General features: G+C 57.2%; 55 protein-coding genes and 1 tRNA gene (2 of these 56 cut by a window edge). 18 read left to right on the forward strand and 38 right to left on the reverse strand.

The genetic code is table 11. The features are described 5' to 3' along the window. Positions 1-713: the 3' portion of an AbrB family transcriptional regulator gene (locus tag AOC04_RS14930; RefSeq protein WP_060694662.1), read on the forward strand. 322 nt of this gene lie to the left of the window's left edge; the window shows 713 of its 1,035 coding nt (coding positions 323-1,035); the start codon falls outside the window, past its left edge; the stop codon is at positions 711-713. Between the two features lie 5 nt (positions 714-718). On the opposite strand, the gene ung is transcribed toward AOC04_RS14930, so the two are convergent. After that, positions 719-1,411, reverse strand: coding sequence for a uracil-DNA glycosylase (gene ung / locus AOC04_RS14935; RefSeq protein ID WP_060694664.1), 693 nt, complete (start codon positions 1,409-1,411; stop codon positions 719-721). A 566-nt stretch (positions 1,412-1,977) separates the two neighbouring features. Here ung and AOC04_RS14945 point away from each other — a divergent pair. The 4 genes from AOC04_RS14945 (at position 1,978) to AOC04_RS14960 (ending at position 4,041) form a co-directional block, all read left to right on the forward strand. Then, positions 1,978-2,199 (forward strand): cysteine-rich CWC family protein, encoded by a 222-nt coding sequence (locus tag AOC04_RS14945; protein WP_060694668.1) that lies wholly within the window; start codon positions 1,978-1,980, stop codon positions 2,197-2,199. A 33-nt stretch (positions 2,200-2,232) separates the two neighbouring features. Continuing rightward, positions 2,233-2,925, forward strand: a complete 693-nt coding sequence (locus tag AOC04_RS14950; RefSeq protein ID WP_060694669.1) for a pseudouridine synthase — start codon at positions 2,233-2,235, stop codon at positions 2,923-2,925. Positions 2,926-3,002: 77 nt separating this feature from the next. Further along, on the forward strand, positions 3,003-3,860 hold the full coding sequence (locus AOC04_RS14955) for an alpha/beta fold hydrolase (RefSeq protein WP_060694672.1): 858 nt from the start codon (positions 3,003-3,005) through the stop codon (positions 3,858-3,860). A 107-nt stretch (positions 3,861-3,967) separates the two neighbouring features. Continuing rightward, a tRNA-Gly gene (locus AOC04_RS14960) sits at positions 3,968-4,041 on the forward strand. A gap of 132 nt (positions 4,042-4,173) precedes the next feature. Here AOC04_RS14960 and AOC04_RS14965 read toward each other — a convergent pair. The 3 genes from AOC04_RS14965 to AOC04_RS14975 all read right to left on the reverse strand — a co-directional run bounded on the left by AOC04_RS14965 (position 4,174) and on the right by AOC04_RS14975 (position 6,707). Further along, positions 4,174-4,809: a LysE family translocator gene (locus AOC04_RS14965; protein ID WP_060694674.1), complete on the reverse strand. Its 636-nt coding sequence runs from the start codon at positions 4,807-4,809 to the stop codon at positions 4,174-4,176. A 148-nt stretch (positions 4,810-4,957) separates the two neighbouring features. After that, positions 4,958-6,115, reverse strand: a complete 1,158-nt coding sequence (locus AOC04_RS14970; RefSeq protein WP_060694676.1) for a phospholipase D-like domain-containing protein — start codon at positions 6,113-6,115, stop codon at positions 4,958-4,960. Position 6,116: 1 nt separating this feature from the next. Then, the gene (locus AOC04_RS14975) at positions 6,117-6,707 is read right to left on the reverse strand and encodes a YceI family protein (protein WP_060694678.1); all 591 of its coding nucleotides are present in this window, start codon (positions 6,705-6,707) and stop codon (positions 6,117-6,119) included. Positions 6,708-6,969: 262 nt separating this feature from the next. Between AOC04_RS14975 and olsB the strand changes: the two genes are divergently transcribed. Beyond that, positions 6,970-7,725 (forward strand): L-ornithine N(alpha)-acyltransferase, encoded by a 756-nt coding sequence (gene olsB / locus AOC04_RS14980; protein ID WP_060694680.1) that lies wholly within the window; start codon positions 6,970-6,972, stop codon positions 7,723-7,725. After that, positions 7,725-8,570, forward strand: coding sequence for a lysophospholipid acyltransferase family protein (locus AOC04_RS14985; RefSeq protein ID WP_082363715.1), 846 nt, complete (start codon positions 7,725-7,727; stop codon positions 8,568-8,570). Before olsB ends, AOC04_RS14985 begins: the two co-directional genes overlap by 1 nt. Here the strand turns inward: AOC04_RS14985 and AOC04_RS14990 are convergent. Further along, positions 8,519-9,103, reverse strand: coding sequence for an acyl carrier protein phosphodiesterase (locus AOC04_RS14990; protein WP_060694682.1), 585 nt, complete (start codon positions 9,101-9,103; stop codon positions 8,519-8,521). The genes AOC04_RS14985 and AOC04_RS14990 overlap by 52 nt on opposite strands. A gap of 156 nt (positions 9,104-9,259) precedes the next feature. On the opposite strand from AOC04_RS14990, the gene AOC04_RS14995 reads away from it, so the two are divergent. The 3 genes from AOC04_RS14995 to AOC04_RS15005 are packed head-to-tail and all read left to right on the forward strand — an operon-like array spanning position 9,260 to position 11,811. Beyond that, positions 9,260-9,562 carry an ArsR/SmtB family transcription factor gene (locus AOC04_RS14995; RefSeq protein ID WP_060694684.1) on the forward strand — a complete coding sequence of 101 codons (303 nt, stop codon included), beginning with the start codon at positions 9,260-9,262 and terminating at the stop codon, positions 9,560-9,562. Positions 9,563-9,574: 12 nt separating this feature from the next. After that, a complete protein-coding gene (locus AOC04_RS15000) occupies positions 9,575-10,741 on the forward strand; it encodes an MFS transporter (RefSeq protein ID WP_060694686.1) in 1,167 nt (388 codons plus the stop codon). 20 nt (positions 10,742-10,761) lie between these two features. Further along, on the forward strand, positions 10,762-11,811 hold the full coding sequence (locus AOC04_RS15005; RefSeq protein WP_060694688.1) for an alkene reductase: 1,050 nt from the start codon (positions 10,762-10,764) through the stop codon (positions 11,809-11,811). A gap of 627 nt (positions 11,812-12,438) precedes the next feature. Here AOC04_RS15005 and rpoS read toward each other — a convergent pair. The 8 genes from rpoS to AOC04_RS15045 all read right to left on the reverse strand — a co-directional run bounded on the left by rpoS (position 12,439) and on the right by AOC04_RS15045 (position 19,623). Next, positions 12,439-13,362, reverse strand: coding sequence for an RNA polymerase sigma factor RpoS (rpoS, locus tag AOC04_RS15010; protein ID WP_397457302.1), 924 nt, complete (start codon positions 13,360-13,362; stop codon positions 12,439-12,441). A 187-nt stretch (positions 13,363-13,549) separates the two neighbouring features. Continuing rightward, positions 13,550-14,377 carry a peptidoglycan DD-metalloendopeptidase family protein gene (locus tag AOC04_RS15015; RefSeq protein WP_060694692.1) on the reverse strand — a complete coding sequence of 276 codons (828 nt, stop codon included), beginning with the start codon at positions 14,375-14,377 and terminating at the stop codon, positions 13,550-13,552. Between the two features lie 190 nt (positions 14,378-14,567). Further along, the gene (locus tag AOC04_RS15020; protein ID WP_167344891.1) at positions 14,568-15,203 is read right to left on the reverse strand and encodes a protein-L-isoaspartate(D-aspartate) O-methyltransferase; all 636 of its coding nucleotides are present in this window, start codon (positions 15,201-15,203) and stop codon (positions 14,568-14,570) included. A 41-nt stretch (positions 15,204-15,244) separates the two neighbouring features. Beyond that, a complete protein-coding gene (surE, locus tag AOC04_RS15025; protein ID WP_060694696.1) occupies positions 15,245-15,994 on the reverse strand; it encodes a 5'/3'-nucleotidase SurE in 750 nt (249 codons plus the stop codon). Further along, the gene (truD, locus tag AOC04_RS15030) at positions 15,982-17,040 is read right to left on the reverse strand and encodes a tRNA pseudouridine(13) synthase TruD (protein WP_060694698.1); all 1,059 of its coding nucleotides are present in this window, start codon (positions 17,038-17,040) and stop codon (positions 15,982-15,984) included. The genes surE and truD overlap by 13 nt, the downstream gene beginning before the upstream one ends. Then, a complete protein-coding gene (gene ispF, locus AOC04_RS15035; protein WP_060694700.1) occupies positions 17,037-17,510 on the reverse strand; it encodes a 2-C-methyl-D-erythritol 2,4-cyclodiphosphate synthase in 474 nt (157 codons plus the stop codon). The genes truD and ispF overlap by 4 nt, the downstream gene beginning before the upstream one ends. Positions 17,511-17,553: 43 nt before the next feature. Continuing rightward, on the reverse strand, positions 17,554-18,399 hold the full coding sequence (fghA, locus tag AOC04_RS15040; RefSeq protein ID WP_060694702.1) for an S-formylglutathione hydrolase: 846 nt from the start codon (positions 18,397-18,399) through the stop codon (positions 17,554-17,556). Between the two features lie 111 nt (positions 18,400-18,510). Continuing rightward, a complete protein-coding gene (locus AOC04_RS15045) occupies positions 18,511-19,623 on the reverse strand; it encodes an S-(hydroxymethyl)glutathione dehydrogenase/class III alcohol dehydrogenase (RefSeq protein ID WP_060694705.1) in 1,113 nt (370 codons plus the stop codon). A gap of 108 nt (positions 19,624-19,731) precedes the next feature. Between AOC04_RS15045 and AOC04_RS15050 the strand changes: the two genes are divergently transcribed. After that, on the forward strand, positions 19,732-20,628 hold the full coding sequence (locus AOC04_RS15050; RefSeq protein WP_060694708.1) for a LysR family transcriptional regulator: 897 nt from the start codon (positions 19,732-19,734) through the stop codon (positions 20,626-20,628). 12 nt (positions 20,629-20,640) lie between these two features. On the opposite strand, the gene ispD is transcribed toward AOC04_RS15050, so the two are convergent. The 23 genes from ispD to rpsB all read right to left on the reverse strand — a co-directional run bounded on the left by ispD (position 20,641) and on the right by rpsB (position 46,736). Continuing rightward, on the reverse strand, positions 20,641-21,345 hold the full coding sequence (ispD, locus tag AOC04_RS15055) for a 2-C-methyl-D-erythritol 4-phosphate cytidylyltransferase (RefSeq protein ID WP_060694712.1): 705 nt from the start codon (positions 21,343-21,345) through the stop codon (positions 20,641-20,643). Next, positions 21,342-21,620, reverse strand: a complete 279-nt coding sequence (ftsB, locus tag AOC04_RS15060; protein WP_003440483.1) for a cell division protein FtsB — start codon at positions 21,618-21,620, stop codon at positions 21,342-21,344. The genes ispD and ftsB overlap by 4 nt, the downstream gene beginning before the upstream one ends. Positions 21,621-21,783: 163 nt before the next feature. Next, positions 21,784-23,073, reverse strand: coding sequence for a phosphopyruvate hydratase (gene eno / locus AOC04_RS15065; protein WP_060694715.1), 1,290 nt, complete (start codon positions 23,071-23,073; stop codon positions 21,784-21,786). A 153-nt stretch (positions 23,074-23,226) separates the two neighbouring features. Beyond that, positions 23,227-24,072, reverse strand: coding sequence for a 3-deoxy-8-phosphooctulonate synthase (gene kdsA, locus AOC04_RS15070; RefSeq protein ID WP_060694718.1), 846 nt, complete (start codon positions 24,070-24,072; stop codon positions 23,227-23,229). A gap of 5 nt (positions 24,073-24,077) precedes the next feature. Beyond that, entirely contained in the window at positions 24,078-25,709 is a 1,632-nt protein-coding gene (locus AOC04_RS15075) for a CTP synthase (protein ID WP_060694720.1), read from the reverse strand. A gap of 272 nt (positions 25,710-25,981) precedes the next feature. Further along, positions 25,982-27,298 carry a tRNA lysidine(34) synthetase TilS gene (gene tilS / locus AOC04_RS15080; RefSeq protein ID WP_060694722.1) on the reverse strand — a complete coding sequence of 439 codons (1,317 nt, stop codon included), beginning with the start codon at positions 27,296-27,298 and terminating at the stop codon, positions 25,982-25,984. A gap of 90 nt (positions 27,299-27,388) precedes the next feature. Continuing rightward, the gene (locus AOC04_RS15085; protein WP_060694724.1) at positions 27,389-28,336 is read right to left on the reverse strand and encodes an acetyl-CoA carboxylase carboxyltransferase subunit alpha; all 948 of its coding nucleotides are present in this window, start codon (positions 28,334-28,336) and stop codon (positions 27,389-27,391) included. Positions 28,337-28,520: 184 nt separating this feature from the next. Next, entirely contained in the window at positions 28,521-32,042 is a 3,522-nt protein-coding gene (dnaE, locus tag AOC04_RS15090; protein ID WP_060694726.1) for a DNA polymerase III subunit alpha, read from the reverse strand. A gap of 78 nt (positions 32,043-32,120) precedes the next feature. Continuing rightward, entirely contained in the window at positions 32,121-32,744 is a 624-nt protein-coding gene (gene rnhB, locus AOC04_RS15095; RefSeq protein ID WP_060694729.1) for a ribonuclease HII, read from the reverse strand. 11 nt (positions 32,745-32,755) lie between these two features. Further along, positions 32,756-33,886, reverse strand: a complete 1,131-nt coding sequence (gene lpxB, locus AOC04_RS15100; RefSeq protein WP_060694731.1) for a lipid-A-disaccharide synthase — start codon at positions 33,884-33,886, stop codon at positions 32,756-32,758. A gap of 2 nt (positions 33,887-33,888) precedes the next feature. Next, complete coding sequence (gene lpxA, locus AOC04_RS15105) at positions 33,889-34,665, reverse strand: acyl-ACP--UDP-N-acetylglucosamine O-acyltransferase (protein ID WP_060694733.1); 777 nt, start codon at positions 34,663-34,665, stop codon at positions 33,889-33,891. Next, positions 34,662-35,102 (reverse strand): 3-hydroxyacyl-ACP dehydratase FabZ, encoded by a 441-nt coding sequence (gene fabZ, locus AOC04_RS15110; RefSeq protein WP_003440450.1) that lies wholly within the window; start codon positions 35,100-35,102, stop codon positions 34,662-34,664. The genes lpxA and fabZ overlap by 4 nt, the downstream gene beginning before the upstream one ends. Positions 35,103-35,211: 109 nt before the next feature. Continuing rightward, positions 35,212-36,267 (reverse strand): UDP-3-O-(3-hydroxymyristoyl)glucosamine N-acyltransferase, encoded by a 1,056-nt coding sequence (gene lpxD, locus AOC04_RS15115; RefSeq protein ID WP_060694735.1) that lies wholly within the window; start codon positions 36,265-36,267, stop codon positions 35,212-35,214. Between the two features lie 2 nt (positions 36,268-36,269). Beyond that, positions 36,270-36,773 (reverse strand): OmpH family outer membrane protein, encoded by a 504-nt coding sequence (locus AOC04_RS15120; RefSeq protein WP_060694737.1) that lies wholly within the window; start codon positions 36,771-36,773, stop codon positions 36,270-36,272. A 45-nt stretch (positions 36,774-36,818) separates the two neighbouring features. Continuing rightward, on the reverse strand, positions 36,819-39,179 hold the full coding sequence (gene bamA, locus AOC04_RS15125) for an outer membrane protein assembly factor BamA (protein ID WP_060694738.1): 2,361 nt from the start codon (positions 39,177-39,179) through the stop codon (positions 36,819-36,821). 75 nt (positions 39,180-39,254) lie between these two features. Next, positions 39,255-40,607, reverse strand: coding sequence for a sigma E protease regulator RseP (gene rseP, locus AOC04_RS15130; protein WP_060694740.1), 1,353 nt, complete (start codon positions 40,605-40,607; stop codon positions 39,255-39,257). Positions 40,608-40,651: 44 nt separating this feature from the next. After that, positions 40,652-41,839, reverse strand: a complete 1,188-nt coding sequence (gene ispC / locus AOC04_RS15135) for a 1-deoxy-D-xylulose-5-phosphate reductoisomerase (RefSeq protein WP_060694742.1) — start codon at positions 41,837-41,839, stop codon at positions 40,652-40,654. After that, entirely contained in the window at positions 41,836-42,642 is an 807-nt protein-coding gene (locus tag AOC04_RS15140) for a phosphatidate cytidylyltransferase (protein WP_060694744.1), read from the reverse strand. The genes ispC and AOC04_RS15140 overlap by 4 nt, the downstream gene beginning before the upstream one ends. Further along, entirely contained in the window at positions 42,642-43,397 is a 756-nt protein-coding gene (gene uppS / locus AOC04_RS15145) for a polyprenyl diphosphate synthase (protein WP_060694746.1), read from the reverse strand. Before uppS ends, AOC04_RS15140 begins: the two co-directional genes overlap by 1 nt. A 15-nt stretch (positions 43,398-43,412) precedes the next feature. Further along, complete coding sequence (frr, locus tag AOC04_RS15150) at positions 43,413-43,970, reverse strand: ribosome recycling factor (protein WP_003440428.1); 558 nt, start codon at positions 43,968-43,970, stop codon at positions 43,413-43,415. Then, the gene (pyrH, locus tag AOC04_RS15155; protein ID WP_003440426.1) at positions 43,967-44,710 is read right to left on the reverse strand and encodes a UMP kinase; all 744 of its coding nucleotides are present in this window, start codon (positions 44,708-44,710) and stop codon (positions 43,967-43,969) included. The genes frr and pyrH overlap by 4 nt, the downstream gene beginning before the upstream one ends. Positions 44,711-44,916: 206 nt before the next feature. Further along, complete coding sequence (gene tsf, locus AOC04_RS15160) at positions 44,917-45,786, reverse strand: translation elongation factor Ts (protein WP_060694748.1); 870 nt, start codon at positions 45,784-45,786, stop codon at positions 44,917-44,919. Positions 45,787-45,992: 206 nt separating this feature from the next. Further along, positions 45,993-46,736, reverse strand: a complete 744-nt coding sequence (rpsB, locus tag AOC04_RS15165; RefSeq protein ID WP_003440422.1) for a 30S ribosomal protein S2 — start codon at positions 46,734-46,736, stop codon at positions 45,993-45,995. A 374-nt stretch (positions 46,737-47,110) separates the two neighbouring features. On the opposite strand from rpsB, the gene map reads away from it, so the two are divergent. The 3 genes from map (at position 47,111) to dapC (ending at position 51,887) form a co-directional block, all read left to right on the forward strand. Then, the gene (gene map, locus AOC04_RS15170) at positions 47,111-47,893 is read left to right on the forward strand and encodes a type I methionyl aminopeptidase (RefSeq protein WP_003440417.1); all 783 of its coding nucleotides are present in this window, start codon (positions 47,111-47,113) and stop codon (positions 47,891-47,893) included. Between the two features lie 65 nt (positions 47,894-47,958). Further along, entirely contained in the window at positions 47,959-50,661 is a 2,703-nt protein-coding gene (locus AOC04_RS15175) for a [protein-PII] uridylyltransferase (RefSeq protein WP_060694750.1), read from the forward strand. Positions 50,662-50,687: 26 nt separating this feature from the next. Beyond that, positions 50,688-51,887, forward strand: coding sequence for a succinyldiaminopimelate transaminase (gene dapC / locus AOC04_RS15180; protein ID WP_060694752.1), 1,200 nt, complete (start codon positions 50,688-50,690; stop codon positions 51,885-51,887). Positions 51,888-51,972: 85 nt separating this feature from the next. On the opposite strand, the gene AOC04_RS15185 is transcribed toward dapC, so the two are convergent. Then, positions 51,973-53,616: a Na+/H+ antiporter gene (locus AOC04_RS15185; protein ID WP_060696963.1), complete on the reverse strand. Its 1,644-nt coding sequence runs from the start codon at positions 53,614-53,616 to the stop codon at positions 51,973-51,975. Between the two features lie 283 nt (positions 53,617-53,899). Here AOC04_RS15185 and AOC04_RS15190 point away from each other — a divergent pair, with 283 nt between their 5' ends. The 4 genes from AOC04_RS15190 to AOC04_RS15205 are packed head-to-tail and all read left to right on the forward strand — an operon-like array spanning position 53,900 to position 56,954. Continuing rightward, a complete protein-coding gene (locus AOC04_RS15190; RefSeq protein WP_237178959.1) occupies positions 53,900-54,208 on the forward strand; it encodes an arsenate reductase in 309 nt (102 codons plus the stop codon). A gap of 45 nt (positions 54,209-54,253) precedes the next feature. After that, positions 54,254-55,288 (forward strand): 2,3,4,5-tetrahydropyridine-2,6-dicarboxylate N-succinyltransferase, encoded by a 1,035-nt coding sequence (gene dapD, locus AOC04_RS15195; RefSeq protein ID WP_060694755.1) that lies wholly within the window; start codon positions 54,254-54,256, stop codon positions 55,286-55,288. Between the two features lie 59 nt (positions 55,289-55,347). Then, entirely contained in the window at positions 55,348-56,553 is a 1,206-nt protein-coding gene (locus tag AOC04_RS15200) for an aminotransferase class V-fold PLP-dependent enzyme (RefSeq protein ID WP_060694757.1), read from the forward strand. Then, positions 56,550-56,954 (forward strand): SufE family protein, encoded by a 405-nt coding sequence (locus AOC04_RS15205; RefSeq protein ID WP_060694759.1) that lies wholly within the window; start codon positions 56,550-56,552, stop codon positions 56,952-56,954. The genes AOC04_RS15200 and AOC04_RS15205 overlap by 4 nt, the downstream gene beginning before the upstream one ends. A 73-nt stretch (positions 56,955-57,027) precedes the next feature. Here AOC04_RS15205 and tcdA read toward each other — a convergent pair whose 3' ends face one another. Continuing rightward, positions 57,028-57,520, reverse strand: the 3' portion of a protein-coding gene (gene tcdA, locus AOC04_RS15210; RefSeq protein ID WP_060696964.1) for a tRNA cyclic N6-threonylcarbamoyladenosine(37) synthase TcdA. It continues 317 nt past the right edge of the window; 493 of the gene's 810 nt are visible here — the last part of the coding sequence; the start codon falls outside the window, past its right edge — the gene reads right to left on this strand; the stop codon is at positions 57,028-57,030.

Below are 57,520 nucleotides of genomic sequence, written 5' to 3' on the forward strand. Positions count from 1 at the left end.
GCAGTGGTGAAGACCGTGCTACGGCGTTCTTCTCCAGCATGCCGGGCGGCTCGGGGGAAATGGTCAATCTGGGCGCGCGCAATGGTGCCGTGCTGAGCCGGGTCGCTGCCGGGCAGAGCCTCAGAGTGTTGATGGTGGTGCTGTGCGTACCGGCCGCCTTCAAGTACTTGCTCGGCGAAGGCGCTCCAGCGCTGCATCCCGCATCCGTCAACTTCTACTGGTTAGTCCTGCTGTTTCCGGCCGGAGCACTAGCGGCCTGGATCTGGCAGCGTTTGCGCCAGCCCAACCCCTGGTTATTCGGGCCGCTGCTGGTCAGCGCCAGCGTCAGTATTTTGTGGGACTTGCACATCGGCCTGCCCGATGGCAGCAGCCAGGCGGGCCAATGGTTGATTGGCAGCGGACTGGGCTGCCATTTCAATCGGGCTTTTTTTCGCCGTGCCCCGTCGTTCATTGGCCGCACATTAATAGGGACGGCGCTGACGATGCTGATTGCCAGCCTGTGCGCACTCGGCTTGAGCAGTCTGACTCAGCTCGATCTGCGCTCAATGACCCTGGGAATGATGCCCGGCGGAATTGCCGAAATGAGCCTGACTGCAGAGACCCTGCAGTTGTCGGTGCCGTTGGTCACGGCCTTGCAAGTGATGCGCTTGCTGTTCGTGCTGTTTCTGGCCGAACCCCTGTTTCGCTATTGGGTACGGCCACGCCCGGACTAAACCCCTCAAGCTGGCGACAATTTCCAGTCGATCGGGGTCAACCCGTTTTGCTCAAGAAACTTGTTGGTGCGACTGAAATGACCGTTACCGATAAACCCTCGGTAAGCGGAAAGCGGCGAAGGATGCACTGACGTCAGCACCAGATGCTTGGTCGCATCGATCAATTTCTGCTTGCTTTGCGCATGGGCGCCCCACAACAAAAACACCAGCTTGGGCTGTTGCTCGCTCACGACCTGGATAATGCAGTCGGTGAAATGCTCCCAGCCTTTTTTGGCGTGAGACGCCGCGTTTGCGCGCTCCACTGTCATGGTGGTGTTGAGCAGTAAAACCCCCTGCTCTGCCCAGTGCTGCAAGCAGCCATGGGTGGCGATATCGATATTCAGATCGCGCTTGAGCTCTTTATAAATATTGACCAGCGAGGGTGGTACGGGAATGCCGGGCTGGACCGAAAAACACAGGCCATGTGCCTGGCCAGGGCCGTGATAAGGGTCCTGACCAAGGATGACGACTTTGATCTTGTCCAGCGGGGTCAGGTTAAGGGCATTGAAGATAAGCGGGCCCGGCGGGTAAATTTCCTTGCCGGCGGCATGCTCCTGACGCAGGAATTCACGCAACTGGGCCATATAGGGTTGTTCGAACTCCTCACGCAAAGCCTGCTTCCAGACCGGTTCAAGTTTTATACGATCATCCGACGTCATGACTACATCCTGAAAAACAATGGAGCGGACACTAGAAAAGCCCGCCTCCATTGTCAATTCATCTGTGCAACCCGCCGGTAATCTCTACCTGTCCCAGCCCCGGCCCTGGCCTTGCTCCCCGCCATGGCCAGGCCCATGACCTGACTGATAAGCAGGCCCGTGGTGATAACGCGGCGGTCCCTGATAATAGCGTGGAGGCGGAGCATAGTAGCCACGGGAATGGCCGTAATAAGGGCCGTATCCACCATAGCCATAGGGCGCTGGCGCTACATATACCTCAGAGCGGTAGCCTCCGTAGCCAGGGTAATAGGGCACACAGGCGCATAACGCCAGACTAAGGACTACAAGGGTAAGCAGACGACGATACATGGCGGCCTCCCGGACCGCTAAGGAGCACACCCGGCGGCGCCGGGCAGCGACAGATGGCAATGCCATCCGATACTTTTTAAGACCACGAAAAACGGCTTCGGTGCCGCGTGTGGAATAATTCTGACCTTCGATCCTGCCCGGGGCATACAGGCCTGCAGTGCGCATACAATACGCGAGCCAATCACCGGACTCCTGCCATGACCCCACCTGATCTCTGCCCTGCATGCGGCGCGCGCAATGACTGCTCAATGGCCCGCGCTGATACCGCGAACCAGCCCTGCTGGTGCTATGGCGTGAGTATCGCCCCGCAGGTGCTGCAAGCCTTGCCACTCGAACAGCAGAACCTGGCCTGCCTGTGCCCGCGTTGCGCGAACGTTCTAAGCCAATTGCCGCCCGCGCAGGCGGAACGCCTCGCGTAAGATGCCCGCCTGTATTTATTGTGATTGATCGTTATGCGCCTAGACCGTTTTCTGAGCAACCAGCCCCAATTCAGCCGCCAGCAAGTGCGCCTGCTGCTGATCGAAAAACGGATTCGGGTAGATGGCCGGGTCGTTAGCGATCCGCACCATGAAGTCCGGGATTTCAGTCGCATTGAATACGACGCTCAACTGTTGCAGGCCGGCAAACCTGCACGGTACTTCATGCTGCATAAACCGCCGGGGTGCGTGAGTGCCACGCAAGACCCGGAGCACCCGACAGTACTCGATTTGCTGGACGAACCGGACAAGCACGATCTGCATATCGCGGGCCGGCTGGACTTCAATACCAGCGGGTTGATGCTGATTACCAATGACGGCCACTGGTCACGCCATCTGACCCAACCGCAAACCAAAATGCCCAAGGTGTATTACGTTGAGACCGAGCAGGTGATTGGCGCCGAGTATGTAACCCAGTTCAATGAAGGCATTTATTTCGCCTATGAAGACCTGACCACGCAACCCGCCGGGCTCCAATTACTGGGCCCCTGCAGTGCTCGCCTGAGTATCGTCGAAGGGCGTTACCACCAGGTCAAACGCATGTTTGGCTACTTCAACAACAAGGTTGTGCGCCTGCACCGGGAGAGCATCGGGCCATTGGTGCTCGACAGCCAGCTCGCCCCCGGCCAGTACCGGCCCCTGAGCCCTGAAGAAGTCGGGTTGTTCTGACCCCTCGCCCGCCTGACTGTCATATACCCGGTGCATCCTCGGTCTGACCGACGCTCGATTCACTGGAGTACGACGCCATGCTCAAGCCCGAAATCACCGTGCTCGACCTTCAAGGCCAGTATCGAATTCACACCGAGTTCTATCGCTCGGCTACTGCAGAGCACACCATTATCCTGGTCAACGGCTCCATGGCCACGACCGCATCGTTTGCCCAGACCCTGAAAAATCTGCACCCGCATATGAACGTCGTACTGTACGACCAGCCCTATGCGGGCAAGTCAAAACCTCACAATCGACATCAAAAAATGCTGACCAGCGAACTTGAAGCACAAGTGCTTCTGGAGTTGATCGAGCATTTTTCGGCGAATTACCTGATGTCGTTCTCATGGGGCGGGACTACCGCGCTGACAGCACTGGCGTGCAGCCCACGACGCATCGAGAAAGCCGTGATCAGTTCGTTTTCACCGCTGATCAACGAGGCCATGCGCGATTACCTGGAGCGCGGCCGGCGCTGCCTTGCAGACTGCAACCGCACACAAGTCGGCAATCTGGTCAACGACACGCTGGGCAAACATCTACCGTCGCTGTTCAAACGCTTCAACTTCCGGCATGTCAGCAGCCTGGCCGAACACGAGTACGCGCAAATGCACTTTCACATCAACCAGGTCCTGACCTGCGACCATCCGTGCTTCCTCAATACGTCCCGGGGCATCGAGATTCCGGTGCTGTTCATCAATGGCGCATGGGATGAATACACCTCGGCCAATGACGCTCGACACTTTGTCCGCACGATTGAGAACAGTCAGTTTGTGCGCCTGGAAAACACCGGTCATTTTCTGGATATGGAACACAAATCTGCCAGCCATATCAGCAAGGCCGCAGTGCTCGATTTTCTGGAGCCGGCACACTCTCTGCACCTGGCAGCTAGCCGCTGATGCGGTGTCAGGGGGAAGTGAGGGATTGGAGACGCTTTAAATTTGCAATTTCAGGAATAAAAACTTCTCATCAAGGCTGACTTCTGGTACAAAGTCAGCCGCTCTGAGCGGGTATAGTTTAGTGGTAGAACGAAAGCTTCCCAAGCTTTAGATGAGGGTTCGATTCCCTCTACCCGCTCCACTTCTTTATGGCTTTCACCCCTGCGAAAGCCAAGCTGGTTAACCTCAACCAGCACCTCGTTAGCCAACCCTTCGCATCATTGCAATCAGCTTCCAGTGCTGTGCAGCACCCGCTGCCGCCCCCTTTATGTGCTCAAGCAATACTTGCCAACAACCCCGGCAGGGCATGCATCAGGGCGCTGATGGCAAAACCGATGAACATCACGCCGCACAGGCGGGTGATCAGCAGTTCATGGCGTTGATACAGCGCCCGCACGTGCCCGGCGCCGACAACGCCGATCAGAATCACATAAGCCGCTGCGCCCCCCACAAAACTCAATACGATCAGCCACGGCAGCATTGCCCATGTCAGCAGTTCTGCGCGACTGGAAAGCAATGCCGTGAAGGTTGCCACCGCAACGGGGTAGGCCTTGGGGTTGGTGAGGCCGAACAGAACCCCGTGTGCAAAAGGCTGGCGCGCAGGACCTTGTTGCGCCACGTTGCCGCGCCGGGCACGCACCGCACGCAGCCCCAACCAGAACAGGTAAAGGCCGCTGAGCAAGCCCAGGACATTGAATGCGGTACTGCCAAACTCGCGCGCGCCGACAATGGCAATCAGCGCGGTACTGCACCAGATCACATCGCCCAGCAAATGACCGCATAGAAATCCGGCCCCGGCACGTCGACCACGGGCAGCACCAATACCAAAAACAGCCAGCACCCCGGGGCCCGGGGTGATGCCATAGATAAAGCCAGAAGCCAGTACCGCCAGTAACAACGAAGGTGTCATGCAAAACGCTCCAGAAAAATCGTGCCTCAGGCTGTCCATTGGCCCGCGAGGTGGCACGATTTTGCACGTTCGGCAGCGCTCTGTAACCGAATGCCCGGGAAAAATTTGCATAGGGCTCAACAAAACCCTCAACGCGGGTTTTGCCGGGCTAGTGGCGGCGTCCCAGAACGTTAACCACCAGACGGTCAACCCAGCCCCAGATTCGCTGTTTGACCCGTCGCCATAGAGGACGGGACTGCCAGGCTTGCAGGCTGATGGGCAGGCTCTGGGCGAAGTCGGTGACAAAACTGGCGGCCACTGCCTGAGTCAACGCGGGGTCCAGCGCTTCGAGATTGGCTTCAAGGTTAAAGCGCAAATTCCAGTGATCGAAGTTGCACGAGCCAATACTCACCCAATCGTCGATCAGGACCATTTTCAGATGCAAAAAACACGGCTGGTATTCAAATATCTGCACCCCGGACTTGAGTAGCCGCGGGTAGTAACGATGCCCGGCATAGCGTACGGATGGATGATCGGTACGCGGCCCTGTCAGCAACAAGCGCACATCGACCCCCCTGTTCGCCGCACGACGCAACGAACGCCGAACGCTCCAGGTGGGCAGGAAATAAGGCGTGGCCAGCCAGATGCGATGTTGCGCACTGTTAATCGCACGCACCAGCGATTGCAGAATATCGCGGTGTTGATGGGCATCGGCATATGCCACGCGCCCCATACCGTCTCCTTCATCGGGGACCCGCGGCAGACGCGGCAAGCCGAAGTGCGTCGCCGGTCTCCAGGCCTTACGGCTGATATTGGCGCGCCACTGGCGATCAAACAGCATCTGCCAGTCCTGCACCAACGGACCTTCGATGGCGACCATGACTTCATGCCAGTCGCAGGTGTTTTGGCCGGGCTGCCAAAATTCATCGGTCACCCCGGTGCCACCGACCACGGCCAATTGATGATCCACCAGCAATAGCTTGCGATGATCGCGATACAGGTTATTCAGCCCCCGGCGCCAGCTCAACCGGTTGTAGAACCTGAGTTCGACCCCGGCATCGGTCAGTCTGCGCCGCAAGCCCGTGGTAAACGCCAGGCTGCCGTATCCGTCAAACAGACAACGCACCCGCACTTCGCGCCAGGCCGCCTGTTCCAGGGCCTGAACAATGGCTTCGGCACAGTCGCCGGCCTCAACCAGATACAGCTCCAGATCGACATGTTCTTGCGCCTGGTCGATAGCCGCCAGCATGCGAGGGAAAAATTGCAGCCCGTCAATCAGCAACTCGAATTGATTGGCGCTGCGCCATGGAAACACTGCGCCGGCCATATCAGCGGGCCGTGAAAATCAGCACCGCACCCACCGGTACTGAAAAGCTGATAGCCGACAAGCCGGCCAATTTACGCAGTGTTTCAAGTGGCGGCTGCAAGCCAAAGTCTTCGGCTTGCAGCATCAGCGGTTCAAGCGTGACGACTTGAAAGCGTCGTTCATCAAGACGCGTTGCCAGAAGTTCGGCCTCGTAGGTGTGCTGTTTGCCACGCAAGCTGACCGTGACCGGCAAGTGCAGTTCCAGCTGCGCACCGCTGGCAAGGTCATTGATGGGCTGCAGATCTATCTGCGCGGTGATTTGCGCTTCCGGGAAGTTTTTGAAATCGAACAACAGGTCACGCATACGCTCATCGCGCAACGGCACCGCACTGTTGACCGAGTCCATTTCGATGCGCAGTTGCGCGTGGCCCTTACGGTCGACTTTGCCGTGCAGCACTAAAAAACGATGCACGTTGGCGACATTGGCATTTTGCGTGGTGATAAATGACAGCCTTGAAGACTCACCGTCCAGGTACCAGTTGGCCTGGGCAGACAGGCTCACGCCGAGCGTCAGCAACAGGGCGCAGACAGAAGATAAAAACGCTTTGAACATAAAAACTCATAGGCAGATAAACGTGGACGAACATTACCCCGAGTCCGGGTACATGCAAGCGCTGTGGCGGAATTTTTTCACACTGAAGTAGGACGCCGATCCCGGCTTGCAGTTCCACCGGACCACACCGGCATAAAGCCTGTCATACAAGCATCATCCAAACGTCATGGTGATGACATTGCACCTGCCTAGCCTGAAGTTGCACACCTCAGTCGATTGGCAGAAAACCAAGGCAGGCGCAGTGCCTGCACGGAGATTCGCAATGTCCCAGATCGCCCGTATCCGCGACACCGTTCAAGAACGACGCCTGAAGGCAGAGCGCCTGATCGGCCCCGGCGCCTTGCGTGAAGCTCAAGCCCTGCGTTTTCGTGTTTTTAGCGGCGAATTGAAAGCAACGCTCAAGAGTGCAGAACGTGAACTGGATGAAGATGATTACGACGCTCATTGCGAACATATCGGCGTTCGTGACCTCAACAGCGGCCAACTGGTAGCCACGACCCGCCTGCTCGATCATTACGCGGCACTCAGCATCGGCCGTTTCTACAGCGAAGAAGAATTCAGCCTTCACGGGCTGGCACACCTGCAAGGGCCCGTGCTGGAGATAGGCCGCACCTGCGTCGACCCGGCCTATCGCAATGGCGGCACCATCGCCGTGCTCTGGGGTGAGTTGGCCGAGGCTCTGAACCGGGGTGACTACCACTACCTCATGGGGTGCGCGAGCATTCCGATGCACGACGGCGGCATCCAGGCACAGGCGATCATGCAGCGTTTGCGCGAACGCTATCTGAGCACCGAACACGTGCGCGCAGAGCCCAAAAAGCCGCTACCGGCTCTGGATATTCCAGCCAATGTCATCACCGAAATGCCGCCGTTGCTCAAGGCCTACATGCGCCTGGGCGCCAAGATCTGTGGCGAGCCGTGCTGGGATGAGGACTTTCAGGTAGCCGATGTTTTTATCCTGCTCAAGCGTGACGAGTTGTGCCCGCGTTATGCCCGTCACTTCAAGGCGGCGATGTAATGAATCGCCTGCGCCAATATGGGCGTGTGGCACGGGTTCTCGCCGTGGTCGGCCTGGGCTTGGGCATGGCAAGTCTGTTCGGGCTGATGGAGCGTTTGCACCTCGACGGTACGATGGCCCGTCGACAACGCTGGTCGCAGTTTTTTATGACCCGGCTATGTGATGCCCTGCCCTTTCGCGTCAAGGTGCTCGGTGAGGTGCCGACAGTGCCAATGCTCTGGGTCAGCAACCACGTGTCCTGGACTGACATTGCCCTGCTCGGGCAGCTGACGCCGCTGTCTTTCCTGTCCAAGGCCGAAGTCCGCGGCTGGCCAGTGGCAGGCTGGCTGGCGGTCAAGGCCGGCAGCCTGTTCATTCGCCGGGGGGCGGGCGACAGCCAGCTGATTCGCCAGCAAATGAGCCAGCATTTGCAACAACAGCTGCCCTTGCTGATGTTTCCCGAAGGCACCACCACCGATGGACGCTCCGTACGTACCTTTCATGGACGCTTGCTGTCGGCAGCCATTGACAGTCGAGTGCCGCTGCAGCCAGTCGCCATTCGCTATTTACGCGATGGTGAGGCCGATATGGTTGCACCGTTTATTGGCGATGATGATTTGCTGTCCCATTTGTTGCGCTTGTTTCGCCATGATCAGGCCGATGTCGAGATTCACCTGCTTGAGCCCATTGCCTGTCACCAGCAGGAACGTGCGGTGCTGGCTTTTAGAGCGCAGGAGGCGATACGGGGAGTGGTGACCCGCCCTCTATGCGGCAGCGGGCCGGGCGTGCGTGGCGCAGGTTTAAACCCGGGCGATCAAGACGACACTGACCGCTGCTGCGCAGCAAAACTCTGCAGCTGCGGATAAAACGCCCGAAAATCTTCACTCAAGGGTTCATAAAGAGCATTGAGGTCCGCCATCGCCCCGGCCAACTCTTCGGGCCGTGAAAGACGTCGCGCAATGCCTTTGAATACCTGCTCCAACACCGAAAAGTCGCGATACGACCCCAGCCAGTCATGCGCGGCCATGTGTGGAGCGATGGCGGCCAGACGCCTGGGCAATTGCGGCTGCGCCACCAGCACCCGGTAGAACCCCGAGGTAAAGCGATCCAGGGGGCCTTCGCCGTACTGTGCCCAGTCCCGGGCCAGGCAATGGTCGAAAAAAACGTCAAGCACAATGCCGGCATAGCGCCTGCGAGTCTGGCTGAAACGCGACAGCGACCGGTCGACCAGGGGGTGTGCATCGGTAAACACATCAATGCTGCGATGCAGCTGGATCGCAGCTTCGATTTGTGGACTGTACTCACCTTGCAGCCGTCCTTTGACAAAGTCGCCGTACAGGCTTCCGAGTAATTCTTCAGGACGCTGGCCGCCAAGGTGCAGATGTGCGAGATAATTCATGCCGGGCAGTTTACCACTGCCACACCAATATCGTTATAACCCGATATATCGATTTAATCTGAAGCCAGAACAAAATCATATTTGTATATCGCGATATAACGATTTAAAGTTCGCCTTATCGCGATATAACGCTGCATCTCAATGAGCACCGCCATCATGCCGATCGACCTCGACGAAATAATAAAAGCGCTGGCACACCCAGTACGCCGAGAAATCATTTGCCTGCTTAAAAACGCGCAAGTGGAGTTCCCCGACCAGCATCACAGCACCGAACACGGCGTCTGCGCCGGGCAGTTCGACCAACGTTTCGGCCTGTCGCAATCCACTGTCTCTGCCCATCTCGCCACCCTGCAACGCGCCGGTCTGATCACTAGCCAGAAGGTTGGCCAGTGGCACTTTTTCAAACGTAATGAGGAAACCATCAAGGCTTTCCTCGCGACAATGAACCAAGAGCTTTAACAAGGATTTCCAATGCCTCTCTCGCTACTCATTCTGGCGCTCAGCGCTTTCGCCATCGGGACCACAGAGTTCGTGATCATGGGGTTGTTGCCCGATGTCGCCGCGGACCTCGGGGTTTCGATCCCGGGAGCAGGCTGGCTCGTGACCGGTTATGCCCTGGGTGTAGCTATCGGAGCCCCGTTCATGGCACTGGCCACCGCCAAATTGCCGCGCAAGGCCGCGCTGGTAGCGCTGATGGTGATATTCATCATCGGTAACCTGCTCTGCGCACTGGCCAGTGATTACAACGTACTGATGTTTGCCCGTGTGGTAACGGCCCTGTGCCATGGCGCGTTCTTTGGTATTGGTTCGGTCGTGGCTGCAGGCCTGGTGCCTGCCAACAAACGCGCTTCGGCAGTGGCGCTGATGTTCACCGGCCTGACCCTGGCAAACGTGCTGGGCGTGCCCTTGGGGACCGCCCTCGGCCAGGCAGCAGGATGGCGTTCGACGTTTTTCGCAGTAACCGTGATTGGCGTAATAGCGCTGATTGGCCTGATCCGCTTTCTTCCCGCCAGGCGCGATGAAGAGAAACTCGACATGCGTGCCGAACTGGCCGCACTCAAGGGGGCCGGGATCTGGCTCTCGTTAAGCATGACGGCGCTGTTTTCCGCGTCGATGTTCACCCTGTTCACTTACGTCGCGCCGTTGCTGGGTGATGTCACCGGTGTCTCGCCAAAAGGCGTGACCTGGACCCTGCTGCTGATCGGCCTGGGCCTGACGGTGGGCAACATCATCGGCGGCAAGCTGGCCGACAAGCGCCTGGCTGCCACATTGATCGGCGTATTCATCTCAATGGCGGTTATTTCGACCGTACTGAGCTGGACCAGCGTCGCCCTGATTCCGACCGAGATCACATTGTTCCTGTGGGCCACCGCGTCGTTTGCCGCCGTACCCGCGCTGCAAGTGAACGTTGTGACCTTCGGCAAGGCCGCCCCCAATCTGGTGTCCACGCTGAACATCGGTGCATTCAACATCGGTAACGCGCTGGGTGCCTGGGTTGGCGGCAGCGTGATTGCCCACGGCTTCGGCCTCACCAGCGTGCCACTCGCTGCCGCGGCTTTAGCCGTGCTGGCGCTGCTGGTCACCCTGATTACTTTTCGCCAGAACGGCAATTCCGAGCTGGCTGCTACCACACACTAATCCTTGCGAGGGCTGCATAAATGACCACGATTTTCGATCCGATCAAGCTGGGCGACCTTGAACTGCCTAACCGCATCATCATGGCCCCCCTCACCCGCTGCCGCGCCGATGAAGGGCGGGTTCCAAACGCGCTGATGGCTGAATATTACGTTCAGCGCGCGTCAGCAGGCCTGATCCTGAGCGAAGCCACTTCGGTAACGCCGATGGGCGTTGGCTACCCTGACACCCCTGGCATCTGGTCTGCCGACCAGGTCCGAGGCTGGACCAACATCACCAAGGCGGTACACGCGGCCGGTGGCCGTATCGCGCTGCAGTTGTGGCACGTTGGCCGGATCTCCCACGAGATCTATCTGAACGGGGAAGCCCCTGTTGCACCCTGCGCCATTGCAGCCAAAGGCCATGTAAGCCTGGTGCGCCCGATGGTTGATTTCCCGACGCCACGCGCACTGGAAACCGCCGAGATTGCAGACATTGTCGAGGCTTACCGCACCGGTGCCGAGAACGCCAAGGCCGCAGGTTTTGACGGCGTAGAAATCCATGGCGCCAATGGTTACTTGCTCGATCAGTTCCTGCAAAGCAGCACCAACACGCGCACTGACCAATACGGAGGTTCAGTCGAGAACCGCGCTCGTCTGTTACTGGAAGTCACCGATGCCGCCATTGATATCTGGGGCGCGGGCCGCGTTGGCGTGCATTTGTCGCCACGTGCCGACCTGCATGACATGGGTGATGAGAATCTGGCTGAAACCTTTGGTTATGTAGCCCGTGAACTCGGCAAGCGCGGCATCGCCTATATCTGTGCCCGCGAGCATGAAGCGGCAGACAGCCTCGGCCCGCAGCTCAAGGCAGCCTTTGGCGGCCCGTACATCGTCAATGAGCGCTTCACAAAAGACAGCGCCAATGCCTGGATCGCAGCGGGTAAAGCCGATGCTGTCGCATTCGGTGTGCCATTCATTGCCAACCCAGACCTGCCAGCACGCCTGAAGGCCGATGCACCGCTCAATGAAGCGCATCCAGAGACCTTCTATGCCAAAGGTCCTGTCGGCTATATCGACTATCCAACGCTGTAATCGCAGAGCGGGAACGGGTTCATCCTGAACAGGTTTCACACCTGCTACGAAAAACGCCCAAGGCCATGGCCTTGGGCGTTTTGCATTTTATTCGGGTGAACGGTCCGTCAACATGGCTGCAACTGCGAACACATTTTTCAAGGCAAAAAAAAGGGGCGGTTTGACCCGCCCACATTTTTTCCCTATTCCCTTTTATCCCTTTCATCATCCTGATGAATCGCATCATGCGATGTCCTTCAGCGTTCATCCTTGAGCACTGTGTCGATCCGTCGACACAGTTGAGATACTAAAGCCTTTAAAAATGGCTGCAAGCACATCAGTTAGGATTTGTTATTGCAGATCAGTTTTTAAAAAAGTATAAAACCTTTTAAATTCAACAAGTTAAAATATATTTAAGTAACAAAAAGACTATCTGCAAGTCCCTTTCCGCACTTGGCTTACATAAAAAGTAAGCAAAGGCTTACAGCCCCTGACAGATAAACTTCCCCACGGTCCCTGACTGCACATTTGAAAGTAACCCGCGGCCCGCGCGTACATAAAAAACCCCTCGGGCGGGCATTGATCCAGATTGTGCATGCATAAAAAAACCCCGAATAATTCGGGGTTTTTTAGCTATCAGGACGCCTGTTATTGAAACAACGACTCACTGGACAAACCGTTGCGTTCAAGGATTTCTCGCAGACGCTTGAGCCCCTCTACTTGAATCTGCCGAACACGTTCGCGCGTCAGGCCAATTTCCAGGCCAACGTCTTCAAGAGTGCTGCTTTCATGACCACGCAGCCCGAACCGGCGAATCACCACCTCGCGCTGCTTGTCTGTAAGTTCAGACAGCCACTGGTCAATACTTTGTGACAAGTCATCGTCCTGAAGCAGCTCGCAAGGATCTGTAGGTCGATCATCTGTCAGGGTATCGAGCAGGGTTTTATCAGAATCAGGGCCTAGAGAAACATCTACCGAGGACACCCGCTCATTCAGCCCAAGCATGCGCTTGACCTCCGAGACGGGTTTTTCGAGCAGATTGGCGATTTCTTCAGGGGAAGGTTCGTGATCGAGCTTTTGCGTAAGTTCCCGCGCGGCTCGCAAGTAGACATTGAGCTCTTTAACGACATGGATCGGCAAACGGATTGTGCGGGTCTGGTTCATGATCGCCCGTTCAATCGTTTGGCGGATCCACCAGGTGGCGTATGTCGAGAAGCGGAATCCGCGTTCGGGGTCAAACTTTTCGACTGCCCGAATCAGCCCCAGGTTGCCCTCTTCAATCAGATCCAGCAGCGATAGCCCACGATTGACATAGCGTCGGGCGATTTTCACCACCAGTCGCAAGTTACTTTCAATCATGCGTTTGCGGCCGGCCGGATCTCCGCTTTGCGAAAGGCGCGCGAAGTGAACTTCTTCTGCAGGGGAGAGTAACGGGGAAAAGCCAATTTCATTGAGGTACAGCTGGGTCGCATCGAGCGCCCGGGTGTAGTCAATGTACTTGTGTTGTTTTGTAGCGGTCGCTTTTTTGGACTTGGTCCGGGGTGTAGGGGTGGTGTCGTCTTCTTCTGACATCAATTCTCTGTCGATGCCGGAGTCCATAAGGAGCACCTCATCGTCGATGTCAAACCCCGGCGCTTCTTTACTGAGAGCCATTGTTGTAGTCCTTTGGTGAGTTCGACCTCAAGCTCAAGCATCGCCTATATCCTTGGCAACGCTGGAGCCTGTTCCTTAACTACATCAGGAACAGGCTGGTAACCGATCAACGTCGTGGAAGGAATTGCAGTGGATCTACAGGTTTACCTTGGCGGCGAATCTCAAAGTGAAGTTTCACCCGGTCTGTACCAGTTGACCCCATTTCGGCAATTGTCTGTCCGACCTTGACCTGCTGTCCCTCCCGAACCAACAGCCTACGGTTGTGACCGTATGCACTGACGTAGGTATCACTGTGTTTGATGATGATTAATTCGCCGTAGCCCCTCAATCCACTGCCAGCGTAAACAACTGATCCATCAGACGCAGCCAAAACAGGCTGTCCCAAATCACCGGCGATATCAATACCTTTATTCAAACTACCGTTTGAAGAAAATTTGCCAATCAAAATGCCATTTGAAGGCCAGCCCCAGCCTTTTGGCGCAGGGCCTGCAGGCAGTGCCGCTACTGGCGCTGGCGCAGCAGCTGTTGCGCCCTGACGCTTGATTACCGTGGTCTTGCTGCCTGCAGAAGACGATACGACGGTGGTTGTGGTGCCACTTGCCGGCAAGGTTCCGGCACGCCCGTCAAAGCGAATTGTTTGACCTGGGACAATAGTGAAAGGAGCCGCAATGTTGTTTTTCGCTGCCAGGGCCTTCCAGTCCCAGCCGTAACGAAAAGCAATCGAGAACAAGGTGTCGCCACGGCGCACGACGTATTGCCCGGTGGTTACTGCCGGACGCTGGGCCACCCCATTGCGGTCAACCACACTCACGCCGTTCTTGGTTGTGCTGGAACACGCTGCCAACAAAACCAGTGTGGCACTCAGTAGTAGACCGACCACCAGCCTGTGATAGCTTTTGATATCCATACGCTGCGCAATGACTGTGAGACTCACCCGCCGCTCCCTTTGAAGATGGCTAAATATTAGAACGCCAGTACTGGCCATGGTTTGTCGCAAGTATAACTGGCTACGCAGCTTACAGATTGCAAAGCCGCATCATAAAAAATCAGGCAATGGCAGAGCCCGGCCGCTGCGCAGTATGACCTGCGCCCGGCCCTATAATTCAGCAGGGCCAAACAAAGACTCAGGCCAACGGCCCGTTGAGCAATGGCACAAAACGCACATTGCCGATCACGCGACGGGCAAAGCCGTGTTCTTCGCGCACGATCAGCATCAATTGCTGCACTTCACCCGAACCCACCGGGATCACCAGACGCCCCCCGGGAGCCAGTTGATCCAGCAACGCCTGCGGCACATCGGTCGCCACTGCTGTCACGATGATGCCGTTATAAGGCGCCAGCGCAGGCCAGCCTTCCCAACCATCACCCCACCGGAACACCAGGTTGCGCAAGTTGAGCTCAAGCAGTCGCTCCTTGGCCCGATCCTGCAACACCTTGATCCGCTCTACCGAAAATATCCGTTCAACCAGTTGCGACAGAACCGCGGTTTGGTAGCCCGAGCCGGTCCCAATCTCCATCACCTTGTCCAGCGGACCGTCCTCAAGCAGCAACTCGCTCATGCGGGCCACCATATAAGGCTGGGAGATGGTCTGGTTGTTGCCTATCGGTAGCGCTGTGTCTTCGTAGGCCCGGTGCGCCAATGCTTCATCAACAAACAGATGCCGAGGCGTACGCCGAATAACCTCAAGCACTTTCTGGTTAACGATGCCCTCTTCACGCAGGCGCTGAATAAGCCGCTCCCGGGTGCGCTCGGAGGTCATGCCAATGCCGCGATGCATCAGGCCATCCTGTTCGCGCCCCATCAGCCCATACCCTCCAGCCAGACACCGAGGCTTTTGAAGCCATCACCAAAAGTACGGTCCAGTTGCAGCGGCGTGATCGAAACATAGCCCTGCATCACGGCATGAAAATCCGTTCCCGGACCTCCGTCTTCAGCATCGCCAGCAGCCGCAATCCAGTAGCCGGCCTTGCCCCGAGGATCAACAACACGTACCGGGGCAGCAGCACGGGCACGATGCCCCAGACGCGTGAGTTGAATACCGCGGATTTTCTCGAGCGGCAGGTTAGGAATATTCACGTTGAGGACCGTACGCGGCGGTAAATCCAGCACCGCATGAGCTTCAACCAGCTTACGGGCGAAATAGGCCGCCGTCGGCAAATTGTCCAGTTGACGTGACACAAAAGAAAACGCGAACGAAGGTCGATCCAGAAAGCGCCCTTCAAGCGCCGCAGCCACAGTGCCGGAATACAGCACATCATCCCCCAGATTGGCACCCAGGTTGATGCCCGAGACCACCATGTCCGGTTGCTGCTCCAGCAAGCCGTTAAGGCCCAGGTGAACGCAATCGGTAGGCGTACCATTAATGCTGATAAAGCCATTGGCCAGGGTGTGCGGATGCAAGGGCCGATCCAGCGTCAGCGAACTGCTCGCCCCGCTTTTGTCTTGCTCGGGCGCGATTACCACGCACTCGCAATAATCGGCCAGCGCGCCATAAAGCGCGGCCAGACCCGGGGCCGCGACCCCATCATCGTTTGAAATCAGAATACGCATAGGCTGTCCGTTTGACCCAAAGGCACCAGATCAACTAGTTCGCGCACCAGGACAGTAGCGAAGCATCCGGCCGGCAGAACAAATTCCAGTTGCAGAATGTCAGGTTCCGGATAATGCCACGTCAACCGGCCAATGGGCAGCCGCAGGATACGGCGCTCATGGCTCATGCCTGCTCGAACCAGCCAGTCACGCAAATCAGCTTCACGCTCTGCAATTGACTGCTCCAGCCCATGGGTAGCGCCGGTAGTTGGCGAATCCCCCTCACCCCACTGCGGGCCAGTGGGGTGAAGATCGAGAATGGCCAGTCGCGGATCGCTGCATTCAGCCTCACCTGCCGGAAAAAAACTGCGGCTATCGGTAAAGGCCAGCAAATCACCTACCTGTGCACGCTGCCAGCTACCATCGGCCACCCGCGCCGCCAGCACCTGATTGAACAGATAACTGCGTGCGGTGGATAACAGCCGCGAGCGTACGTTTCGCTGCTCAGGCAAAGCCTTGCGCGCAGCATAATCACGGGCCTCACCCAGGTTACCGCCCTGCCAGCCGAAACGCTGGCTACCGAAATAATTCGGTACGCCCTGTTTGGCGATCAGTTCAAGACGTTGCGCCAGCGCATCCTTGTCCCCGGCCAGTTGCGTCAAACGCAAGGTGAAACCGTTGGCGGCATGGGCGCCCCGTTGCAACTTGCGTTTGTGGCGTGTGCTTTTCAGAATTTTAAGCGTGTCGTTTTCAGCGCCAGACAGGTCAGGATCGGCCTTGCCCGGCAACTGCACGCTGAACCATTGACGGGTCAGCGCCTGACGGTCTTTCAAGCCGGCGTAACTGACTGTACGCAGCGGCACACCTGCGGCCTTGGCGATACGCCGCGCGGCTTCTTCAGTATTAAGTCCACGCTTCTCGACCCACAGCCACAGATGCTCGCCGTCTCCGGACAACGGAATATCCAGCACTTCATCAACCTGGAAGTCTTCAGCCGTGGCCTTGAGCACCGCAGTGCCCAAAGGCTCGCCATAAGCCAACGGCCCCAGCAGATCAAACTCGTTCATCCGCGAACCAACAACGCGATGGAATGCACTGCGATGCCTTCTTCACGACCGACAAAGCCGAGCTTTTCGGTGGTGGTGGCTTTAACGTTTACCTGGTCCAAATCAACCTCGAGATCCGCCGCAATCAGCGCGCGCATCGTTTCAATATGCGGCGCCATTTTTGGCGCCTGGGCAATGATGGTGTTGTCGACATTGCCGACTTTCCAACCTTTGGCATGGATCAGACCTACGACATGACGCAACAAGACGCGGCTATCGGCCCCCTTGAACGTCGGATCTGTGTCCGGAAAGTGCTTGCCGATGTCGCCCAGCGCCGCCGCACCCAGCAGAGCATCGCTGAGCGCGTGCAACAGCACGTCGCCATCAGAGTGGGCCAACAGGCCAAATTTGTGAGGGATCCGCACGCCGCCCAAGGTTATAAAATCGCCTTCAGCAAAACAGTGCACATCATAGCCGTGGCCAATACGCATAAAAAAACGCCCCGATTAAGTCAGGGCGTGATTCTACCCACTATTAAGCGCTTAGTGCGCTCGCGTGGTGACGCAAGTGGTCGTCAATAAAGCTGGCGATGAAAAAATAGCTGTGGTCGTAGCCCGGTTGCAAGCGCAAGGTCAGCGGATGGCCCGCCTGTTTTGCAGCCTGTTGCAGAGCCTCGGGCTTGAGCTGTACAGCCAGAAAGTCATCGCGGTCGCCTTGATCAACCAACAGCGGCAGTTTTTCCCGGGCTTCGCTGATCAAGGCGCACGCATCCCACTCGCGCCAGCGGGTACGCTCATCCCCAAGATAGCCGGAGAAGGCTTTTTGCCCCCAAGGGCAATCCATAGGGTTACTGATGGGCGCAAAGGCTGACACCGACAGATAGCGCCCCGGATTGCGCAACGCACAAACCAATGCCCCGTGCCCCCCCATCGAATGCCCGCTGATCCCGCGTTTTTGCGACGCAGGGAAATGCGCTTCAACCAATGCCGGCAATTCCTGCACTACATAATCATGCATGCGGTAATGCTGGGCCCAAGGCTGCTGAGTAGCGTTCAGGTAAAAACCTGCACCCAGGCCGAAATCCCAGGCGCCATCCGGATCATCCGGCACACCGTCACCACGGGGGCTGGTGTCCGGCGCCACGATAATCAGCCCCAGCTCGGCAGCCATTTTCATCGCGCCGGCCTTATGCATGAAATTTTCATCGGTACAGGTCAAACCCGACAGCCAGTACAACACCGGCAGCCTGGCGCCCTGCTCGGCTTGGGGCGGCAAATACACGGCAAACACCATGTCGCAACCCAGCACCTCAGAACGGTGCCGGTAGCGCTTGTGCCAGCCGCCGAAGCTTTTCTGGCAGGAAATATTTTCAAGAGTCATAGAGGCAGCTCCAGGCTTCAAGAGAAGAACTCATTACCTGTGGGAGCCGGCCGGCTCCCACATGAGCAATACGGCGGTTTTTCCACCGTATTGCGCGCATGCCGCTGCTTATCAGAAATGGATGACCGTACGAATGCTTTTGCCTTCGTGCATCAGGTCGAATGCCTTGTTGATGTCTTCCAGCCCCATGGTGTGGGTGATGAAGGTGTCCAGCGGGATCTCTCCGGTTTGCGCCATGTCGACATAGCTTGGCAATTCAGTGCGACCGCGCACGCCACCAAATGCCGAACCACGCCAGACGCGACCGGTCACCAGCTGGAAGGGACGGGTCGAAATTTCCTGACCGGCACCGGCCACGCCGATGATCACGGACTCGCCCCATCCTTTGTGGCAGCACTCCAGTGCCGCACGCATCAACTGCACATTGCCGATGCACTCGAAAGAAAAGTCGACTCCACCGTCAGTCATGTCGACTATTACTTCCTGGATCGGGCGATCAAAATCCTTCGGGTTGACGCAATCGGTTGCGCCCAGTTGCCTGGCGATTTCAAATTTGGCCGGGTTGATATCGATGGCAATGATCCGTGCAGCCTTGGCTTTTACTGCGCCGATCACCGCTGAAAGGCCGATGCCGCCCAGACCGAAGATGGCGACGGTGTCGCCCGGCTTGACCTTGGCAGTATTGATCACCGCACCAATGCCAGTGGTGACGCCGCAACCGAGCAGGCAAACCTTCTCCAGCGGCGCGTCTTTTTGAATCTTGGCCACCGAGATTTCCGGGAGCACGGTGTACTCCGAAAACGTAGAAGTGCCCATGTAATGGAAAATTGGCTGCCCCTTGTAGGAGAAACGCGTAGTGCCATCCGGCATCAGGCCTTTGCCTTGAGTGGCGCGAATCGCCTGACACAGGTTGGTCTTGCCTGACAGGCAGAATTTGCACTTGCGGCACTCTGGCGTGTACAGCGGGATGACGTGATCGCCCACTGCCACGGAAGTAACACCTTCGCCGATCGCCTCAACTACAGCGCCGCCTTCATGGCCCAAAATCGACGGAAAGATGCCCTCCGGATCAGCCCCCGACAAGGTGTAGGCATCGGTGTGGCATACACCGGAAGCCACCACCCGCAGCAGCACTTCACCCGCCTTGGGCATGGCAACGTCAACTTCCACGATTTCCAGCGGTTTTTTGGCCTCGAAGGCTACGGCAGCACGTGACTTGATCATCAATCGACTCCAGCAAAGTTAAAACAGAATACCGAGTGTAAATCAGCGCTGACTGATTAATAATCCAGACAAAAGCAAAACATTATTGCCATACAGGGATAATAAGTCGTGAGTGAGAGCCGCTGGGAAGGCATTGACGAGTTTGTCGCCGTAGCAGAATGCGGGCAATTTACCGCCGCTGCCGAGCGTCTTGGGGTTTCCTCATCGCACATAAGCCGCCAGGTAGCCCGCCTCGAGGAGCGCCTGCAAACCCGCCTGTTTTATCGCAGTACGCGACGGGTGACCCTGACCGAGGCCGGACAAACTTTTTTACAGCACTGTCAGCGCTTGCAAGATGGCCGCGAAGAAGCGTTGCGTGCAGTCGGTGATCTGGCCAGCGAACCCAAAGGCATGCTGCGAATGACTTGCGCGGTGGCCTATGGAGAGCGTTTTATTGTGCCGCTGGTGACGCGTTTTATGGGGTTGTACCCGCAGTTACGGGTCGACATTGAACTGAGCAATCGCCCGTTGGACCTGGTGCATGAGAGTCTCGACCTGGCCATTCGCCTGGGCCGGCTGCAGGACTCGCGACTGGTCGCTACCCGCCTGGCACCAAGACGTATGTACTTGTGCGCATCGCCCTCTTATCTGGCGCATTACGGTCGTCCTCACAGCCTGTCAGAACTGAGCCGCCACAATTGTCTGATTGGCAGTTCGGATCTCTGGCAATTGCAGCTGGACGGACGAGAGTTTTCGCAAAGGGTGCAAGGCAATTGGCGCTGCAACAGTGGGCAGGCGGTACTGGACGCAACCCTGCTGGGCGTCGGGTTGTGTCAGTTACCGGACTATTATGTGCTGGAGCATTTAAAGACTGGAGCGCTGGTGTCTTTGCTTGAAGCTCATCAACCACCCAATACTGCGGTTTGGGCCCTGTACCCGCAGCAACGGCACTTGTCGCCCAAGGTCAGGAAGCTGGTGGATTATCTGAAGGAAGGATTGGCCCAGCGGGAAGAGTATTTGGGTTAAAGACCTGTAGGATCAGCGATTAGCCCAGCGCAAGCGCAACCACTCGAGGTCTTCAGGGCGCGTCACCTTAATGTTGTCCGAACGGCCCTCGATCAGACGCGGCGCCAGCCCGGCCCACTCCATTGCGGATGCTTCGTCAGTGATCTTCGCATCGGCGACCAGGCTATCAGCCAGGGCACGGTGCAATGCACCCAGGCGGAACATCTGCGGCGTATATGCCTGCCAGATCAAACTGCGGTCTACGGTTTCGAGCACCCGGCCATTCTTGTCGACCCGCTTGAGCGTGTCCCGCGCGGGAACTGCCAGCAAACCACCGACCGGGTCGAGGGCCAGCTCACTCAACAATTTGTCCAGATCCTCACGGGACAGGTTGGGTCGTGCAGCATCGTGCACCAATACCCAATCTTCATCGGATGCCCCCAGCGCATGCAGGTGCAGCAACGCATTGAGCACCGAATCGGCACGCTCGCGCCCACCCTCTACCCGTGCGATCCGTGGATCGACGGAGCAAGGCAAGGAAGGCCAAAAAGGGTCATCGCTAGCGACACTGACCACCAGCCCCTTGAGACCCGGATGATCGAGGAAACAGCCGATGCTGTGTTCCAGAATACTGCGCCCGCCCAGCTGCAAGTACTGCTTGGGACGGTCCGCGGCCATACGGGCACCAACGCCCGCGGCAGGAATCACGGCCCAGAAGGCCGGTGACGGATAACTCATTGGGCCAACTGGTAGAGGGTTTCGCCCTCCTTGACCATGCCCAACTCATGGCGAGCACGCTCTTCAACGGTCTCCATGCCTTTTTTCAACTCAAGCACTTCCGCATCCAGCACGCGGTTGCGCTCCAGCAATACTTCGTTTTCAGCATGCTGATCGGCGATTTGCTGCGTCAGGTCGGTAACCTGCGCCAAACTGCCATTCCCCACCCACAGGCGATACTGTAGGCCAGCCAGCAGCAAGAGCAAGATGAGAAACAACCAATTGGGACTGCGCATCGAATATCAGGTATCCAGTGAAAAGACAGCCATGCCGAAAAACGTAAACAACCAATAGTACAAAGCCTGGAAGACCCAGGCTTGTACACATTCAGGTTAGTGTTAAAAGACTCGCTTGAGCGAATATTCCTACATAACCTGCTGTCTTTTTACCACCAACTGCTTAGCCGCGAAACTCGCTGCGACCGTTGTACTTGGCTTTTGCACCCAGTTGCTCTTCGATACGCAGCAATTGGTTGTACTTGGACACGCGATCCGAACGGCACAGAGAGCCGGTCTTGATCTGGCCAGCCGAAGTACCCACCGCCAGATCGGCAATGGTGGAGTCTTCAGTTTCACCGGAACGGTGCGAAATCACAGCAGTGTAACCAGCGGCCTTGGCCATCTGGATAGCTTCCAGGGTTTCGGTCAGGGTGCCGATCTGGTTGAATTTGATCAGGATCGAGTTGGCGATCTTTTTATCGATGCCTTCTTTCAGGATCTTGGTGTTGGTTACGAACAGGTCGTCACCTACCAGCTGAATTTTCTCACCAATCTTGTCGGTCAGGATTTTCCAGCCATCCCAGTCAGACTCGTCCAGGCCGTCTTCAATGGAGATGATCGGGTAACGCTGGGTCAGGCCTTTCAGATACTCGGCGAAACCTTCCGAGTTGAATACCTGGCCTTCGCCCGACAGGTTGTACTTGCCGTCTTCGTAGAACTCACTGGCCGCGCAGTCCAGCGCCAGGGTCACATCTGTGCCCAAGGTGTAGCCAGCGTTGGCAACAGCTTCGGAGATCACTTTCAGTGCATCTTCGTTGGAAGCCAGGTTAGGTGCGAAACCACCTTCATCGCCCACTGCAGTGCTCAGGCCACGAGCCTTGAGAACAGCTTTGAGGTGATGGAAGATTTCAGTGCCCATGCGCAGCGCGTCGGAAAAAGTCTTGGCGCCCACCGGCTGAACCATGAACTCTTGAATGTCGACGTTGTTATCAGCGTGCTCGCCACCGTTGATGATGTTCATCATCGGTACCGGCATCGAGTAAACACCCGGTGTGCCGTTCAGGTTGGCGATGTGTGCGTACAGCGGCAGGTCCTGGTCCTGAGCAGCAGCCTTGGCAGCAGCCAGGGATACAGCGAGGATGGCGTTAGCACCCAGAGAACCTTTGTTTTCAGTGCCGTCCAGCGCAATCATCGCGTGGTCCAGCGCTTTTTGATCAACCGGGTCTTTACCCAGCAGCAAATCGCGAATCGGGCCGTTAATGTTGGCAACGGCTTTCAAAACGCCCTTGCCCAGGTAACGGCTCTTGTCGCCATCACGTAGTTCCAGCGCTTCACGGGAACCGGTGGAAGCACCGGAAGGCGCGCAAGCACTGCCGATGATGCCGTTATCGAGAAGCACATCCGCTTCCACAGTGGGGTTGCCACGGGAATCGAGAACTTCACGACCTTTGATGTCGACGATTTTTGCCATTGTTGTAAACACTCCAAAGTTGACGAAAACGACGCAGCTGAGGGAAATATTGTTATCGCCGACAGGGACTAATTAACAGGCAGCCTTGCGGACGATAAGGCTCGGGCCCTGGGGCCCGAGAAATCGTGCGGTACTTTACCGGAGAAACGAGGGTTACGCGGTTTCTATTGTTGGAAAACTCTTGACCAACTCATCCAGCGACTTCAGTTGAGCCAGGAATGGCTCAAGCTTGTCCAGACGCAAGGCACAAGGGCCGTCGCATTTGGCATTGTCAGGATCCGGGTGTGCTTCAAGGAACAAACCGGCAAGGCTCTGGCTGATGCCAGCCTTGGCCAGATCCGTTACCTGGGCGCGGCGACCACCGGCAGAGTCCGAGCGACCACCGGGCATTTGCAGCGCGTGTGTCACGTCGAAAAATACCGGGTATTCGAACTGCTTCATGATGCCGAAGCCCAGCATGTCGACCACAAGGTTGTTGTAGCCAAAGCTGGAGCCGCGTTCACAGAGGATCAACTGATCGTTGCCCGCTTCTTCGCATTTGCTCAGGATGTGTTTCATTTCCTGAGGCGCAAGGAACTGGGCTTTTTTGATGTTGATCACGGCACCGGTTTTGGCCATGGCCACAACCAGATCAGTCTGACGCGACAGGAAAGCCGGCAACTGGATGATGTCGCAGACTTCGGCGACCACGGCTGCCTGCGCAGGCTCGTGGACGTCGGTAATCAGCGGCACACCAAAGGCGGCTTTTATGTCTTGAAAAATCCGCATGCCCTCTTCCAGGCCTGGGCCACGGTAAGAGCTGACAGAGGAGCGATTGGCCTTGTCGAAACTGGCCTTGAATACGTAAGGGATACCGAGCTTTTCGGTAACACGCACGTACTCTTCACACACCTTCATGGCCATATCACGGCTTTCCAGCACGTTCATACCACCGAACAAGACCATTGGCTTGTCGTTGGCAATTTCGATATTGCCTACACGGATTATCTTTTGCGCCATGCTGTTTATGCCTTCTTCTCGTGCTGCGTCAATGCTGCCTTGACGAAGCCTGTGAACAATGGATGGCCATCACGTGGCGTGGAGGTGAACTCCGGGTGAAACTGGCAAGCGACGAACCAAGGATGATCCGGTGCTTCAACCACTTCTACCAGCGCGCCGTCACCGGAGCGACCGGTTACTTTCAGGCCGGCTTCCATCAGTTGAGGCAGCAGGTTGTTGTTCACTTCATAGCGATGGCGATGACGCTCAACGATCACGTCCTTGGCATAGCAGTCGTGAACCAGAGAGCCGGCGGTAAGCTGGCAATCCTGCGCACCCAGACGCATGGTGCCGCCCAGATCCGAAGTCTCGGTACGGGTTTCAACAGCACCTGTGGCGTCTTCCCACTCAGTGATCAGGCCCACAACCGGGTGGCCGCTGTTGCGATCAAACTCGGTAGAGTTGGCGTCTTTCCAGCCCAGCACGTTACGTGCGAACTCGATAACGGCAACTTGCATGCCCAGGCAGATACCCAGGTATGGCACCTTGTTTTCGCGAGCATATTGAACCGCAGTGATCTTGCCTTCTACGCCGCGCAGACCGAAGCCGCCCGGAACCAGAATGGCATCGACACCTTCCAGCAGTTCAGTGCCTTTGTTTTCGATGTCTTCAGAATCGATATAACGCAGGTTGACCTTGGTACGGTTGGAAATCCCGGCGTGGCTCATCGCTTCGATCAGCGACTTGTACGCGTCCAGCAGCTCCATGTACTTGCCGACCATGGCGATGGTGACTTCGTGCTCCGGATTGAGCTTGGCGTCGACCACTTGCTCCCATTCGGACAAGTCGGCGCTGTTGCACTCCAGACCGAAACGCTCAACGACAAAATCATCCAGACCCTGAGCGTGCAGCATTCCCGGAATACGGTAGATGGTGTCGGCGTCTTCCAGCGAAATCACCGCACGCTCTTCAACGTTGGTGAACAACGCGATTTTGCGGCGCGAAGAAATATCGACGTGGTGATCGGAACGGCAGATCAGAACATCTGGCTGCAGGCCGATGGAACGTAATTCTTTAACCGAATGTTGCGTTGGTTTGGTTTTCGTTTCGCCAGCAGTGGCGATGTACGGTACCAGAGTCAGGTGCATCAGCATGGCGCGCTTGGCGCCTACTTCGATGCGCAACTGACGGATTGCCTCGAGGAACGGTTGCGACTCAATGTCACCCACAGTGCCGCCAATCTCAACCATCGCTACGTCGGCATCGCCGGCGCCCTTGATGATTCGACGCTTGATCTCGTCGGTGATGTGCGGAATTACCTGAATGGTTGCACCCAGGTAATCACCACGGCGCTCCTTGCGCAGGACGTGTTCGTAAACACGGCCCGTGGTGAAGTTGTTGTTCTGGGTCATGGTCGTGCGGATAAACCGCTCGTAATGACCCAAGTCCAGGTCGGTCTCGGCGCCGTCGTGTGTGACGAACACTTCACCGTGCTGGAACGGGCTCATGGTGCCCGGATCAACGTTGATGTAGGGGTCCAGCTTCAGCATGGTGACCTTAAGTCCCCGCGCCTCCAGGATGGCTGCCAATGAAGCCGAGGCAATGCCTTTCCCCAATGAAGAAACAACACCGCCCGTGACGAAGATGTAGCGCGTCATGAAAAACCCTAGAAGTCTGCGTTAAAGCGGTCAGAGCCGCCGGGGAAAGCGAAGGAAGGCCGAAGCCCCCAATCACCAGCATTAGTCACAGTGCACCTTTCGAAAAACTGCTGCGTTGAAACAGACCGATGGAAACCACCGGTTCGATACAAGCCACACATTTTTTTAAAATCGCCCAGCAAAGACTGCTTGGTAATCGGCAACATCTGCAATTCTGGTGAATCTACAGAAGTTGTATCAAGAAGGGAGCGTAGTCTACCGGAAACCCCCTTTCAGCTCAAACCTTGATCGCTCTTAGTTGGCAGCCACTGCAATTGCCAGCGTCCACAGGGGCTGCAGTCCAGTCCCGGGAGGTTTGCCACTGCCAATAATTGCTCATTTACGTACAGAAGCGGCAATCTGCCACGGGCAAACAATGGCAGCCCCTGCTCATTGAGCAGTCGCTTCAAGTCACGATGACCACGATTTTTCACCGTCATCACCTCGCCCCCCTGACGATAGCGCACTTGCAGCGAACCACCCGGAGCTTGCCCCAGCAATTGCAATTGACCGTTTCCCGGCAATGCCAGTGGCAGAAGCGGATTATCCCATTGCATGGGAGCTATCGGCTGGCGCAGCCAGTCACCCGCCATCCACCAGATTCTCCCGCCAGCACGGTGCAATTGGCCTTCGGCAAGTTTCCACACCGGCTGCGCATCGGCACGCGCATCACGCAAGGCATCCCAGCCGGCCCAATGATCGGTATCTGGCAATAGACCTAGGGCAGCCAACCAGTGACGCAAAGCGTTACGTTGACGGGCGGGAGAAAGGCTGGTGATCGGCGCAAGTTCCAAAGATTGCAACCCTAGCCAGTCAAACTCGCTGACAGATCCCGCCTCCTGCAGATCCTGCCGGGCCAGTTCATCGAGCAAGCCCTGTGCCTCGGCACAGTGGGACGCGCTGCGGGCCATGCTGGCGGCGGCTTGCGGCCAGCGCCGGGTCAGCAGCGGAAAAATCTCATGGCGCAAATAATTTCGCGAAAAGTCGGTGCGGACATTGGATGGATCTTCAATCCAGCTCAGGTTGTGTTCCTGCGCGTAGGCCTCCAGATGAGCGCGTGGAACATCCAGCAAAGGTCGACATAGATCGCCTTCGCCCAGACCACGCTGATGCGGCATCGCAGCCAGCCCGCTCACCCCCGCCCCGCGCAACAGACGAAACAGAAAGGTTTCGGCCTGATCATCGCGATGCTGGCCGGTAAGCAGCACTTCTTGCGCCTGGGTAAGCGCCACAAACGCCTGGTAGCGCGCATCACGCGCAGCGCGCTCAAGGCTTGCTCCGGCTTGCACGTGCACGCGCACAACCTGCAGCGGCACTCCAAGATCATCACAGAGTGCCTGGCAATGAGCCGGCCACGCATCTGCCGCAGCCTGAAGACCATGATGGACATGGATGGCACTCAAAGGAGGCAGAGAATGGATTTGACGCAGTTGAGCGAGAAGATGCAGCAGCACGGTCGAATCAAGACCGCCGGAGAACGCTACATGCCAGGCCCTGGCATTGCGCCAGGGCTCGAGGGCTTTGAGAAGCTGGATTGAGAGGTTGGACATCGCACAATCCTGTAGGAGCGAGCCTGCTCGCGAGCGTTTCAACGCAGCGACGAAGAGCTCGCGAGCAAGCTCGCCCCTACAATGCTCCTGTCAGAGACCGTAGCTCATCAGGCGCTCATAGCGACGCTTGAGCAACGCTTCGTGATCCAGTTTTTTGAGCATGTCCAGCTGAGAAGCCAGCTCGGCACGAATCGAAGCGGAAGCCGCCACCGGATCACGGTGCGCGCCACCCAATGGCTCGGTGATGACCTTGTCAACAATGCCCAGACCTTTCAGGCGCTCGGCGGTAATGCCCATCGCTTCAGCAGCGTCCGGCGCTTTTTCGGCGGTTTTCCACAGAATCGATGCACAACCTTCCGGCGAAATCACCGCATAGGTCGAGTACTGCAGCATGTTCAACTGATCGCAGACGCCGATTGCCAATGCGCCGCCCGAACCACCTTCACCGATTACGGTGGCGATGATCGGGGTTTTGAGGCGCGACATCACACGCAGGTTCCAGGCAATCGCTTCACTCTGGTTGCGCTCTTCAGCATCAATCCCGGGATAAGCGCCAGGCGTGTCAATGAAAGTCAGGATCGGCATCTTGAACCGCTCGGCCATTTCCATCAGGCGGCAGGCCTTGCGGTAGCCTTCAGGACGCGGCATACCGAAGTTGCGACGTACCTTTTCACGTACTTCACGGCCCTTCTGGTGACCAATCACCATCACTGGCTGATCGTCCAGACGGGCAATACCGCCAACAATGGCAGCGTCGTCCGAGAAGTGACGGTCGCCGTGCAGCTCATCGAACTCGGTGAAGATGTGATCGATGTAGTCCAGCGTGTAAGGACGGCGCGGGTGACGGGCCAGACGGGCAATCTGCCAGCTGGTCAGCTTGCCGAAAATATCTTCAGTCAGCGTTTTGCTTTTGTCTTGCAGACGAGAGATTTCATCGCTGATGTTCAGCGAATTGTCATTACCAACCAAGCGCAACTCTTCGATTTTGGCTTGCAGGTCAGCAATCGGCTGTTCGAAATCAAGAAAATTCGGGTTCATAAGCATCCGTCTTGGGTCGGCGGCAAAGCATGCCAGAAGATTTAAAACCCAGCATTTGCTGGCGTTTTTAACCGAACTGGGGCAGCCGGTTGATCTGTATCGCGCCTACCTTAAGGGACAGGCGCTCTCAGGTCGAGATTAAAAATTCGGGTCGAGGTCAGGGCGCTTCTCGCACCCCTGACCGTCAACGGTATTGGAGGAAGACGTTGTCTCGCCCAAACTGGTCACGCAACGCTTGAATCAAGCTGTCAGCCGGATCAATTCTCCAGGTCTCGCCAAACTGCAGCGTCGCCTTGGCGCCCACACCGGTGTATTCCATAGTGATCGGGCACGCCCCGCGGTGTTTCTTGAACAAATCGCCCAGCCAGCGCAGTTGATCACCTTTAAGCGCGGACTGTGCAACTTTCAGACGCAGGCTCTCGGCCAGGCTGGTGCGGGCATCTTCCATGCTCATCACCCGCTTGACCCGCAAACGCAACCCGCCGGAGAAGTCGTCATTGCTGACCTCACCTTCGACCACCACCATGGCATCGGTCTGCAACAGCGACTGTGCCGAATGGAACGCCTCGGCAAACAGCGATGCTTCAATCCGCCCCGACCGGTCGTCGAGGGTGATGAAGCCCATCTTGTCGCCTTTTTTGTTCTTCATGACCCGCAACGCGATGATCATGCCGGCGACGGTCTGGGTATCCCGGGCCGGCTTGAGATCAATGATGCGCTGACGGGCAAAACGGCGAATTTCACCTTCATACTCGTCAATCGGGTGACCTGTCAGGTACAGGCCCAGAGTATCTTTCTCGCCTTTGAGGCGCTCTTTAAGCGTCAGTTCTTTCGCTTTGCGATGATTGGCGTAGACATCGGCATCCGCCTCGACGAACAGGCCGCCAAACAGGTCGGCATGCCCGCTGTCGTGGGTGCGCGCGGTTTGTTCCGCAGCCTTGATCGCCTCTTCCATTGCAGCCAGCAATACTGCGCGGTTCTGGTCGATACTCGCCTGCCAGGCCTTGGGTTCATCATGGAAAAACGGCCCGAGACGGTCCAGCGCTCCGCTACGAATCAGACCATCGAGCGTTCGTTTGTTAATACGCTTGAGGTCGACCCGGGCGCAGAAATCGAACAAATCGGTGAACGGGCCGTCCTGGCGAGCTTCGGTGATAGCCTCTACCGGCCCCTCGCCTACGCCCTTGATGGCGCCCAGCCCGTAAATGATCCGGCCCTCGTCATTAACCGTGAACTTGAACTCCGAAGCATTCACATCCGGCGCGTCGAGACGCAGCTTCATGGTGCGAATTTCTTCGATCAAGGTCACGACCTTGTCGGTGTTGTGCATATCCGCCGACAGTACCGCAGCCATGAACGGTGCCGGGTAATGGGTTTTCAGCCATGCCGTCTGGTACGACACAAGGCCGTAGGCAGCAGAGTGGGATTTGTTAAAGCCATAACCGGCAAATTTCTCTACCAGGTCAAAAATGTTACCGGCAAGGTCGCCATCAATATTGTTGTTGGCACAACCTTCGATAAAGCCGCCGCGCTGCTTGGCCATTTCTTCGGGCTTTTTCTTACCCATGGCCCGACGCAGCATGTCAGCGCCGCCGAGGGTATAACCAGCCATGACCTGGGCAATCTGCATCACCTGTTCCTGATACAGGATGATGCCGTAGGTCGGGGCCAATACCGGCTTGAGGCCTTCGTACTGGTAGTCCGAATGCGGATACGCCAGTTCGGCGCGACCGTGTTTACGGTTGATAAAGTCATCAACCATGCCTGACTGCAGCGGCCCCGGACGGAACAGGGCCACCAATGCAATCAAGTCTTCCAGGCAGTCGGGCTTGAGCTTTTTGATCAGCTCTTTCATGCCGCGCGACTCAAGCTGGAAGACCGCCGTGGTTTCAGCTTTCTGCAGCAGTTGATACGTCGGCTTGTCGTCCAGCGGGATGAAGGCGATATCCAGGGGTGGTTCATCCACCTTGGCGCGATCACGGTTGATGGTTTTCAGCGCCCAGTCGATGACCGTCAGGGTCCGCAGCCCCAGGAAGTCGAACTTCACCAGACCGGCAGACTCAACGTCGTCCTTGTCGAACTGGGTTACCAGGCCACCGCCCTCTTCGTCGCAATAAATCGGCGAAAAGTCGGTAAGTTTGGTCGGCGCGATGACCACACCACCCGCGTGCTTGCCGACGTTACGGACTACGCCCTCAAGCTTGCGGGCCATGTCCCAGATTTCAGCGGCTTCTTCATCGACCTTGATAAAGTCACGCAGGATTTCTTCCTGCTCATAAGCTTTTTCCAGGGTCATGCCGACTTCGAACGGAATCATCTTCGACAGTCGATCGGCCAAGCCGTAGGACTTGCCCTGCACCCGCGCCACGTCACGGATTACCGCCTTGGCAGCCATCGAACCAAAGGTAATGATCTGGCTTACTGCGTTGCGGCCATATTTTTCGGCCACATACTCAATGACCCGGTCCCGACCGTCCATGCAGAAGTCGACGTCGAAGTCGGGCATCGATACCCGTTCCGGGTTAAGGAATCGCTCGAACAGCAGGTCGTATTCCAGCGGATCAAGGTCTGTGATCTTCTGTACATAAGCCACCAGCGAGCCGGCACCCGACCCTCGACCCGGCCCCACGGGCACGCCATTGCTTTTAGCCCACTGGATAAAGTCCATTACGATCAGGAAGTAGCCGGGAAACCCCATCTGGATGATGATATCCAGCTCGAAATTCAGCCGGTCAACATAAACCTGGCGCCGGGCGTCGTAATCTTCGGTGGTGTCTTTGGGCAACAGAACGCTGAGGCGATCTTCCAGACCGTCAAAGGACACCTTGCGGAAGTACTCATCGATGGTCATGCCATCGGGAATCGGGAAGTTGGGCAAAAAGTGTTTGCCCAGCTTCACTTCGATGTTGCAGCGCTTGGCGATTTCTACCGAGTTGGCCAGTGCTTCGGGCAAGTCACTGAACAGCTCGGCCATTTCTTCGGCGCTTTTCAGATATTGCTGATCGCTGTAGTTCTTGGAGCGGCGCGGGTCATCCAGCGCCCGGCCTTCACCGATGCATACACGGGTTTCGTGAGCTTCGAAGTCCTCTTGCTTGAGGAAACGCACATCGTTGGTCGCCACCAGCGGCGCGCCGACTGTTTCAGCCAGCGCCACTGCCGCGTGCAAGTGCTCTTCGTCATTGGGGCGTTTGGTGCGTTGAACCTCGAGATAGAACCGGTCCGGGAATACGGTCATCCATTCGCGGGCCAGAACCTCGGCCTCTTCAGTGTTGCCACTGATCAGCGCGATGCCAATTTCACCCTCTTTGGCTGACGAGAGCATGATCAGGCCTTCTGCAGCTTCGGCCACCCACTCGCGCTCAATGATGACCTGGCCGTTACGCTGGCCATCAATGAAGCCCCGGGAGATCAACTCGGTCAGATTGCGATAGCCGACGCCGTTCATCGCCAGAAGACTGAGACGGCTCACCGGGTTCTCCGGATCCTTGTTCGACAGCCACAGGTCAGCGCCACAAATCGGCTTGATCCCGCCGCCCATGGCCGCTTTATAGAATTTGACCAACGAACACATGTTGTTCTGATCCGTCACCGCTACGGCAGGCATGTTCATGCCGGCCAGGGTTTTGATCAGCGGTTTGATCCGCACCAGGCCATCGACCAGGGAGTATTCAGTGTGCAGGCGCAGGTGAACGAATGAAGCCGGCATGGTGATCCTGTCTATAAGCTTTGAGAAACAACAAGGCCCGGATTGTACCGGGCCTTGGCAAAAACATCAGCCTTGGGGCTAAATCTCGAGTGCCTCGCGGGCTTCCCATGCCCGACGCACCGGGCCAAACGAACGCCGATGAATCGGTGTAGGCCCAAGGCGCTCGAGCGCCTCAAGGTGTACCGCAGTCGGGTACCCTTTGTGCCCGCCGATGCCGTAGCCGGGATAGATCAGCTCAAAGGCTGCCATCTCGCGGTCACGACTGACCTTGGCCAGAATCGATGCCGCTGCAATCGCTGGCACCTTGCTGTCGCCTTTAACCACTGCCTCAGCGGGCATCGCCAGCTTGGGGCAACGGTTGCCATCGATCATGGCCAGCTTGGGCGTAATACTCAGACCTTCGACAGCACGCTGCATGGCCAGCATGGTGGCGTGCAAAATGTTCAGCTCGTCGATTTCCTCAACTTCAGCCCGGGCAATGCACCAGCTCAGGGCTTTTTCGCAGATTTCGTCGTAGAGTTTTTCGCGACGTGCTTCGGTGAGCTTTTTCGAATCGTTGAGCCCTGCAATAGGGCGCGCAGGGTCGAGAATAACCGCGGCTGTCACTACCGCGCCGCACAACGGGCCGCGGCCCACCTCATCGACTCCGGCCACAAGGTCTTCGGCCAGATCGACCAGATTGAAATCCAGTCCGATTTGCATGGTTACTTTACTCATTTTGATTGCGCAATCAGATCCAGCACCGCTTTGGCGGCCTGATTGGAAGCGTCGAGACGCAATGTGCGGTGAATCTCGTCAAAGCCCCGGGTTTGTTCTTCGCCACCGTCCAGCAAGGGCAACAGCGTTTGCGCCAATGCCTCTGGAGTCGCCGCATCCTGCAACAACTCAGGCACCAACATCCGTTGAGCCAGCAAGTTGGGCAATGACACGTAAGGGCTTTTAACCAGACGCTTGAGTATCCAGTAAGTCAGCCGTGCGAGGCGATAAGCCACCACCATCGGACGCTTGTACAACAGCGCTTCCAGGGTAGCCGTGCCGGATGCGATCAATACTGCATCACAGGCCGCCAGAGCCAAATGCGAGCGCCCATCGAGCAGGGTCAACGGCAAGTCGCGACCTGTCATCAACTGTTCAATTTGCTCGCGACGTGCCGCATTGGCGCAAGGCAAGACAAACCGTACATCAGGTCGTGCTTGGCGAATTTTTTGCGCAGCATCCAGGAACAAACCACCCAGCTTGCCCACTTCGCCACCGCGGCTGCCCGGCATTAACGCGACCAACGGCCCATCAGGCAAGCCCAACTCGGCTCGTGCAGCGGCTTTGTCTGCCTCAAGTGGAATCGTGTCTGCCAGGGAATGCCCGACGAAACGCACAGGCACGCCGTGCTCTTCATAGAACCTGGCTTCAAAAGGCAGCAACGTGAGCATCAAATCGCAGCCTTCGCGAATTTTAAGCACGCGTTTCTGGCGCCACGCCCACACGGAGGGGCTAACGTAATGCACGGTCTTGATCCCGGCACGACGTAATTGAAGCTCGATATTGAGAGTGAAATCAGGCGCATCGATGCCGATAAAGACGTCGGGGTTTTCTGCGATCAGGGTCTGAACCAGCAGCTTGCGGCGCTTGAGCAACTCGCGCAAACGACCCAGCACTTCCACCAGCCCCATTACCGACAAGCGCTCCATCGGGAAGTAAGAGGTCATACCCTCAGCTTCCATCAATGGACCACCAACACCGATAAACTCGATATCAGAATGGTGGGCCTTGAGCGCCCGCATTAATCCCGAGCCCAGAATGTCGCCCGAAGCCTCACCCGCCACCAGCGCGATACGCAATCTGGCCATGACTAGCGCGTAATGCCGCGAGTGGAGGATTGAATCGACTCGACAAACATTGCGACTTCCGGAAATTGCAGTGCGGGCTCAGCCAGTTCGGCAAGAGCCTGGTCTACGGTCAAACCCTGGCGGTAGACCACTTTGTAAGCGCGACGCAATGCATGAATGGCATCTTCACTGAAACCACGACGGCGCATGCCTTCGAAATTCATGCTGCGCGCTTGCGCGGGGCTGCCGAATACAGTCACAAACGCAGGAACATCCTTGCCAATCGCAGTGCCCATGCCTGAAAAGCTGTGCGCACCGATATGGCAGAACTGATGAACCAGAGTAAAACCTGAAAGGATTGCCCAATCACCCATATGTACATGGCCCGCCAATGCAGCGTTATTGACCAGAATGCAGTGATTGCCGATGACGCTGTCATGGCCGATGTGGGCATATGCCATGACCAGGTTGTGATCACCCAGGGTCGTTTCAGCACGATCCTGAATGGTCCCGCGATGAATGGTGACCCCTTCACGAATAACGTTGTGGTCACCGATCACCAGGCGGGTTTCTTCGCCTTTGTACTTCAGATCAGGTGTGTCCTCGCCTACCGAAGAAAACTGGTAGATGCGATTGTGTTTACCGATCCTGGTTGGGCCCTTGAGAATCACATGCGGCCCAATCACTGTCCCCTCGCCGATTTCCACACCTGCGCCGATGATCGACCATGGGCCGACCTCGACGTCGTCGGCCAGAATGGCCGTCGGATCGATGATTGCGCGAGGGTCAATCAAACTCATAGTTTGCGTTCCGCACAGATAATTTCAGCAGAGCACACTGGCTTGCCATCAACCGATGCCTGGCACTCGAATTTCCAGATCTGACGCTTGCAGCTCAGAAACTTGGCTTCAAGGATCAACTGGTCACCCGGGGTGACCGGTTGACGGAAGCGCAGCTTGTCGGAGCCCACGAAATAGTAAAGCGTGCCGTCGGCAGGCTTCAGGTCGAGCATTTTGAAACCCAGAATGCCAGCAGCCTGAGCCATCGCCTCAATGATCAAAACGCCGGGCATGATAGGGTGCGCCGGGAAGTGACCGTTGAAGAAAGGTTCATTGATGCTGACATTCTTGTAGGCACGAATGCGCTTGTTCTCGATATCCAGATCCACCACCCGGTCCACCAGCAGGAACGGGTAACGGTGGGGCAGATATTCGCGAATCTCGTTGATGTCCATCATTTCGTGGGGAAGCCTGTAATAAAGATTGGGCGCGCGCGACTAAGGCGCGCTCCTCTAGCAAATCAAGGAAGCAAACCAGTGGCTATGCACACTTGATATGGAAAATGTATTAGCCCTCTGAAGAAGCTTTACCGCTTGGGGTCACTTCTCCAACGTGCTTTTCCAGATGTTTGAGCCGTCTGGCGATATCGTCCAGCTGACGGATACGTGCCGCACTCTTGCGCCATTCGGCCGCCGGTTGCATGGCGGTACCAGAAGAGTAGGCGCCGGGCTTGGTAATCGAGTGAGTCACCATCGTCATACCAGTCAAGAACACGTTGTCACAAATTTCAATGTGCCCTACTAGACCGACACCACCCGCCAACATGCAGTGTTTGCCGATTTTAGTGCTACCGGAGATGCCCACGCAGGCAGCCATCGCCGTATGGTCACCGACCTGAACGTTGTGCGCGATCTGTATCTGGTTATCCAGCTTGACGCCATTACCGAGCACCGTATCAGCCAGAGCACCGCGGTCGACGGCAGTGTTGACGCCAATTTCGACATCATCACCGATGGTTACACCACCAATCTGCGCGATCTTTTGCCAGATACCCTTCTCGTTGGCGAAACCAAAGCCTTCACCGCCCAGGACAGCACCCGACTGAATCACTACTCGCTTACCGATGCGTACGTCGTGATAAAGCGTTACCCGCGGAGCCAGCCAGCCGCCCTCACCGATTTCACAACGTGCCCCGATAAAGCACTGAGGACCGACCGTGACACCAGCAGCAATACGTACACCACTCTCAATCACTGCAAAAGCGCCAATGCTGGCCAGCGGATCAATCAAGGCATCAGCAGCAATGACTGCAGACGGATGAATGCCGGGAGCCGCCTTGGGCTTGGGGTCGAATAAGTGGGAAACGCGGGCGTACGCCAGATAAGGATCAGGCACCAATAACGCATCACCGACATAATCCTCAGCATCGGCCGGCTTGAGCAGTACAGCTCCAGCATGGCAGTCGACAAGGAATTTTCGGTACTGGGGATTGGCCAGAAAGCTCAACTGAGCTGGGCCAGCCTCTTGTAAAGTGGCTAGCCCAGTAATTTCTTTCTCCGCGTTGCCACGCAAGGTGGCACCGAGGAACTCGGCCAATTGGCCGAGCTTTATAGTCGCAGTCATAATTACTTCAGCTGATTCATGCGCTCGATAACCTGGCGAGTGATGTCGTACTGAGGTTTGACATCAATTACAGCACCACGCTCGAACACCAGGTCAAAGTTGCCTTTCTTGATGACTTCTTCAACAGCGCTATCCAGTTTTGGCTTCAGCTGCTTCAGCATTTCACGGTCAGCAACTGCTTTGGCTTCGTTCAGCTCCTTGGACTGGAACTGGAAGTCGCGGGCCTTTTGCTTGAATTCAAGCTCCAGACGCTCACGCTCGCCCTGCTGCATTTTATCGCCGCCTTTTACCAGACGATCCTGAATACCCTTGGCGCTGCTTTCCAGGCTTTTGAGCTTGGTCAGTTGCGGGCCAAATTTCTTCTCGGCATCCACGGCATAACGCTTGGCCGCGTCGGATTCAAGCAACGCCATCTGATAGTTCAGTACGGCAATTTTCATGTCGGCAAAGGCCGGACCAGCTACCAGAAGCGAAGCCAGGAGAACCAATTGAGTCAACTTACGCACGATGCACCCCTAAAAAAACTGTTGTCTGTATCTAAAGTCAGGCTTTTAGAAAGTCTGGCCGAGGGAGAACTGGAAAACCTGAGTATCGGCGTTATCCGGTTTCTTGACCGGCATCGCCAAGCTGAAGCTTAGCGGGCCCAGTGCAGTCACCCAGGTCACACCGACACCGACAGAGCTGGCCAAATTGCTAAAGCCGATATCGCAATCCTTGGTCTCGCCCTTGCAGTTGGTGTCGAACACGTTACCCACATCCCAGAACACGGAGGTCCGCAGGGAACGCTGATCTTTGACGAACGGCATAGGGAACAGAACTTCGACGCCACCCTGGATCAGCACGTTACCACCGAATGGTAGCGGATCCTGATCCGGGTCAGCGATAGTGCCCACGTTACCGGTCTTATCAAAACCACGGCTTGGGGTACTGCGAGGACCCAAGGCGCTGTCCTTGAAGCCACGTACCGAGTTGAAACCACCGGCGTAATAGTTCTCGTAGAACGGCAGACCTTCGGTCGAACCGTAACCGTCGCCATAGCCCAGCTCTGTGTGCAGACGCATGGTGTAGGTGTCGGTCAACGGCTGGAACAACTGGGCGCGATAGTCCAGTTTGTAGAACTGCAGGTCGCTGCCAGGAATGGTCGTCTCAAACACCAGGCTCTGCGAGCTGCCGCGTGTAGGCAGTACACCCTTGTTCAGAGTCGACTCGGACCAGCCTACGGACGCCTTGAAGTTGAGGTACTTGTCGCCTTCACGGTTTACGAAGTCAAAGATCTCGTCAACGGTGTACTGACCTGTACTGATTTCATCCTGCTGCACGGTCAGACCGTAGGTCAGACGCGATGTATCGCTGATCGGATAGCCCATGCTGACGCCTGCACCCAGGCTGTCCACGGAGTAGTTGGCTACGTCAACGTCCAGCTCTTTGTAGTCAGTGGTGCGATAGAAAACGTTGTAGCCCAGGCTTACACCGTCCGCAGTCCAGTACGGGTCAACGTAGCTGAAGTTGTAGCGGCTCTGGTATTCGCTGCGGGTCAGGCCAATGCTGACCTTGTTACCCGTACCCAGGAAGTTGTTCTGCGTGATCGAGCCACCCAGAATCAAACCTGCGCTCTGGGCAAAACCGACGCTGGCGGTGATCGAACCCGAAGCCTGCTCTTCTACGGCGTAGTTCACGTCAACCTGGTCGTCAGTGCCTGGCACTGCCGGAGTTTCAACGTTCACTTCCTTGAAGAAGCCCAGGCGCTCAAGGCGGACCTTGGACTGGTCAATCAGGTAAGTCGACGCCCAGCCACCTTCCATCTGACGCATTTCGCGACGCAGAACCACGTCTTCAGACTTGGTGTTGCCGCGGTAATTGATGCGGTTCACGTAAGCACGCTTGCCCGGATCAACCACAAACGTGATGGCCACAGTGTGGTCTTCAGGATTTGGCTGAGGCACACCGTTTACGTTTGCGAAGGTGTAGCCCTCGTTACCCAGACGACGCGTAATCAGCTCGGAGGTAGTGGTCATCAGCTTGCGCGAGAACACCTGACCCGGCTGGACCAGCAACAGCGACTTGATCTGATCTTCAGGAACCTTGAGGTCACCGCTCAGTTTCACTTCGCCGACGTTGTATTTTTCGCCTTCATTCACGTTGACGGTGATGTAGACGTTCTTTTTGTCAGGGGTGATCGATACCTGGGTCGAAGCGATATCCATATTGATATAGCCACGATCGAGGTAATAAGAGCGCAGACGCTCAAGGTCACCCGACAGTTTTTCACGCGCATACTTGTCGTCATTCTTGAAGAACGACAGCCAGTTGGTGGTTTTCAGTTCGAAGAGATCAACAAGATCTTCTTCCGGAAAGACGGTGTTGCCCACCACGTTGATGTGCTGGATAGCAGCAACCGTGCCTTCATTGATGTTGACCTTCAGGGCAACCCGGTTACGCGGCTCAGGCACCACTTCGGTGTCTACCGTCGCCGAGTAGCGGCCTTGGGCAACATATTGGCGTTGAAGCTCGTTGCGTACACCTTCAAGGGTTGCACGCTGGAAGATTTCACCTTCGGCCAGCCCCGACTGTTTGAGTCCCTTCATCAGGTCATCAGTGGAGATCGCCTTGTTACCGTCGATCGTGATGCTGGAGACGGAAGGACGTTCGACAACCGTGATGACAAGCACATTGCCATCACGACCCAGTTGGATATCCTGAAAGAACCCGGTTTTGAACAACGCACGAGTGGATTCCACCAAACGGCGGTCATCCGCTACTTCACCCACGTTCAGAGGCAACGCGCCAAACACACTACCGGCGGAAACCCGCTGCAGCCCGTTGACACGGATATCAGAGATAGTGAAGGACTCGGCGTGAACTTCGGCGATCATCAGTACGGCGAGAACCGCAGTTAGCAGCAGACGTTTCATGAAGTCCTTTCTTATTCCAACTGGCAATAAACAAACTGCCGCAAAATGCGGCAGATTCGCAATTCAGCGAAGTGTTTACAGACGTCCCAGATCGTTGACCAAGGCTAACAACATCACCCCGACCACCAAACTGATACCGATCTGCATCCCCCAACCCTGCACCCGATCCGACAAGGGACGACCACGCGCCCACTCAATCAGATAAAACAATAAATGCCCCCCATCCAGTACAGGGATGGGCAACAAGTTCAGAACCCCAAGGCTAATACTCAGATAAGCCAGGAAATTCAGGAAATCCGCGACACCCGACTGGGCAGAAGCGCCCGCCACTTTAGCAATGGTTATCGGTCCACTCAAGTTTTTTACCGAGAGCTCACCGAACAACATTTTCTTCAGTGAGTCGAGGGTCAATACACTCATGGTCCACGTGCGCTTTGCACTCTCCCCGATTGCGGCGAGCGGGCCGTAGCTGACCTCGCGAATCATCTCCGGTGGCAAATCGACACCTTTGACCCCGGCCCCCAGATAACCTGTTGCAGCCTTGCCCTCACCGCGAGCTGCCAGGGTAACTGGAACATCAAGCGCAACCCCGTCGCGCTCGACATGCACCACAACACGGGCATCTGGCCGGACACGAACCCAATCCACCACTTGCTGCCAGTCGTTGATGGCCTGATCGTTAATCGCCAATAGCTTGTCACCGGTTTTAAGTCCGGCAGCCTGTGCCGGGCCTTTCGGGTCAAGCTCTGCCAGAACCGCTGGCAACTCGGGGCGCCATGGGCGAATACCCAGTGACTTGATCGGGTCCGGCTCGTCAGAGGCCTTGAGCCAGTCATGCAGGATCAACTGATGCGAGGTCTCTACGTCCGAGCCCGGGCCGCGCACCGCGATCTGAATGGAACCACTTTCACCCAGGCGACGGACCAGTTGCAGATTTACGTTCGACCAGCCGACTGTTGGCTCACCATCTATGGAAACGATTTCCTGGCCAGCCACCAAACCTGCCCGGGCTGCCAGGCTGGCGCTTTCTACGGCACCAATGACAGGACGCACCTGCTGGCTGCCCATCATTGCCAGCACCCAGAAAAACGCCATCGCCAGCAAGAAGTTGGCAATTGGCCCGGCAGCAACAATGGCTATGCGCTGACCAACGGTCTTGCGATTGAAGGATTGATCCAGCTGATCGACCGGAACCTCGGCCTCGCGCTCGTCGAGCATTTTTACGTAGCCACCCAGAGGAATGGCTGCGATGACAAATTCGGTGCCCTGACGATCATGCCAGCGCAGCAAAGGCGTACCAAACCCCACGGAGAAGCGCAGAACTTTGACGCCGCAACGGCGCGCCACCCAAAAGTGACCGAATTCATGAAAAGTGACCAGCACACCCAATGCCACCAGGGTGCCAACAATCATATAAAGCGCACTCATCTCGTTTCTCCGCGATCCTGTCCGGTTCCGGCAAGCACCACTTGTCAGCCGTTACGTTTCAACCACTGTTCTGCCCGCATCCGCGCCTTGGTGTCAGCGTCAAAGACTGCTTCCAGCTCGCTTACGGCAACCACCGGCTCACTGTTCAAAACATCTTCAATGATACGGGCGATCTGCGGGTAACGGATTCGGCCATCAAGAAAGGCCGCAACCGCTATTTCGTTTGCCGCGTTCAGCATGGCTGGGGCACTGTTGCCCGCCATGGCTGCTTCACGGGCCAGACGCAAGCAAGGGAAACGCTGCTCATCCGGGCGTTGAAAGTCAAGACGCGCAACCGCAAACAGATCCAGCGGTGCGACACCCGAATCAATACGCTCCGGCCAGGCCAAAGCATTTGAGATCGGGGTGCGCATATCCGGGTTACCCAGCTGAGCGAGCACCGAACCATCCACATAATCAACCAGTGAGTGGATCACGCTCTGCGGATGGATGACCACCTCAACCTGATCCGGCCTGGCATCAAACAGCCAGCAGGCCTCAATCAACTCCAGCCCCTTGTTCATCATGCTGGCCGAGTCTACGGAAATCTTGCGCCCCATCGACCAGTTGGGATGAGCGCAAGCCTGATCCGGGGTAACGTGCTCCAGGTCTGCCAGCGGCGTTTGACGGAAAGGCCCGCCAGACGCGGTCAACAGAATCCGACGAACACCAACGGCACCCAGGCCACGCGCAAAATCCTGCGGCAAGCATTGGAAAATGGCGTTATGCTCGCTATCTATGGGCAACAACACCGAACCACTGCGACGCACAGCCTGCATAAACAGGTCGCCCGTCATCACCAGCGCTTCTTTATTCGCCAACAGGATTTTCTTGCCCGCATTCACGGCCGCCAGGGTCGGGCGCAGGCCCGCGGCACCGACAATCGCGGCCATGACCGAGTCAACCTCAGGCGCCGATGCGATCAGGCACAAGCCCTCCTCACCCACCAACACTTCGGTATCGAGCCCTGCAGAACGCAAGCCAGCCAGCAACTGGCTGGCTGCACGTTCATCCGGCACCACTGCCACCTTCGGCCTGTGCACGACACACAACGCCAGCAGTTCGGCGAGACGGCTGTAACCGCTCAGCCCGAACACCTGATAGCGATCAGGGTGACGGGCAACAACATCCAGAGTACTCAGGCCAATGGAACCCGTAGCCCCCAGAACAGTAATCTGTTGTGGACGACTCATGACGCCGCCATCCACAGCAATACAGCAAATACAGGGATCGCCGCAGTCAGACTGTCAATGCGATCCAGAACACCGCCATGACCAGGCAGCAGGTTACTGCTGTCCTTGATCCCGGACTGGCGCTTGAACATGCTTTCCGTGAGGTCACCCACCACCGAAATCAATACGATCACGGCTGCACCGACCAGCGCGGCAAACATCTCGGACGCACTCCAGCCGCGCACCACACCGACCACAGCAGTGATCAACAAGCTCAGCAACAAGCCGCCAAACACACCTTCCCAGCTTTTGCCCGGGCTGACTTTGGGTGCGAGCTTGCGCTTGCCGAATTTACGACCCGAGAAGTAAGCACCGATATCCGCGCCCCACACCAGAACCATCACTGCCATGATCAGCCAGTTACCCAGCGCCATTGCTTTGATCAGCACCAGACCCTGCCAGGCCGGCAGCAGGATCAACAGACCGATTACCAGCTTGGTCGCCGTTGTTGACCAATGCACCGACGATTGCGGAAAGGTCAGTACCAGATAAGTTGCCACCGCCCACCACAAGACCGAAGCACCCAGCACCCACGGTGCCAGATCAGGGAATAGATGCAGGCCAAACAGCAGCAGGGCCACGACCAAGGCAAAGGCCACTCGCGCCGGCTGGGCTTCAAAGCCCGCCAAACGCGCCCATTCCCAGGCCCCGAGGGTTACAACCAGGCCAATGAACAGCGCGAAGCCGGCCCCCTCAAGCAGGAAAAAACCGCACAAGGCAATTGGCAGCAAGATAAGAGCAGTAATGATTCGTTGTTTAAGCATTAAACCCGGGCTCCAGCCTCAACCTGCTCGCTCGTTTTACCGAAACGTCGCTGGCGAGAAGCGAAATCAGCCAATGCATGACGCATGGCTTCGTGTTTGAAGTCCGGCCAGAACAGGTCGGAGAAGTACAACTCGGAATAGGCCAGCTGCCACAGCAAAAAATTGCTGATGCGATGCTCGCCACCGGTGCGGATACACAGATCCGGCAAAGGCAAATCACCCGTTACCAGGCAGGTTTGCAACAAGGCCGGAGTGATCTCTTCTGGCTGCAATTGCCCCGCCTGAACCTGACGAGCCAGTTGCTGCGCAGCCTGTGCGATGTCCCACTGACCACCATAGTTGGCAGCAATCTGCAGCACAAAGCGATCGGAGCCCACGGTCATTTCTTCCGCTTCACGCATCGCCTTCTGTAGATCGGGATGAAAGCGTGAGCGGTCGCCAATGATCCGCAGACTGATGTTGTTTTCATTGAGGCGCTTGGCCTCACGACGCAGTGCCCTGAAGAACAAATCCATCAAGGCACTGACTTCAGCTGCCGGGCGCTGCCAGTTTTCACTAGAAAACGCGAACAGCGTAAGCACCTCGACCTTGGCCTTGGCACATACTTCAATCACTGCACGAACTGCGTCCACTCCCGCTTTATGCCCGGCAACACCCGGCAAAAAGCGTTTTTTCGCCCAGCGATTATTACCATCCATGATGATCGCGACGTGTCGCGGCACCGATGAAGGTTCAGCCTGCTTGGTCTTTTCCATAAAACGCCCAGACCCTTATACGGCCATCAGGTCCGCTTCTTTCTGCTTGGTGGCGGTTTCGATATCAGCTACTGCCTTGTCGGTCAGCTTCTGAATATCATCAGCGGCACGACGCTCTTCGTCTTCGCTGATTTCCTTTTCCTTGACCAGATCTTTCAACTGGCTCAGGGCATCGCGACGAATGTTACGCACGGCGATGCGGGCATCTTCAGCCGCGTCACGCGCCTGCTTGGCGAACACCTTGCGGGTTTCTTCAGTCAGGGCAGGCATGGAGATCAGCAGCAATTCGCCCAGGTTGGTCGGATTGAGGTTCAGACCCGCGCTCTGGATTGCCTTGTCTACCGCGCCAAGCATATTGCGCTCGAACGCGACAACTTGCAGGGTACGGGAGTCTTTAACGGTGATGTTCGCTACCTGGCTGATCGGAGTATCCGAACCGTAGTAAGGCACCATCACGCTGCCCAGGATGCTCGGGTGCGCCTTGCCGGTACGAATCTGGCCAAATGCGTGGGACAGAGACTCCAGCGATTTCTGCATGCGCGTTTGAGCGTCTTTTTTGATTTCGTTGATCATTGTTGACCTTCCTCGATCAGAGTGCCTTCAGCGCCGCCGTGGACAATATTAAGCAGGGCGCCGGGCTTGTTCATGTTAAATACACGCAATGGCATTTTGTGGTCGCGGCACAGGCAGATAGCCGTCAGGTCCATTACACCCAGCTTGCGATCCAGCACTTCATCATAAGTCAGATGATCGAACTTCTCGGCATGCGGGTCTTTGAATGGATCTGCGGTATACACGCCGTCAACCTTGGTTGCCTTGAGCACCACATCAGCGTCAATTTCAATGGCACGCAAGCAAGCAGCCGAATCCGTCGTAAAGAACGGGTTACCGGTACCTGCTGCAAAAATCACCACGTCCTTGGCGTTCAGGTGGCGCATGGCCTTGCGACGATCGTAATGATCAGTCACGCCCACCATGGAAATGGCCGACATTACGATGGCGGAGATATTCGCACGTTCCAGCGCGTCGCGCATGGCCAGGGCGTTCATCACGGTTGCCAGCATGCCCATATGGTCGCCTGTAACCCGATCCATACCTGCAGCACTCAGCGCAGCGCCACGGAACAGGTTGCCACCACCAATCACCAACCCTACCTGAACACCGATACCGACCAGTTGGCCGACTTCCAGTGCCATGCGGTCGAGTACCTTGGGGTCGATCCCGAACTCTTCAGAGCCCATCAGGGCTTCGCCGCTTAGCTTGAGTAGAATGCGTTTATAGCGAGCTTGATAACCACTGCCCTGCTGAGCCATTGCGAATCTCTCCTGCCGCGTTTTATAAAAAATCTGTGCGAGGCTGTTTACAGCCCGCGCTTACTCTAGCTTGGCACTGCACAGCAGCACCATCGGAACACTAATTTGTAAACCGGTTCCGCCGGGAAGGGAAAATACCTACCCATTTGAAAAGAGGCTGCGCGCGTGAGCGGGCAGCCTCTTCGGGTCGACAGTTTAGAACCGTCTTATTGCTTGCTTGCAGCCACTTGTGCAGCAACTTCAGCAGCGAAGTCATCAACTGGCTTCTCGATGCCGTCGCCTACTTTGAAGTAGGTGAAGGAAACGATTTCAGCGCCGGCTTTCTTGGCCAGTTCGCCGACCTTGATTTCCGGGTTCTTAACGAAAGCTTGTTCAACCAGGCTGGCTTCAGCCAGGAACTTGCTGATACGACCGGCAACCATTTTTTCAACGATTTCTGCTGGCTTGCCTTTGATCTTGTCTTCGTTGAGGCTCATGAACACGGCTTTTTCGCGTTCGATAGCGTCAGCGGAAACTTGCGACGGCAGCAGGAACTCAGGGTTGCTTGCAGCTACGTGCATGGCGATGTCACGTGCCAGCTCGGCGTTGCCGCCTTTGAGTGCAACCACAACACCGATTTTGTTGCCGTGCAGGTAAGCATCAACAACGTCACCTTCGATGCGGGCCAGGCGACGGATGTTTACGTTCTCGCCTACTTTACCAACCAGAACCAGACGATCAGCTTCTTGCGAAGCGATCAGCGGAGCTGCGTCGGTCAGCTTGTCAGCGAAAGCTTTTTCTACGCTGTCAGCAACGAATTTTTTGAAGTCGTCTTGCAGAGCCAGGAAGTCGGTTTGCGAGTTAACTTCAAGAATAACGGCAGATTTGCCATCTTCAGCAACTTTAACTGCGATAGCGCCTTCAGCAGCAACGTTGCCTGCTTTTTTGGCAGCCTTGATGGCGCCCGAAGCACGCATGTCATCAATGGCTTTTTCGATGTCGCCGCCAGCCTTGGTCAAGGCTTTCTTGCAATCCATCATGCCTTCGCCGGTACGCTCACGCAGTTCTTTAACCAACGCTGCAGTAATCTCTGCCATTTCAAAATTCCTCTTGGATAGGTTTTCAACCATTCCACCCGACCGAACGGGCGTTCAATTCGTGTGAAGCAGGCCTCGATGCAACCCTGTCAGCCACAATCTGAAACAGCAACGGCAGGGCAACTTCCAACAAATGGATTTCGAGGTGGCAAAAAGGGGGCCAAGCCCCCTTTTTGCGTACTGAGTAAACGCTAGGCGTTAATTACTCAGCCTTCAACTACCGCTGCAGCCGGAGCTTCTTCGACGAAAACGTCGGTGCCGCCAGCAACGTGGTTACGGCCTTTGATCACAGCATCAGCCATCGCACCCATGTACAGCTGGATAGCGCGGATTGCGTCATCGTTACCCGGGATGATGTAGTCAACACCTTCTGGGCTGCTGTTGGTATCGACAACGCCGATAACCGGGATACCCAACTTGTTAGCTTCGGTGATCGCGATACGCTCGTGGTCAACGTCGATAACGAACAGTGCGTCAGGCAGACCGCCCATGTCCTTGATACCACCCAGGCTACGATCCAGCTTTTCCAGATCGCGAGTGCGCATCAGCGCCTCTTTCTTGGTCAGCTTGGCGAAAGTACCGTCTTCTGCCTGGATTTCAAGGTCACGCAGACGCTTGATGGAAGCACGGATGGTTTTGAAGTTGGTGAGCATGCCGCCCAACCAGCGGTGATCGACGTACGGCGAACCGCAACGGGTTGCTTCTTCAGCAACGATCTTGCCAGCGGAACGCTTGGTGCCGACGAACAGAATCTTGTTTTTGCCCTGGGCCAGACGCTCTACGAAAGTCAGAGCTTCGTTGAACATTGGCAGGGTTTTTTCAAGGTTGATGATGTGGATCTTGTTACGCGCGCCAAAGATGTACTTACCCATCTTCGGGTTCCAGTAACGGGTTTGGTGACCGAAGTGCACACCGGCCTTCAGCATATCGCGCATGTTGACTTGGGACATGGTAGTTCCTTAATAAGTCGGGTTAGGCCTCCACGTATCCCAACGACCAACCAGCAGCTTCGAGCTGAAGGCACCCAGGTCATCGTGTCGATACGTGTGTGGGTTTGTGCTTAGCGGGCTATACCCGGAAAGCGGCGCATTTTATACCACAAGATGCGCAAAAAACGAAACACGGATTCAGACTTTCTTCCTCGCCCTTTTTGCACAGGGTCCGCAATAGAGCCAGAATGCCCCATTCTATTAAGAGAAGCGATGGCGAGAGGCTCATGATTATCGCCGACCGTCTGTTAGAATCGCATTTTTATGGCGGTGTGCAGCACCACAGCCCCCCCCGAAATCCTGATGATGAGCGCCAACGCGCGAAGAGAGCCCGAATGACCGTCACCCTCAAAACTCCCGAGGACATCGCAAAAATGCGTATCGCCGGCAAACTGGCCGCCGAAGTCCTGGAAATGATCGCCGAACACGTCAAGCCCGGCGTTACCACCGAAGAGCTGGACCGCATCTGCCATGACTACATCGTCAATGTGCAGCAGGCCATCCCCGCGCCGCTCAACTACAAAGGCTTCCCGAAGTCCATCTGCACCTCGATCAACCACGTGGTGTGCCATGGCATCCCGGGCGACAAGGTCCTGAAAGACGGCGACACCCTGAATATCGACGTCACTGTGATCAAGGACGGCTACCACGGCGACACCAGCCGCATGTTCCACGTCGGCAAAGTGCCGGTCTGGGCCGAGCGCCTGTCGCAGGTGACCCAGGAATGCATGTACAAGGCCATCGAAATCGTCAAGCCGGGTTGCCGCCTGGGCGACATCGGCGAAGTCATCCAGAAGCACGCTGAAAAGAACGGCTTCTCGGTCGTACGCGAATTCTGCGGCCACGGCATTGGCAAGGTGTTCCACGAAGAGCCGCAAATCCTGCACTACGGTCGCGCTGGCACCGGTATGGAACTGAAAGCAGGCATGACCTTCACCATCGAGCCGATGATCAACCAGGGCAAAGCCGATACCAAAGTCCTGGGCGATGGCTGGACCGCCATCACCAAGGACCGCAAGCTGTCTGCACAGTGGGAACACACCCTGCTGGTGACCGAGACGGGCTACGAGATCTTCACCCTGCGCAGCGATGACACCATCCCTCGCGTCTCGGCCTGACACCTCAAGACATCTATATAGATTCTCCCTATATAAAAGCTATACAGCGATAGGAAAGCCAATCGATGCCGCAGGTGGATCCCGAACTTTTTGACCGCGGCCAGTTCCAGGCCGAACTGGCATTGAAGGCAAGCCCCATTGCCGCTTTCAAAAAGGCGATCCGCCAGGCACGAGAGGTCCTGGACGAGCGCTTTCGCAATGGCCGTGATATTCGACGCCTGATCGAAGATCGCGCCTGGTTCGTCGACAATATCCTGCAACAGGCGTGGGAACAGTTCAGCTGGAGCGACCAGGCCGATATCGCCCTGGTGGCCGTCGGCGGTTATGGCCGCGGCGAACTGCACCCCTACTCCGACATCGACCTGTTGATTCTGCTCGACAACGCCGATCACGAAATTTTCCGCGACTCCATCGAACGCTTTCTGACGCTGCTCTGGGACATCGGTCTCGAAGTAGGCCAGAGCGTGCGCTCAGTGGACGAGTGCGCCGAGCAGGCCCGCGCCGACCTGACCATCATCACCAACCTGATGGAAAGCCGCACAGTGGCCGGCCCCGAGCGCTTGCGCCAGCGCATGCTCGACGTCACCAGCACCGAACACATGTGGCCCAGCAAAGACTTCTTTCTGGCCAAGCGGGCCGAGCAAAAAGCCCGCCACCACAAATACAACGATACCGAATACAACCTGGAACCCAACGTCAAGGGCTCGCCCGGGGGCCTGCGCGACATCCAGACCATTCTGTGGGTGGCCCGCCGCCAGTACGGAACCCTCAACCTGCGCGCCCTGGCAGGCGAAGGCTTTCTGGTCGAAAGCGAGCACGCCCTGCTGGCCTCCTCGCAAGAGTTCCTGTGGAAAGTGCGCTATGCCCTGCACATGCTGGCCGGGCGCTCTGAAGATCGCCTTTTGTTTGATCACCAGCGCAGCATCGCCGAACTGCTCGGCTTTACTGGCGCGGATACCAAACAAATCATCGAAAACTTCATGCAGCAGTACTACCGGGTGGTCATGAGCATCGCCCAGCTCAGCGACCTGATCATCCAGCACTTCGAAGAAGTGATTCTGGCCCCCGAAGATGCTGCGCCGCCCACCCCGCTGAACTCGCGCTTCCAGTTGCATGACGGCTACATCGAGGCCACCAGCGACCATGTGTTCAAACGCACGCCGTTTGCCATGCTCGAAATCTTCCTGCTGATGGCCCAGCACCCCGAGATCAAAGGCGTGCGCGCCGACACCATTCGTCTGCTGCGCGAACATCGCTATCTGATCGACGACGATTTCCGCAAGGACATCCGCAACACCAGCCTGTTTATCGAGCTGTTCAAGTGCAAGATCGGCATTCATCGCAACCTGCGCCGAATGAACCGCTACGGCATCCTCGGACGCTACCTCCCCGAATTCGGCTTTATCGTCGGGCAAATGCAGCACGACCTGTTCCACATCTATACCGTCGATGCGCACACCCTGAACCTGATCAAACATCTGCGTAAATTGCAGTACACCCAGGTGTCAGAGAAATTCCCGCTGGCCAGCAAGTTGATGGCCAAGCTGCCCAAGCCCGAGCTGATTTACCTGGCCGGGCTCTATCACGACATTGGCAAAGGCCGGCATGGCGACCACTCCGAGATTGGCGCGGTCGATGCCGAAGCGTTCTGCATCCGCCACCAGCTGCCGCAGTGGGATACACGCCTGATTGTGTGGCTGGTGCAAAACCACCTGGTGATGTCGACTACCGCCCAGCGCAAGGACCTGTCCGACCCGCAGGTCATCCATGACTTTGCCCAGATCGTGGTCGACGAGACCCATCTCGACTACTTGTATGTGCTGACCGTGGCCGATATCAACGCCACCAACCCGACACTCTGGAATTCATGGCGCGCCAGCCTGTTGCGCCAGCTCTACACCGAAACCAAGCGGGCCCTGCGCCGCGGCCTGGAAAATCCGGTGGATCGCGAAGAGCAGATCCGCCAGACCCAAAGCGCCGCACTGGACATACTGGTGCGCAACGGCAACGACCAGGATGACGTGGAACAACTCTGGTCACAGCTGGGCGACGACTACTTCCTGCGCCATACCTCGGCGGATGTGGCCCTGCACACTGAAGCCATCCTGCAACAACCGGCAGATGGCGGCCCGCTGGTACTGATCAAGGAAACCACCCAGCGCGAATTCGAAGGCGGCACCCAGATATTCATCTATGCGCCCGACCAGCATGACTTCTTCGCCGTAACCGTAGCGGCGATGGACCAGCTCAACCTGAACATTCATGACGCGCGCATCATCACGTCCAGCAGCCAGTTCACCCTCGACACCTACATCGTGCTCGACAATGATGGCGACACGATCGGCAACAACCCGGCGCGCATCGAAAAAATTCGCAAAGGGCTGACCGAAGCCCTGCGCAACCCCGACGACTACCCCAACATCATCCAGCGTCGGGTACCGCGCCAGCTCAAGCACTTTGCATTCGCGCCCCAGGTAACAATTCACAACGACGCGCAACGCCCGGTGACCGTACTGGAACTCAGCGCTCCCGACCGTCCGGGCCTGCTGGCCCGCATCGGGATGATCTTCCTGGAGTTCGACCTGTCGCTGCAGAACGCCAAGATTGCCACCCTGGGCGAGCGCGTCGAAGACGTATTTTTCATCACTGACGAAAACAATCAGCCACTGTCCGACCCGCAGCTGTGCATGCGCTTGCAGGAAGCCATCGTTGAACAGCTGACCGTCAACAAAGACTCAACCCCTGAACCGTGGCGCCTGAGCATTTAAGCGCCGCCGAGCGAGACCCGCATCCAATGAACAACGCTCTAAACCAGCTGCAGCCTTATCCGTTCGAAAAACTGCGCGCCCTGCTTGGCAGCGTGCAGCCCAACGCCGACAAACGCCCGATTGCGTTGTCGATTGGCGAACCCAAACACCGCTCGCCGGACTTTGTGGCCAAGGCACTGGCCGACAACCTGGACCAGATGGCTGTCTACCCCACTACCCTGGGCATCCCTGCCCTGCGCGAAGCCATTGCCGGCTGGGCCGAGCGACGTTTCAACGTGCCAGCAGGCTGGCTCGACCCAGCGCGCAACATCCTGCCGGTCAACGGTACCCGTGAAGCGCTGTTTGCCTTCACCCAGACCGTGGTCAACCGTGGCGACGACGCGCTGGTGATCAGCCCGAACCCGTTCTACCAGATCTACGAAGGTGCAGCGTTCCTTGCCGGTGCCAAGCCGCACTACCTGCCGTGCCTGGCAGAGCATGGCTTCAACCCGGACTTCGACGCTGTATCGGCCCAAACCTGGGATAACTGCCAGATCCTGTTCCTGTGCTCGCCGGGCAACCCGACAGGCGCACTGATCCCGCTCGACACCCTGAAAAAGCTGATCGCCCTGGCCGACAAACATGACTTCGTGATCGCCGCGGACGAGTGCTACAGCGAGCTGTACTTCGACGAGCAAACGCCGCCTGTGGGCCTGCTCAGTGCCTGCGTGGATCTGGGTCGCGAAGACTTCAAGCGCTGCGTGGTCTTCCACAGCCTGTCCAAACGCTCCAACCTGCCGGGCCTGCGTTCGGGTTTCGTGGCCGGGGATGCCGAGATTCTCAAGGCGTTTTTGCTGTACCGCACCTACCACGGCTGCGCCATGCCGGTTCAAACCCAGCTGGCCAGCATTGCGGCCTGGAATGACGAAGCCCACGTGCGCACCAACCGCGACCTGTATCGCGAAAAATTCGATGCCGTGCTGGAAATCCTGAGCCCGGTACTCGACGTACAGCGCCCGGATGGCGGCTTCTACCTGTGGCCCAAGGTTAAAGGCGATGATGCAGCGTTCTGCCGCGACCTGTTCGCCGAGGAACACGTCACGGTGGTACCGGGCTCGTACCTGTCCCGCGAAGTCGACGGCTTCAACCCCGGTGCCGGCCGTGTGCGCATGGCGCTGGTGGCCCCACTGGCTGAGTGCGTAGAAGCCGCAGAGCGGATTCGCGAATTCATCCTGCGCCGCAAATAACCCCCAAACCTGTAGGAGAGAGCTTGCCTCGTGATCTTTCAAGATCAAAAGATCGCGAGACAAGCTCGCTCCTACATATGCCGGGCTACTTCACCGTTCCCAGGTTCGCCTCGCTCAAGTCAAGATCGCGCAAGACTTCACTGAGCACGTCATCGCCGATTTCGTGGTGGCGACGCAAGCTGTACAACTCCAGACGCTGCGCCCTGAGTGCCTTGAGCCGCAAGCGGCTTTCCAGCTGGTCCATCTGCGACGCCAGCGCCTGGGCTTCCGCCGAGTCATTGAATACTTCGAGCTGATGCCGGTATTCAGACATGATCCGCGCCTTCAACTCTGCAGCCAAAGCCGCCTGAGCCGCATCCTGCTTCTGGGGGTCGACCACCTCTTCAACCTCCAGCGCATGAATCGCCGCTTCCGCCGTACGCCGCCACGCCTCTCGTACTTCAGCCCGCATGGCATCGTCCGGACTCTTGGGGATACCGCGCAACAACAGGGGCAAGGAAATGCAGGCCACGATCAATGACAGCAAAATCACCCCGGCGGCAATGAAGATCAACAATTCGCGCTCCGGGAAATCCAAGCCTTCGCTGATCAGCAGTGGCACCGACATCACGCCCGCCAGTGTCACCGCCCCACGCACCCCGCCCACGGTCAGCAACCAGCAGGAGCGCGCGGTCGGCACCATGGTCAGCTCCTCTTTGCCCCGCAAGCGACGCAAGAGGACAGACAGGCGCCAGATGCTCTGCACCCAGATAAAGCGCAGCGCCACCAGGACCATAAAGATCACCACCACATCCAGGCAGCGATACATCAAGGTTGGCCAAAGTGTGGGTTCCAGCCGCACGACGGCCTTGATGATGTCCGGCAACTGCAGGCCCAACAGCAAGAAGATCAGGCCATTGAAGGCAAATTCCAGCAGCGACCACACACTGCGGTTCAGTAACCGGGTACTGGTTTGACGCGGCAACAAATCCAGCCAGCTCTGCATCATCCCCGCCGCTACCGCCGACAAAATACCCGAAGCCCCCAGGCGCTCGGCCAGTACATAAGCGGCAAACGGCAGCAGCAGCATGAACACCACATGCGTGGCCGGATCATCCCAGCCGCGTGTGATCATCCACGAGCGCATACGCCCTACAACCCAGCTCAACGCCACACCGATCGCCAGGCCGCCGCAGGCCACCAGCAAAAAAGTCACGCTGGCATTGGCCAGCGAAAACACCCCGGTGATGGCTGCCGCCAGGGCGAACTTGAAGGTCACCAGGCCGGTCGCGTCATTCATCAACGCCTCGCCTTGCAACATATGCATCAGGGGTGCCGGCAGCCTGTTTTGAGCAATCGCCGATACGGCCACCGCATCCGTCGGCGACAGTACCGCAGCCAGCGCAAAGGCGACAGGCAAAGGAATGGTCGGCAATAGCCAGTGAATGAAGTAACCGGCACCGACCACAGTGAACAGCACCAAACCGACGGCCAGCGTCAAAATGGGCCCCCGCAGGCGCCAGAACTCACGCTTGGGCATGCGCCAGCCGTCCGAGAACAACAGCGGCGGCAAAAACAGAAACAGAAATAACTCCGGGTTCAGCGCCACGTGCAACCCCAGGGTTGGCCACGCCAGCACCGCACCGGCAGCAATCTGCACCAGAGGTAAAGGCAGTGGAATCACACGCCCCAATAAACGCGAGACACCCACCAGCATCAGCAAGATGAGGACGGTATAGGCAGTTTGCATATCAGCAGGATTCCCGAACAATAAGCCTTGAAACATATCAGGCAACAATATTTGCATTGCGTACCATAGTAGCCTTTAAGGGCAAACTCTGACCGCTGAACAAAAGTCGCAATGCGACGACATGTCACACAGACATGCCAAGCTTGCACCCGGCCGCGCCCAAGCGCGCTGCACATGGCATAATCTGCGACCGCTCATTTCCAGGCATCTCCACAGGAGGGGCAATTCAGTGACCGATTCGAACAAGACGTTGCACCTTTTCGGCATCAAAGCCTGCGACACCATGAAAAAGGCTCGCACCTGGCTGGATGAACATGCAGTGCGCTACGACTTCCATGATTACAAAGCCGCCGGTATTGACCGCGAGCACCTGACCCAATGGTGCAACGAACACGGCTGGCAAGTAGTACTCAATCGCGCCGGTACAACCTTTCGCAAGCTCGACGACGAACGCAAAGCCGATCTCGACCAGGCCAAAGCCATTGAACTGATGCTCGCCCAACCCTCGATGATCAAGCGCCCGGTGCTCGATCTCGGTGACAAAACCCTGATTGGCTTCAAGCCAGATCTTTATGCGGCGGCCCTTCTTTAAAACAGAGCTAAAGCCCGCCCATTTATTTTTGTAAGAGGTATTTGCATGTCTACTACCCTGTTCAGCGCGGCCTTCGGCGTCGGCACCCAAAACCGTCAAGGCGCATGGCTGGAAGTGTTTTACGCCCAACCGTTGCTCAACCCTTCGGCCGAACTGGTCGCTGCCATCGCCCCGATCCTGGGCTACACCGGCGGCAACCAGGCGATCACCTTCACCACCGCGCAAGCGGCACAAATGGCAGAAATCGCCAAGTCTATCGACGCTGCCCAAGCGGCACTGCTGACCCGTCTGGCAGAAAGCCACAAGCCGCTGGTCGCCACCCTGCTGGCCGAAGATGCTGCACTGACGTCCACCCCCGAGGCCTACCTCAAGCTGCACCTGCTGTCCCATCGTCTGGTCAAGCCCCACGGCCTGAGCCTGGCTGGCGTGTTCCCGCTGCTGCCGAACGTGGCATGGACCAGCCAGGGCGCCATCGACCTGGGCGAGCTGGCCGAGCGACAACTCGAAGCCCGTCTGCGCGGCGATTTGCTGGAAGTGTTCTCGGTCGACAAGTTCCCGAAAATGACCGACTACGTGGTCCCGGCCGGCGTGCGTATCGCTGACAGCGCGCGTATCCGCCTGGGGGCCTACATTGGTGAAGGCACCACCGTGATGCACGAAGGTTTCGTCAACTTCAACGCTGGCACCGAAGGCCCTGGCATGATCGAAGGCCGTGTCTCGGCCGGTGTATTCGTCGGCAAGGGCTCGGACCTGGGCGGCGGCTGCTCCACCATGGGTACCCTGTCGGGTGGCGGCAACATCGTGATCAAGGTTGGCGAAGGCTGCCTGATCGGCGCCAACGCCGGTATCGGTATCCCGTTGGGCGACCGCAACACTGTTGAGTCCGGGCTGTACGTCACCGCCGGCACCAAAGTTGCGCTGCTGGACGAAAACAACCAGCTGGTCAAAGTGGTCAAGGCCCGTGACCTGGCCGGCCAGCCAGACCTGCTGTTCCGCCGCAACTCGGAAACCGGCGCGGTGGAATGCAAAACCCACAAGTCGGCCATCGAGTTGAACGAAGCACTGCACGCTCACAACTAAGCGTCTGTCTGCCACTGACGGGGCCAGCCTCTGGCCTCGTCAACAGAGCCTTGAACACCATGCTTTTGCCTTCTCCCTGGCGCGCTGACTTCCCTGCCATCGCCGCCATGCAACGTCAGGACCAGACCTATCTGGACAACGCTGCAACCACGCAAAAACCCCAGGCCCTGCTCGACGCACTGCAGCATTACTACGCCAATGGCGCAGCCAATGTGCACCGGGCCCAACATCTGCCGGGCGCCCATGCGACCCAGGCGTTTGAAAACACCCGCCAGAAAGTGACGCAATGGCTCAACGCCAGCGACTGCGGGCAAATTGTTTTCACCCACGGCGCCACCTCGGCGCTGAACCTTCTGGCCTATGGGCTGGAACACCAATTCAGCCAGGGCGATGAGATCGTCATCAGCGCCCTGGAACACCACGCCAACTTGCTGCCGTGGCAACAGCTGGCACAGCGCAAAGGCCTGAGTCTGGTGGTACTGCCACTGGATACCGACGGCGTGATCGACCTCGAAGCCGCCGCCCGCCTGATCACCCCGCGCACCCGCCTGCTGGCCGTCAGCCAGTTATCCAATGTGCTCGGCGTGTGGCAGCCGCTGCCTGCGCTGCTGGCCCTGGCCAAAGCGCAAAATGCACTGACCGTGGTTGACGGTGCCCAGGGCATCGTCCACGGCCGGCATGACGTAAATGCGCTGGGTTGCGACTTCTATGTGTTTTCCAGCCACAAACTCTATGGCCCGGACGGTGTGGGCGTGCTGTTTGGCCGCCATGGCGCGCTGGCCCGCTTGCAGCACTGGCAGTTCGGCGGCGAGATGGTGCAGGAGGCTGACTACCAGAGCGCGACCTTTCGCCCCGCCCCGCTGGGCTTTGAAGCCGGAACCCCGCCCATTGCCGGCGTGATCGGTCTGGGCGCGACCCTCAGCTATTTGTCCACCCTGGATCAAGCAGCCGTTGCAGCCCACGAAGGCGCATTGCACACCCTGCTGATCGACGGATTGAAACAACGCCAAGGGCTTCGCCTGCTGGGTTCGCCACAACTGGCGCTGGTGAGTTTTGTGGTTGAGGGCGTGCACAATGCCGACCTTGCACACCTGCTGACCGAGCAAGGGATCGCTGTGCGGGCCGGTCATCACTGCGCCATGCCATTGCTTAAAAGCTTCGGGCTGGCCGGTGCCATCCGCGTGTCGCTGGCGCTGTACAACGATTCGCAAGATATCGAGCGCTTCTTCGATGCCCTCGATCAGGCGCTGGAGTTGCTGCGATGACCTTGCCCGCTGACGCACAGGCCGCCCTCGACAGCTTTGAACACTGCAATAGCTGGGAACAACGCGCGCGCCTGCTGATGCAATGGGGGCAACGCCTGCCAGAGCTGAACGAAGCGGACAAAAACGAGACCAGCCGCGTGCATGGCTGCGAAAGCCAGGTGTGGCTGGTCGGTACACTTCAAGCCGGCCGCTGGCAATTTGCTGCCAGCAGCGATGCGCGATTGATCCGGGGCCTGGTGGCACTGTTGCTGGCACGGGTCAATGGCTTGTCCACTGAGCAACTGCAACAGGTGGATTTGCCCGCCTGGTTCAATCAGTTGGGCCTGAGCCGCCAGCTGTCACCGTCGCGCAGCAATGGGCTGAATGCCGTATTGCAGCGGATGCGCGAGCTGGCAGGCTAAACCCCCATCGCTGGCAAGCCAGCTCCCACAGGGGCATTGCCAGCGATGGTATCGGCGCGATTAACGGGGCCGATCAGGCAGGCTTCACCCGCTCCGAAGGCCGCCGCACACCCGCCACTATCTTGTCCACGGCCTTGGTGGCTGCAACCATGCCAAAAGTGGCCGTCACCATCATCACCGCGCCAAATCCCCCGGCACAATCAAGCTTGACCCCGTCCCCGACAAAGCTTTTCTGCAGGCAAATGCTGCCGTCAGGTTTTGGATAACGCAGTTGCTCGGTCGAAAACACGCACGGCACGCTGTAATGACGGGTCATGGTGCGCGAGAAGCCATAATCGCGGCGCAAGGTCGATCGCACTTTTGAAGCCAGCGGATCATTAAAGGTACGGTTCAAATCGCACACCTGAATCAGCGTCGGGTCAATCTGCCCGCCCGCACCACCGGTGGTGATGATCTGGATCTTGCGCCGCTTGCACCAGGCAATCAGTGCCGCCTTGGCATTCACGCTGTCGATACAGTCGATCACGCAATCAATATTGGGGGTGATGTACTCGGCCATGGTTTCG

This window comes from Pseudomonas versuta, from assembly GCF_001294575.1.
In the GTDB taxonomy this organism is placed as follows: domain Bacteria; phylum Pseudomonadota; class Gammaproteobacteria; order Pseudomonadales; family Pseudomonadaceae; genus Aquipseudomonas; species Aquipseudomonas versuta.

Coding starts and splice junctions, on each gene's coding strand:
- fghA (WP_060694702.1), bottom strand. CDS start 18,399: ATGACTCTTGAAAATATTTCCTGCCAGAAAAGCTTCGGCGGCTGGCAC.
- AOC04_RS14945 (WP_060694668.1), top strand. CDS start 1,978: ATGACCCCACCTGATCTCTGCCCTGCATGCGGCGCGCGCAATGACTGC.
- AOC04_RS15140 (WP_060694744.1), bottom strand. CDS start 42,642: ATGCTTAAACAACGAATCATTACTGCTCTTATCTTGCTGCCAATTGCC.
- ispC (WP_060694742.1), bottom strand. CDS start 41,839: ATGAGTCGTCCACAACAGATTACTGTTCTGGGGGCTACGGGTTCCATT.
- eno (WP_060694715.1), bottom strand. CDS start 23,073: ATGGCAAAAATCGTCGACATCAAAGGTCGTGAAGTTCTCGATTCCCGT.
- rnhB (WP_060694729.1), bottom strand. CDS start 32,744: ATGCAAATCGGACTGGATTTCAATCTGGTCGATCTGGCCGAAGACCTT.
- AOC04_RS14985 (WP_082363715.1), top strand. CDS start 7,725: ATGAATCGCCTGCGCCAATATGGGCGTGTGGCACGGGTTCTCGCCGTG.
- AOC04_RS15200 (WP_060694757.1), top strand. CDS start 55,348: ATGCTTTTGCCTTCTCCCTGGCGCGCTGACTTCCCTGCCATCGCCGCC.
- frr (WP_003440428.1), bottom strand. CDS start 43,970: ATGATCAACGAAATCAAAAAAGACGCTCAAACGCGCATGCAGAAATCG.
- fabZ (WP_003440450.1), bottom strand. CDS start 35,102: ATGATGGACATCAACGAGATTCGCGAATATCTGCCCCACCGTTACCCG.
- AOC04_RS15085 (WP_060694724.1), bottom strand. CDS start 28,336: ATGAACCCGAATTTTCTTGATTTCGAACAGCCGATTGCTGACCTGCAA.
- AOC04_RS15020 (WP_167344891.1), bottom strand. CDS start 15,203: ATGACCTCCGAGCGCACCCGGGAGCGGCTTATTCAGCGCCTGCGTGAA.
- olsB (WP_060694680.1), top strand. CDS start 6,970: ATGTCCCAGATCGCCCGTATCCGCGACACCGTTCAAGAACGACGCCTG.
- AOC04_RS15205 (WP_060694759.1), top strand. CDS start 56,550: ATGACCTTGCCCGCTGACGCACAGGCCGCCCTCGACAGCTTTGAACAC.
- ftsB (WP_003440483.1), bottom strand. CDS start 21,620: ATGCGCAGTCCCAATTGGTTGTTTCTCATCTTGCTCTTGCTGCTGGCT.
- uppS (WP_060694746.1), bottom strand. CDS start 43,397: ATGGAAAAGACCAAGCAGGCTGAACCTTCATCGGTGCCGCGACACGTC.
- pyrH (WP_003440426.1), bottom strand. CDS start 44,710: ATGGCTCAGCAGGGCAGTGGTTATCAAGCTCGCTATAAACGCATTCTA.
- AOC04_RS15005 (WP_060694688.1), top strand. CDS start 10,762: ATGACCACGATTTTCGATCCGATCAAGCTGGGCGACCTTGAACTGCCT.
- map (WP_003440417.1), top strand. CDS start 47,111: ATGACCGTCACCCTCAAAACTCCCGAGGACATCGCAAAAATGCGTATC.
- lpxB (WP_060694731.1), bottom strand. CDS start 33,886: ATGGCCAGATTGCGTATCGCGCTGGTGGCGGGTGAGGCTTCGGGCGAC.
- AOC04_RS14970 (WP_060694676.1), bottom strand. CDS start 6,115: ATGGCCGGCGCAGTGTTTCCATGGCGCAGCGCCAATCAATTCGAGTTG.
- kdsA (WP_060694718.1), bottom strand. CDS start 24,072: ATGGCGCAAAAGATAATCCGTGTAGGCAATATCGAAATTGCCAACGAC.
- ung (WP_060694664.1), bottom strand. CDS start 1,411: ATGACGTCGGATGATCGTATAAAACTTGAACCGGTCTGGAAGCAGGCT.
- rseP (WP_060694740.1), bottom strand. CDS start 40,607: ATGAGTGCGCTTTATATGATTGTTGGCACCCTGGTGGCATTGGGTGTG.
- surE (WP_060694696.1), bottom strand. CDS start 15,994: ATGCGTATTCTGATTTCAAACGATGATGGGGTCGCGGCCCCGGGTCTG.
- rpoS (WP_397457302.1), bottom strand. CDS start 13,362: ATGTCAGAAGAAGACGACACCACCCCTACACCCCGGACCAAGTCCAAA.
- bamA (WP_060694738.1), bottom strand. CDS start 39,179: ATGAAACGTCTGCTGCTAACTGCGGTTCTCGCCGTACTGATGATCGCC.
- truD (WP_060694698.1), bottom strand. CDS start 17,040: ATGAACGAGTTTGATCTGCTGGGGCCGTTGGCTTATGGCGAGCCTTTG.
- lpxD (WP_060694735.1), bottom strand. CDS start 36,267: ATGACTGCGACTATAAAGCTCGGCCAATTGGCCGAGTTCCTCGGTGCC.
- lpxA (WP_060694733.1), bottom strand. CDS start 34,665: ATGAGTTTGATTGACCCTCGCGCAATCATCGATCCGACGGCCATTCTG.
- AOC04_RS14995 (WP_060694684.1), top strand. CDS start 9,260: ATGCCGATCGACCTCGACGAAATAATAAAAGCGCTGGCACACCCAGTA.
- dnaE (WP_060694726.1), bottom strand. CDS start 32,042: ATGCCGGCTTCATTCGTTCACCTGCGCCTGCACACTGAATACTCCCTG.
- AOC04_RS15190 (WP_237178959.1), top strand. CDS start 53,900: ATGAAAAAGGCTCGCACCTGGCTGGATGAACATGCAGTGCGCTACGAC.
- AOC04_RS15045 (WP_060694705.1), bottom strand. CDS start 19,623: ATGATCAAGTCACGTGCTGCCGTAGCCTTCGAGGCCAAAAAACCGCTG.
- AOC04_RS14990 (WP_060694682.1), bottom strand. CDS start 9,103: ATGAATTATCTCGCACATCTGCACCTTGGCGGCCAGCGTCCTGAAGAA.
- AOC04_RS15075 (WP_060694720.1), bottom strand. CDS start 25,709: ATGACGCGCTACATCTTCGTCACGGGCGGTGTTGTTTCTTCATTGGGG.
- AOC04_RS14975 (WP_060694678.1), bottom strand. CDS start 6,707: ATGTTCAAAGCGTTTTTATCTTCTGTCTGCGCCCTGTTGCTGACGCTC.
- ispD (WP_060694712.1), bottom strand. CDS start 21,345: ATGAGTTATCCGTCACCGGCCTTCTGGGCCGTGATTCCTGCCGCGGGC.
- AOC04_RS14950 (WP_060694669.1), top strand. CDS start 2,233: ATGCGCCTAGACCGTTTTCTGAGCAACCAGCCCCAATTCAGCCGCCAG.
- AOC04_RS15175 (WP_060694750.1), top strand. CDS start 47,959: ATGCCGCAGGTGGATCCCGAACTTTTTGACCGCGGCCAGTTCCAGGCC.
- tsf (WP_060694748.1), bottom strand. CDS start 45,786: ATGGCAGAGATTACTGCAGCGTTGGTTAAAGAACTGCGTGAGCGTACC.
- AOC04_RS15185 (WP_060696963.1), bottom strand. CDS start 53,616: ATGCAAACTGCCTATACCGTCCTCATCTTGCTGATGCTGGTGGGTGTC.
- AOC04_RS15000 (WP_060694686.1), top strand. CDS start 9,575: ATGCCTCTCTCGCTACTCATTCTGGCGCTCAGCGCTTTCGCCATCGGG.
- dapC (WP_060694752.1), top strand. CDS start 50,688: ATGAACAACGCTCTAAACCAGCTGCAGCCTTATCCGTTCGAAAAACTG.
- rpsB (WP_003440422.1), bottom strand. CDS start 46,736: ATGTCCCAAGTCAACATGCGCGATATGCTGAAGGCCGGTGTGCACTTC.
- tilS (WP_060694722.1), bottom strand. CDS start 27,298: ATGTCCAACCTCTCAATCCAGCTTCTCAAAGCCCTCGAGCCCTGGCGC.
- dapD (WP_060694755.1), top strand. CDS start 54,254: ATGTCTACTACCCTGTTCAGCGCGGCCTTCGGCGTCGGCACCCAAAAC.
- AOC04_RS14965 (WP_060694674.1), bottom strand. CDS start 4,809: ATGACACCTTCGTTGTTACTGGCGGTACTGGCTTCTGGCTTTATCTAT.
- ispF (WP_060694700.1), bottom strand. CDS start 17,510: ATGCGTATTGGCCACGGCTATGATGTGCACTGTTTTGCTGAAGGCGAT.
- AOC04_RS14955 (WP_060694672.1), top strand. CDS start 3,003: ATGCTCAAGCCCGAAATCACCGTGCTCGACCTTCAAGGCCAGTATCGA.